The organism is Paraburkholderia denitrificans (genome assembly GCF_042655705.1).
In the GTDB taxonomy this organism is placed as follows: domain Bacteria; phylum Pseudomonadota; class Gammaproteobacteria; order Burkholderiales; family Burkholderiaceae; genus Paraburkholderia; species Paraburkholderia denitrificans.
The window spans coordinates 112,635-167,868 of record NZ_JBHSMP010000011.1 but is presented as its reverse complement, the minus strand read 5'-3'; the positions used below and the strand labels follow the sequence as shown (position 1 = coordinate 167,868).

Here is a 55,234-nt window from a genome sequence, read left to right as displayed (position 1 = left end):
AGAAGCGGCTCGCGATCTGATACGTGAGCAGCGATGCCAGATACGCCATCACGAACATATAGCCAAACGACGCCGACACCGCGCGCCACGAGCGCGTCTCGCGCCGGATCACGGCGAGCGTCGACATGCATTGCGGCGCGAACGCGAACCACACCATCAGCGAGAGCGCGCTCGCGAGCGAGAAGTTATGTGAGAGCGTGTGGCCGAGCCCGACGATGTCGGCGTCGCCGCCTGCCACGGAGTAGACCGTCGCGAGCGCGGCCACGGCGGTTTCGCGCGCGGCGAACGCCGGAATCAGCGAAAGGCTGATCTGCCAGTTAAAGCCGAGCGGTGCGAACGGATACTGCAGGAAGCGGCCCAGATAGCCCGCGAACGTGTAGTCGATGGCGGGACCGGTCGCGCCCGCGGGCGGCGAGGGGAACGTCGAGATGAACCACATCAGCACGCTCAGGGCGAGGATGATGCCGGTGAGACGCTTCAGGAAGATCATGCCGCGCTCCCACAGGCCGATGCCGATATCGCGCGCACGCGGCATACGGTAGGACGGCAGCTCCATCAGCAGTGCGTGCTCGCGGCGGTCGCGGCGCAGATGTTTCATCACCCAGCCCACCACCATCGCGCCGATGATGCCCGCGACATAGAGTACGAACAGCACGAGCCCCTGCAGGTTGAATACGCCGAAGATCAGGCGGTGCGGAATGAATGCCCCGATCAGGAGCGCATAGACGGGCAGCCGCGCGGAGCAGGTCATGAGCGGCGCGACGAGTATCGTCGCGAGACGGTCGCGCGGATCGGTGATGCTGCGCGTGCCCATGATGCCGGGAATCGCGCACGCGAAGCTCGACAGCAGCGGAATGAACGAGCGCCCCGTGAGCCCGACCGACACCATCACGCGGTCGAGCAGGAATGCCGCGCGCGGCAGATAGCCCGATTCCTCAAGGACGAGGATGAAGAAGAACAACACGAGAATTTCCGGCAGGAAGCCGAGCACCGTGCCGACCCCGCTGAAGATCGCATCGGTCAAGAGGCTGCGCAGCGGCCCCTCGGGCAGCACGGCGCCCGTCGCGGCGCCGAGCCACGTGAAGGCGTCGCCGATCGCATCGGTGAGCGGCTTGCCGAGCGAGTAGACCGCCTGGAACACGAGGAACATCACGACCGCGAGGATCAGCGGACCGAAGACCGGATGCAGCGTCCAGCGGTCGAGGGCGTCGTCGCGCGCGTCGGTGGCGCGCGGCATCGTCACCGCCGCCGCGAGGATGCTGCGCACGGTGGCGTGCAGATCGTCCGTGTCCTCGGGGCGCGCGCCGCCGTTCGCGGCTTGCGCATCGGTGCGGTCGAGCAGATCGATCAGCGCCTCGGCGCCGCCGCGCTGCACCGCCACGGTTTCGACCACCGGCATGCCGAGCAGGCGCGAGAGTTCGGCCACGTCGACGGTCACGCCGCGCCGCTTCGCGGCGTCCATCATGTTCAGCGCGAGCACGGCCGGGCGGCCGAGCCGCTTGACTTCGAGCACGAAGCGCAGATGCAGGCGCAGGTTCGTTGCGTCCGCAACGCAGACCACGAGGTCCGGCACGGCTTCGCCCGGATAGCGGCCGAGCAGCACGTCGCGCGTGACGCGCTCGTCGGGGCTCGTCGAGTCGAAGCTGTATGCGCCGGGCAGATCGAGCAGCTGGACCTTGCGGCCCGAGGGCGTCGCGAAGCGGCCTTCCTTGCGCTCGACGGTGACGCCCGCGTAGTTGGCCACCTTCTGGCGTGCGCCGGTGAGCAGGTTGAACAGTGCGGTCTTGCCGCAGTTGGGATTGCCGACGAGGGCGATGCGCAGTGAGGCCTGACTCACGATGCACTCGCCTCATGAACGCTCACGCGTTGTGCTTCGGCGCGGCGCAGCGCGAAGCGCGTCGAGCCGATCTGCACGAGCAGCGGATCGGCGCTCCAGGGGGCCTGGGCGACGACGCGGACCGGCTCGCCCGGCACGAAGCCGAGATCGCGCAGGCGCTGGGCGATGGGGTCGCGTTCATGCGCGTCGTCAACGCGCTCGACGTAGGCTGTGGTGCCTCTGGAGAGGTCTGTCAGACGCATGATGAAGGAGTGCAATTAATTAGAATGCGAACGATTCGCATTGTACCCCTCCGGGTGCGCACGGGGCGGCGGCGTGACGCCGGTAGGGTCAATGTGTCGCGCCGATTCAATGGGGGCGCGGTTGAGCGGGCGCAAGGCGCGCTGCGGCGGGGCGTGAGGGGCCGAAGGGTGCGTGAACGGGACGTGAAGCGCGGCGCTTCGGGATGGCGATGCCGGTCCGCGTGCCGCCGCGCGTCAAATCCTGGGTGCGGGCAGGGTGCCGAGAATCTGCTCGAATGCCAGCCCGATTGCGAGCAGGCGCCGGTCGCTGCCGAGCGGCCCGTCGAGTTCGAGGCCCACGGGCAGCCGCCCGTAGGCGAGCCCGGCAGGCAGCGCAAGCCCCGGAATCCCGGCGTTGCTGGCCGGATCGGTATTGCGCAGGTAGGCGTTCATCTCGTCGATGGGCGCGGCCCCGTCGATGGAAACGCGCGACGAGCCGTTCATCTCGTCGATGGGCACCGCGGCGAGACGTGTGGTCGGGAACAGCAGTGCGTCGAGTCCGCTGGCGGCAAACGTCTGCGCGTAGAGCAGTTGCAGCTGCGGGCGCCAGACCGAGATCGCCGTTTGATAGTCGCCGCCGCGCCGGTCGGCGAGCACGGCATCGTAGGCCGCGCGCACGTCCGGGCTGGCGATGCGCGCCGCCACCCCGGCGACGCACTGGACCGGCGCGTGGTTCGCCACGAGCCACGCGTGCAGATCCTCGATCGGTTCGTGCAGCGCGAGCGCGCTGCTCACGCGTTCGTTGAGCGCGAGCAGATCGCTCATTTCGACGGGCACGAACGTTACGCCGGCCGCTTCGAGCTTGCCGAGCGCCTTGCGCACCGCGTCTTCCAGCGCGCGCTCGAGCCCTGCCCAGAGCGGCGCGGGCAACCCGATGCGCAGGTTCGCGACCGTTGCGTGCGCAAGCGGACCGTGACCTGTGATGACGCCGTCGAGCAGCGTCACGTCGGCGACGGTGCGCGCCATCGGCCCGACCGTGTCGCGCGTGTGGCTGATGGGCACGACGGCTTGCGGATCGTGATAGCGCCGCTGCGTGCCGCCGTCGCCGACGGACGGCCGCAGTCCGACGATGCCGCACAGTGCGGCGGGAATGCGCGTCGAGCCGCCCGTGTCGGTGCCGAGTCCGGCGGGCGCGATGCGTGCGGCGATGGCGGCGGCAGTGCCGCCCGACGATCCGCCGGGGATCCGTTTCCAATCGTAGGGATTGCGCACGGGCCCCGCCGCTGGGCTCAGATTCGTGCTCGTGATGCCGAACGCCAGCTCGTGCATGTTGGCCTTGCCGAGCAGGACGGCGCCGGCATCGACGAGCCGCTGCACCGAGGGCGCATGTCGCGCGGGCATGAAGCCTTCGAGTGCGGGCGTGGCCGCCGACGTTTGCAGGCCGCGCGTGTTGATGTTGTCCTTCACGATGATGGGCAGCCCGGCCAGCGGCAGGCGCGCACGCTCGCTCGCGCCGAGTGCGTCGATGCGGCGCGCGGCGGCCAGTGCGCCTTCGACGTCGAGCACGGTGAGCGCATTGAGATTCGCGAGCGCCTGTGCGCGCGCGAGCAGCGTGGCGGCATATTCGGCGGCCTTCAACTGGCCTGACTGGATCGCTTCGACGGCTTGCGTCGCGGTGAGCGCGATCTGCTTGTCGACAGTCCACGTCATGCGGTCGTTCTCCTCGACGTACTGTTCTCACGATGTGAAGGCCATTCTGTCACAACGGTCAGGAAGCGTATTGCGTCAGGCGCAGTGTCGTTGCTCGTCGATCCACATGCACGCCCAGCGGTACGCGTAGGCAAGTGCGTTCGCTTCGTCGAAGAAGTAGTCGAGCGCATCGAACGAGCGGGCGTCGTCCGGCTGTGTGCCGATGGTCAGGTTGGCCGCGTACAGGCCGTTTGGCAGGCGCTGCGCTGCCGGGGCGATGTCGTAGCCCTTGTAGCGGAAAACTGTGTTCATGGCGATCGATCTCTGCTTGCGGTCCGGGCGGCGCGCAAACTGGGCGGCGCAGACACGTACGCATCGGGCCGCGCGTGCGGGCGGAACCAGGCTTTCGTCGCAGGCAAATCACGGGCGGACTGGAACGGTCGGCGAAATGATCAGGGTGAGGCGAGTTGCGTGTCCGGATTCAATGTCGTCCACGGGCCGCCCGGCGTCTGTGGGGTGGCGTACGAGCGGCCCCGGCGGACTTGCCCGATGTTGCTCCGTGCGTGCGGTGGCGGACGTTGCGCAGCCACGGATTGCTGCACCGTGCTGCATTGCACAGCACGGTGCCGGGCCATACCGGGACAGCTAGTGGCGCACGTCCGACTGGCGGTGCGCGCTCGCGCCGTAACTGACCTGCACCACGTTACCGTCCGGGCCGATCTGCGGCTCGATGAATGGCGTGAGGTGATGCCCGGGCGCGGTGCTGCGAGGCGTTGCCCGGGCGCGCGGCGCCGGTGCGCGCGACGCGGGCTCGACAACCCTGCGCGTGACCGGATGATCCACGGAGGCGAGCTTGCGTTTCGGGCCGTGGTGCGCGTGGCACATTTTGCCGGGCGCGGGGGAATGCACCCCGGGCATGCGCGCCTCCGGGGGATTCCAGATCTCGATGTAGCGTTCCCCGGCGATCGCGGTGGAGTTTGCGATATGGCATGTATCGAGATGTTGCGCGAGCGCAGATGATCGAATGCCATTGGCCGCTGCATGGAAGTTGCGTGACACCGCAACCATCGGGGAAATCTCAGTCGAAGCGTTCCGCTCGCCAGGGTCGTGGATCCGTGAAGGTGGGCGTGTGCGTCATCATCTCCGCGAGCAGGCGGCCCGTCACGGGACCGAGCGTGAGTCCGTGATGATTGTGGCCGAACGCGAACCAGAGGCCGGGATGGCGCGGCGCAGGGCCGATCACGGGGCGCATGTCGGGCGTGCAGGGCCGCATGCCGAGCCACGGTTGCGGGTCGAGGCGCTCCCCAAGGCCGAACAGCGGCCTGGCAATCGCCTCCGCGCGCGCAAGCTGGACGCCGGTCGGGGCCGTGCCGCGCCGGGCGAGTTCGACCCCGGTGGTGAGCCGCACGCCTTGCTGCATGGGCGCGATGGCGTAGCCGAATTCGCTGTCGACGACCGGCGCGGAGAGCGCCTCGCGTTCGGGCCGGTAGTGCATGTGATAGCCGCGCTTCGCGCGCAGCGGAATGCGATAGCCGAGCGGTTCGAACACGGTGTCCGACCATGGGCCGAGCGCCACGACCGCCTCGCGCGCGGCCAGTTCGCCCTGCTCCGTCTGCACGCTCCACGCGTCGCCTGCGCGGCGCAACGTCGTGGCGTCGCCGATGGCGAGCGTGCCGCCTTCGGCAGCAAAGAGGCGCGCATAACGCGCGACGAGTTCGCCGGGATTGACGACCGTTTTCGGATCGAGCCAGTGCAGCGCGCCCGCGAGGCCCGGTGCAAGACTCGGCTCGTGCGCGCGCAAGGCCGCTGCGTCGAGCACGCGCACTTGCAGGCCATGATCGCGTGCCCGGCGCTCTGCCAGTGCCGCTTCGAGTTCGAAGCGCCGGCCCGTGTGATACGCCTGCAGCCAGCCGCTTGCGCGGACGAGCGACGCCGCGTCGGCGCGCGCGACCAGTGCGTCGTGCTCGGCAACGCTGCGCTCGATGAGCGGCAGCATGTCCCGCGAAGCAGCCGCGTGGCGCTGCGGCGACGATTCCCACCAGAAGCGCGCGAGCCACGTCGCGTACGACGGCAGGGCGCGATAGTCCCAGTAGAGATCGGTTGAGCGGTTGCGCGCATGGCGTAGCAGCGTGCCGATGTCGCGCGGAAAACCGTACGGCACCACCGACGAGCGCTCGATGAGTCCCGCGTTGCCGAAGCTCGTTTCTTCGCCCGGACCGCGCCGGTCCACGAGCGCCACGCGGCGGCCGCGGTCCTGCAGATGCAGCGCCACACTTACGCCAACAATGCCGGCGCCGAGAACGATGACATCGAATTCCATAAGCTCGTGCGATTTGTCATGCAGTGTGAAGTCGGGTGGCCGCTGCGCGGCCAGCGCACGCCGCCAGCAGTGCCGGGCAGCCGGCTCAAACTGTAACCACGGCGCGCCGGGATCGCAAGCATGCGGAAAGCACGCCGAAATGCGCAGAAATGCGCGGCAGTGGGCGTCGGCGGTGTACGCCTGCTGCCGCGCACGGTCGCGTTGCCGCAGCGCCCAAACGCGATGTTGTCCCGATTCGCCGCGTGATCCGTTGCTAAACTAGTGAAGTCGCGCAAACACGCCTTGCGCATTCCACGAGGGGAACACAATGGTGCGGTACCGGCACTACAAGGGTGGCGTCTACGAACTCGTCTGCGAGGCGACGCTCGAATCCGACCCGTCGGTCACGATGATCGTGTACCGCGCGGCGAACGGCACGATCTGGACGCGGCCAGCTTCGGTGTTCTTCGAACTCGTCGAACACGAAGGTGGACTGGTGCCGCGCTTTGCACCCGTCAACTGAAACCTGAACTTCGCCCTGCGCGGCGCTCACGACCATGCGTCTTCTGATCGCGATCTTCTTGCCCTGGTTGCTGTTTTTCACGATTGGCCGTCCGCTGGCGGGCGTGATCTGCCTGATTCTCCAGATCACGCTGATCGGCTGGATTCCGGCTGCTATCTGGGCCGTCTATTCACTCAGCCAGTTCCACACCGACCGAAAGATCGACGCGGCATTCGGCAAGCGCCGATCATGAGTGGCTGTAAAAGCCGCCATGACACGTGTAATGGCGGCTAACAATTCTGTCAGAACTTAATAGCGCCTCTGTTTTCTTACGCATAGAAAGGGGGGTGAGCAATGATCAAGATCGTCTTTATCGCAGGCGCGATTGCGCTGCTGAGCGGGTGTGTGGTCGCGCCCGGTTATGACTATGGCTACGGCTATGGACAGCCATATCCCGGTTACTACGGCTACGCGCCTGCCTACGGGACCGTGGACGTCGGCATTTGGGGCGGCGGCGGTTGGCATGGCGGTGGAGACCACGATTGGTGGGGCGGCGGACGCGGTGGACGCGGCGGCCGTGGCAGGCGCTAACCGCGTAAAAAACTGCCTGCACGAATGCACAGGCTGAAAACAATCAGGCCCGCCTCTCTCGCGAGGGCGGGCCTGATTGTTTGCGTGCCTCAGGCTTATGCCAAGGCCCGTTCAATTCAAGTCGGTTACTGGCCCGATTGCGACGTACCGTTCGTCGACGGACCAAAAGCGGTCGCAGCGCGCTGGGCGTTGATCTTCGCTTCCGCGGCCTGGATATTGTCTGGATAGTGCATCCAGTCGTTCGGGTTGTAGCCAGCGGCGCGCAGTTGCACGAGTTCGGCGCGTACCTGTGCGCGGGTCACGGGTTGTTGTTGCTGGGCGAACGAAAGAGCCGGAACGGTGAGCACTGCGGCAACCACGGCGGCCTTGAGAATCGATTTCATGACGCTACCTCCAATATATTTTGTGAGTGGCCTCGGCGTATTGCAGTGGTATTGCGCTGGCCATGGCGTCAATGTAGGGGTTCGCGTGATCAGGGTAAATACCTGGAAAACGAATTCAGTATTCGTGCGGCGACAACAGTCGCCTCAGGTATTCATCGTACGAATCGAAGGGAGCGTATGTTTAAGCGCGTAATACGCTTGCGAAATGGAAGAGCGTTGCCGGGACGTGTGCGTCCCGGGGCTGTCGTTTAGCGATAATCCACGGCTTGCACCGCGGATTTTTATTTTTGTTTTCGGCGGCTCGAACCGTTATTGCAACGCAACGTCACGATAACGTTGCGTCCGGCACGTCGAGCACGAGGTCGGTCTGCGCGATTGCCACGCAGGTCAGGATGTAGCCTTCGGCTTTCTCCTCGCGGCTCAGCCCCGGCCATTCGATCGTAAAGCGGACTTCGCCGCTCACGACGCGGCACATGCACGTCCTGCACGTGCCGTTGCGGCACATGCGCGGCAGGCGGATGCCGGCGAGGCGCGCCGCCTCCAGCAACGTGAGTTCCGGCGGCGCCTCGAACGTCACGCCGAGCGGCTCGATGCGTACGCGCGGTGTGCGCTTGCAATCGTCCGCGCTCACGAGATCGACACGCCCAACAACCGGCCCGCGCCCGCGGTAAACGCCGCCGCGACGAGCCCGATCACGATCTGCCGCAACGCGGAAAACGTCGCGCTGCGCCCATTAAAAAGCGACGTGAACACGCCGACTGCCGCGAGCCCAATTGCGCTCAGTACGACCGACTGCACGATGGCCGACGTACCGCGCGCCCATAGAAATGCGGCGGTGGGGAACGCCGCGCCGAGCGAAAAGAGACAAAACGACACCGCCGCCGCCGACCACGGATTGCCGCCCAGTTCCTTCGGATCGATGCCCAGTTCTTCGCGCGCGAGCGTGTCGAGCGCCTGATCGCGGTTCCGCATGATCTGCGCGGCGACGCGCCGCGATTCGTCGGCGTCGATGCCCTTTGCCTGGTAAATCAGCGCGAGTTCGTGGCGTTCGGCGTCGGGCGTGTGCTCGAGTTCGTCGGCTTCCCGCGCGAGCTGCGTGCGCGCGAGCTCACGCGCGTTGGTGACCGACAGCCATTCGCCGAGTGCCATCGAACACGCGCCCGCCACAAGCCCGGCAAGCCCCGTGAGCAGGATCGTGTGGTTGGCGCTGCCCGCGCCCGCGACGCCCATGATGAGGCAGAAGTTCGAGACGAGTCCGTCGTTGGCGCCGAGTACGGCGGCGCGCAGATCGTTGCCCGAGGTCGCGCCCTTGTGCCACGACTCGGCGGCGGCGATCTGCTCGCCTTTCGGGCGCTTGCGCGCGGTCCTGGCCGCGACGAACGACTGCACGATCGCCGCGTGCTGCTGTTCCTGCGCGGAGAGCTTTTCGGCGCCCGGTTCGTGCGCGTAGCGGTCGCGGTCGGCGTATTCGGCGGCGGCGACGGTCGGCAGCACGATCGACGGGCCGAATACGCGCGTGAGCGCCTGGAGCAGCCGCGTTTTCGCGCTGCGCCGATGCGGCCGCGGATGCACGCCGTTGACCGCGAGCTTGTCGAGCCACACGCGCGCATGCTCGCGCTCGGACGCGGCGAGTTCGGCGAAGATCTTGCGGCGCCCCGTGTCCTGCTCGACGGCAGACAGCGTGTCGTAGACGGCGGCGCTATCGAGTTCGTCGGCGAGATTGCGCCTGAAGCGTTTGAGTTCCTGGGCAGAGGCCATGGCATGCGAGCGCTAGAGGATTCGCCAAGCTTAACCTGGCCAGCAGTTGACACACAGCTGGCCCGCAGCCTGCCCGCACGGCGGCAAGTAAACCAAATTGCACTCACTTGCTGCGTTGCGATGCAGCACGTCGTGGAACGTCGCGCCGCGCGGTTTTGCACCGCATCCTGATTCAGGATTGCTGACCAGCGTCGATCCCCCCGGCGAACCCGCAGATTCCGCTTGCGTTCAATCGCGCGAGTGCCAGGATGGAGACAAGCGCGTAGCGGTCTCGCGCCCCGGCGGCGGCCGATGGACCGCGGCGGGCTCCGTTTGACGGAGTACATCATGGTGCATGGTGAATTGAGGATTGTGGGGGCGACGCTCGCCACGTTCGCCGCGCTGTTCGGCGTGGCACTGGTGCTTCACGGGCTGTTCTTCGACCTGAGCAACGTCGTCTTGTATGGCGCGGCAACCATTGGGGCGAGCGTCGTTGCGTTCGTCGTGATGCTGACCCTGTACCCGACGGACATCGAAGATCAGCAGCATCAGCAGCGGCATCGCGAAACGTAACGTGCGGTCGCGCGCGACGGTATTTCGCTGCGATGCGGCAAACGCGCGGCCAGGAAGCGTGTAAGAAGCGGGGCCGGGCGCGTGATTTCCCGACTGCGACAACGTCGGCCTTGCGGCCCGTGTGAAGTCGTCTAAAGTAAATCCAATCAACCGGCGCAAACGTGTCGCTCGAGACACGAACTGATGGCGGCTGATGAGATTCCGCGCGCGTCAGGGGAGGGGCAACAGCCGCGCGGCCCGCCCAACCTCAACCGAAGGCCTCGCCCATGCAGATCATTTTTCCGAAGGTAGTCCCCGAGTATTCGGGGCCCGACTTGACGTTGGCGTTTCCGGCGATGATCGATGGGCAGAGAGTGGAGTGCACGATCACGTCGGCGGCGCTGGAAGATCATTTCGGCGCAGCATCGCCCCGAGCCGAAGACATGCTCCACGCGTTCGACAACCATCGCGACCGCATCGAAGCCGTCGCGCGTCGGCTGTTGTCGGAAACCGATGCACGGTGCCGCGTATTGCGTAGCGGTTATGTCCGTTTCGTGCAGGCCAATATCGCCGCTACTTGAGCCGTGTTTTGCGCCGCTTCTTCAGCCGCTTTTTGAGCCGCCTTTGACCCACGGCGCGCGCGTCGCGGCGCGCATCCTCTCGTGATCTTCATTCATGCCGGGCCGCGCGCCCGGTTTTGCTGCTGTGCGCCTGGTTGTGCCCTTGGACGTGCGTCTGGACGTGCGCTCAGATCATGCGCCGCAGCGATGCGGACTGGCGCCGGGTGACGTGCGCGGCGCCAGCGACACGGTGTGCTTTTCAGGCCTTCAGATAGAAGAAGCGGAACAGGAACACCGCCGCGATGATCCACACGATCGGCTTGACCCCGCGCACGCGGCCGGTCAGCAGCTTCAGCGCGCCGTACGAGATGAAGCCGAACGCCACGCCATCGGCGATCGAATACGTGAACGGCATCGTGAGCGCGGTCAGCACGGCGGGCACGGCTTCGGTGGCGTCTTCCCAGTCGAGCGCGGCGATCTCGCGCATCATCAGGCACGACACGTAGAGCAGCGCGGGTGCGGTCGCGTAGCCGGGCACGACGCCCGCGAGCGGCGCGACGAACAGGCACGCGAGGAACAGCACGGCCACGGTCAGCGCGGTGACGCCGGTGCGGCCGCCCGCCTGCACACCCGAGGCGCTTTCGATGTACGCCGTCGTCGACGACGTGCCGAGCATCGAGCCCGCGAGAATCGCCGTGCTGTCGGCGAGCAGCGCGCGGTTCAGGCGGTGCATCTTGCCGTGCACGAGCAGCCCCGCGCGGTTGGCGACGCCCATCAGCGTGCCGGTGGCGTCGAACAGTTCGACGAGGAAGAACACGAGGATCACGTTGAGCACGCCCGTCGAGAGCGCGGCGCGCACGTCGAGCTGCAGGAACGTCGGCGCAATCGACGGCGGCGCGGAGAAGACGCCGTGGAACGCGTTGCCGCCGAAGAAGAACGAGAGGATGGTCACGCCCACGATGCCGATCAGGATTGCGCCGCGCACGCGCAGCACGTCGAGCGTGACGATCGCGAAGAAGCCGATGATCGCGAGGATCGTGTGCGGATCGTGCAGATTGCCGAGCGTGACGAGCGTGGCCGGGTTGCCCGTGACGATCCCGGCGTTCTTGAGCGAGATGAGCGCGAGAAAGAGACCGATACCGGCAGTGATCGAAACGCGGATCGAATGCGGAATGCCGTTGATGATGGCTTCGCGCACGCGCAGCAGCGTCACGATGAAGAACAGACACCCTGAAATGAACACGGCGCCGAGCGCCGCTTGCCACGTGAAGCCCATGCCCTTGACGACGGTGTAGGCGAAATAGGCGTTCAGGCCCATGCCAGGCGCGAGCGCGATCGGGTAGTTCGCGTAGAGGCCCATGATGATCGACGCGATTGCCGCGACCAGGCAGGTGGCGACGAACACCGATTCCTTCGGCATGCCGGCATCGCCGAGGATGGCCGGATTGACGAAGATGATGTAAGCCATCGTAAGGAAGGTGGTGATCCCGGCGAGGATTTCGGTACGCAGGTCGGTGCCTGCTTCCTCGAAGCCGAAATAGCGCTTGATGGCGTCCATGAGGATTGAGCCTTTGAGTGTCGAGCGGATGGTCTTGTTGTGGAGATCGGCGCCCGCGCGAATGTGCGGCGAGGGCGTCGCGGAGACCGGAAACAGTCGGTTCCGGGCGGGATTGTAAACAAGCTTGACAGTCGCGGTGCCGAAATCCGTCGATGTGCGTGGCGCAGGTGCGTCAGCGCGGGCGGCGGGTGGAGGCGACTGCGGCGCTGCCGGGCGATGTCGTGCGGGGCTTTCAGGATGCACTGGCGCGCGGTGCGAGCCACGCGCCAGCGATGAGAGACGTGATGTCGAGGGGGCGGGTGTTATTGCTGCGGTTGCATCTGCGCCTGGCCCCCGGCGGCGCGTTCGGCGCGACGCTGCGCCACGATGGCGCCCGCGCGTTGTGCATTGGCCGGGTAGTGGATCCAGTCGAGCGGGTCATAGCCTGCCTGAAGCCAGTCGACCAGATCGGCCTGGACCTGGGCGCGTGTCAGAGGAGCCTGGGAGCCGGCAGGCTGCGCCAGCGCAGCCGTCGAAGCCGCCGCGCCGGCTGCCACCAGCACGGCGAGCGTGATGCGAGAGAGCGAGGTCATGGTTACGCCTTTTGTATTAGGGATTACCCCTAAAAGTATAGACGTTGTTGATTTAAATCAAAGAAATCAAGGCGGATGCGGCGTGCCCAGGCAGGAGCGCACAGCGCGCCGTTCCGGGGGCGGCAGCGTGGCTTGCGAGCCGGTTTGCAAGCATGAAGCCGCAGCGCGAGTCAGGCGTCGTCAGGGCGTTGCACGACGGTCCGCTGGCGCGCCAGCCGATAGTCTGCCGGACGCATGCCCGTCCACTTGCGAAAGGCGCGGTGGAACGCGCTCGGCTCGGCGAAACCCACGGCTGCGGCGACATCCGCGACCGAGCGGCGCGAATCCTGCAGCGCAGCGATCGCCAGGTCGCGCCGCAATGCGTCCTTGATCGACTGGCAACTGTGGCCCTCCTGTTTGAGCCGCCGCCGCAGTGTGGCGGGCGCGACGTTCAGGCGCCGGGCGATCGTGTCGGCGTCGGGCCACGCCGTGGCCGGAAGCGCGCGCAGCGCCCGGCGCACGCGTGCCGCGAACGAACCCGGATTGCGGTACTTCACGACGAAGTTGCCCGGCGCGTTGCGCAGGAACGCGCGCGCCGAACCGGGCGTCTGGATTACGGGCAGGTCGAGAAAAGCCGGTGACAGGTCGACGTACGAGGCGTCCTCGCCGAACGTCATGTCGTCGCAGAACATGAGCCGGTATTCGTCCACCGCATCCGGCGCCGCGCAGCGAAAACGCGCGGCGATGAGCGGAATGCGCCGCCCCACCAGCCAGCACACGAGCCCGTAGACGAGGATGAACCACGTCGCGTACGCGAAGATCGTCGGCGTGGCCGTGCCTTCGCGATGGACGAACGCAATGCGTACGCGCGCCGCGTCGATATCGACGTGACCGGCCAGGTCGTCGAGCATGAGCCGCATGAAGCCCACCGCGCGCTGCAGCGCCTGGCGGCCGGTGCGCGCGGTGAGCGCCGCGTGCGTCATCGCGACGAAGCTTCCGCTCTTCATCGCATGCGAGTCCTGGCCGAAGAATTCGTCGTCGAGCGCGTGCGCGATCCCCAGCCACAGCGCGCCGTATTGCGCGGCGCTCACGCGCGCCCGAGGCGTTATGAGCGCGGCCCGCGCAATGCCCGCGGCCTCGAGGATGGGCGCGACGTCGAGCGTGCGCTCGCGCGCCAGCGCGAGCGTCTCGTTGACGAGACTCATCGCGATGGTGCCTTTTTCGCTCAGCTTGATCTGTTTCGCGTTCGGCACGAAATGCATCTCCTGAAGGGTTGCCGGAAATAATATGGTAAATCCGATCAACGAGTTTGATCGTGGCGGACATGGAACGCCGTCGCGCGGATGCCTACACTTTTCTCAAGCGTTGCAATCGTGCGCGCGGGGCGCGACAGTGAGCGCAGCCCGCACGGCGGGCCGCGTGTTTCGCCGCAATGCAGCACGCGCGCCGTGTGCAAAGACGTGCGCAGAGACAGGAAGGAGACAGAGATGGACGAGTTCTACACCGAAGATCAACGGATGATCCGCGACGCCGCGCGCGACTTCGCGACCGAGCGTCTTGCGCCGAATGCAGCGCAATGGGATCGCGACGGCAAGCTGCCCGACGAGATCGTGAAGCAGTTGGGCGAGCTGGGCTTTCTCGGCATGATCGTGCCGCAGGAGCTGGGCGGCTCGTACACCGACTACGTGGCTTATGCGCTCGCGATGGAGGAGATCGCTGCGGGTTGCGCGTCATGCGCGACGCTGGTGAGCGTGCACAACTCGGTGGGCTGCGGGCCGATCCTGAAGTACGGCACCGAAGCGCAGAAGGACCGCTATCTGCGCAAGCTCGCCGCTGGCGAGATGATTGGCGCGTTCTGCCTGACCGAGCCGCAGGCCGGCTCCGAGGCCAACAATCTGCGCACGCGCGCGCAGTTGATCGACGGCCAGTGGGTACTCGACGGCAACAAGCAGTTCGTCACGAACGGCTCGCGTGCGCAGGTCGCGATCGTGTTTGCCGTCACCGATGCCGACGCGGGCAAGCGCGGCATTTCCGCCTTCATCGTCCCGACCGATACGCCGGGCTTCAACGTCGGCCCGACCGAGAAGAAGATGGGCATTCGCGCTTCCGACACCTGCCCGATCACGCTCGATCACTGCACGATTCCTGAAGCCAATCTGCTCGGCCAGCGCGGCGAGGGCTTGAAGATCGCGCTGTCGAATCTCGAAGGCGGACGCATCGGCATTGCAGCGCAGGCGCTCGGCATCGCGCGTGCGGCGTTCGACGCGGCGCGCAATTACGCGCACGAGCGCGTGCAATTCGGCGAACCGCTCGTGCGGCACCAGAGCGTGGCGAACATGCTCGCCGACATGCACACGCAGATCAACGCCGCTCGCCTTCTCGTGCATCACGCGGCGCGGCTGCGCACGCTCGGCAAGCCGTGTCTTTCGGAGGCGTCGCAGGCGAAGCTCTACGCGTCCGAAATGGCCGAGGAAGTGTGCTCGCACGCGATCCAGATTCACGGCGGTTATGGGTTCCTCAATGATTACCCGGTGGAGCGCCACTACCGCGATGCGCGCATCACGCAGATTTATGAAGGCACCAGTGAGGTGCAGCGCATGGTGATTGCGCGGCAGCTTTAAGTGGGAAGGATTGCGAAGTAGCAGGTGAAGTACGGTAGAGGAATTTATAAGCGACAGCTTTGCATGGGACCGGAGTAAGTGCTGAAGCGCTAACTCCGGTCGACAGCTTTGCATGGGATCAGAGTAAGCGCTAAAGCGCCAACTCTGGTCGACAGGAGACGACGATGACCGGTTTTACCCCTTCCGCGCAAGCCTTTCTCGACGCACGCGACCTGCTGCTGCGCCACCGCACCGACTACGCGCGCGCATACAGCGAATTCGCATGGCCGAAGCTCGATACGTTCAACTGGGCGCTCGATTACTTCGACGTCATGGCGCGCGGCAACGATAACCCGGCCCTGTGGATCGTCGACGATCCAGCCGGCGGCGGCACGCGTCTTTCGTTCGCGCAGATGTCCGAGCGCTCTTCGCGCGCGGCGAACTTCCTGCGCGAACACGGCGTCGTGCGCGGCGACCGCCTGCTGCTCATGCTGCCGAACCGCGTCGAACTCTGGGACGTCATGCTCGCGGCGATGAAGCTCGGCGCCGTGGTCTTGCCCGCCACCACGCAGCTTTCGCCCGACGACGTGCGCGAGCGCGTAGAAACGGGCGGCGCGCGTTACGTCATCGTCGATGCGGCGGAACTCGGTAAATTCGATGCGCTCGCAGCCAACGTGAAGCGTATCTCGGTCGGCGCGCAGCGCGACGGCTGGATCGATCTCTCGTGCGCCAGCGAAGCGAACGCCACGTTCGTACCCGATGGCCCGACGCGCGCGAGCGATCCGATGCTGCTCTACTTCACCTCGGGCACGACATCGAAACCGAAACTCGTCGAGCACACGCACCAGAGCTACCCGGTCGGCCATCTGTCGACGATGTACTGGATCGGCCTCATGCCCGGCGACGTGCACTGGAACATCAGCTCGCCGGGCTGGGCCAAGCACGCGTGGAGTTGCTTTTTCGCGCCCTGGAACGCGCAGGCCTGCGTGTTCGTCTACAACTACGCGCGCTTCGTGCCGAAAGACACGCTGAACGCGCTCGTGCAATGCGGCGTGACCACGCTGTGCGCGCCGCCCACGGTGTGGCGCATGCTCGTGCAGGAGCCGCTCGCGACGTATCCGGTGAAGCTGCGCGAGATCATCGGCGCGGGCGAGCCGCTCAATCCCGAGATTATCGAGCGCGTGCGCCACGCCTGGAATATCACGATCCGCGACGGCTACGGCCAGACCGAAACCACCTGCCAGATCGGCAATTCGCCGGGCCAGCCCGTCGTGCCCGGGTCGATGGGCCGCCCGCTGCCGGGCTATCGCGTCGAACTCGTCGATCCCGACGACCAGCTCGCGACCGAAGGCGAGATCGCGCTGCCGCTCGCGCAACGGCCGCTCGGGCTCATGACGGGCTATGCGAACAATGCGAACGCAACCGAATACGCGATGCGCAACGGCTACTACCACACATCCGATGTCGCCATGCGCCGCGAAGACGGTTACTACGTGTACGTCGGCCGCGCCGACGATGTGTTCAAGTCATCCGACTACCGGCTGAGCCCGTTCGAACTGGAGAGCGTGCTGATCGAGCACGAGGCGATTGCCGAGGCAGCCGTCGTGCCGAGTCCCGATGCGCTGCGTCTTTCGGTGCCGAAGGCCTTCGTGATCGTGCGCAACGGCTATGAGGCCGGGCCCGATCTCGCGCGCGAAGTGTTTCGCTTCTCGCGCGAAAAGCTTGCGCCGTACAAGCGGATTCGCCGCCTGCAGTTCAGCGAGCTGCCCAAGACGATCTCTGGCAAGATCCGTCGCGTGGAGCTGCGTCGCCGCGAAATGGACCGCCCCGCCGACACTGCGCGCTTGCCCGACGAGTACTGGGAAGAAGACTTCCCCGAACTGCGCTAATTCCGACCGGAGTATCACGCATGATCGAATTCGAATACGCGCATGATGGTGCAGTCGCCGTCATTACGCTCACGCGTCCGCCTGCGAACGCGTTCACCGTCGACGGTCTGTTGCAGCTGCAACAAGTCGTCGAGGCGTTCAACGTGCAGCACAAGGTGCGCGCCGTGGTCATCACGGGCAGCGGGCCGAAGTTCTTCAGCGCGGGCGCCGACCTCAATCAGTTCGCCGACGGCAAGCGCGACGTGGCGCGCGAAGCGGCCCGCGCGTTCGGCACGGCGTTCGAAACGCTCCAGAACGCGCGGCCCGTCGTGATTGCCGCCATCAACGGCTATGCGATGGGAGGCGGCCTCGAATGCGCGCTGGCCTGCGATATCCGCATCGCCGAATCTCACGCGCAGATGGCGCTGCCCGAGGCCAGCGTGGGCCTGCTGCCGTGCGGCTGCGGCACGCAAACGCTGCCCTGGCTCGTGGGCGAGGGCTGGGCCAAGCGCATCATTCTCACCGGCGAGCGCGTGGATGCGGCGACGGCGCTGCGCATCGGCCTCGTCGAAGAGGTCGTCGCGACCGGCGGCGCGCGCGAAGCCGCGGTGGCGATGGCCGCGCGCGTGGCCTTGCAGAGTCCGCAGGCCGTCACATTCAGCAAGACGCTGATTCATCAGGCGCGCCACGGCGTGCCGCGCGGCGCGGCGTTGGCGCTGGAGCGCGAACGCTTTGTGGATCTGTTCGATTCCCCCGATCAGCGCGAAGGCGTCAATGCATTCCTCGAAAAGCGCAAACCGCGCTGGCATATAGAAACGGAGAATTAACTAATGAGTGCAACACCCGCTTCCATGCAGACCGCTCAGGAAGCTGAAGTGCTGTATCGCGTCGTCAACCGCGTCGCGATCGTGACGCTCAATCGTCCCGCCGCGCTCAATGCGCTTTCGCACGCGATGGTGCGGGATCTCGCGGCCGTGATCGAGCGCGTGCGCGCCGACGACGAAATCGTCGCGATGGTCCTCAACGGCGCCGGTTCGAAAGGCTTTTGCGCGGGCGGCGACGTGCGTGCGCTGTACCAGCTGGCGCGGCAAGGCGAGGTGCTCGGCGAGACGGGCTGGCGGCAGTTCTTCGTCGACGAATACCGGCTCGATTACGCGCTGCACACGTTTTCCAAGCCTGTCGTCGCGCTGCTCGACGGCGTGACGATGGGCGGCGGCATGGGGCTCGGCCAGGCCGCGACGCTGCGGGTCGCGACCTCGCGCACGAAGATCGCGATGCCGGAGACGCGCATCGGCCTGCTGCCCGATGTCGGTGCGACGCATTTCCTGGCGTCGATGCCGGAGGAGATGGAACTCTACGTGGGCCTGACCGGCGTGACGCTGTCCGGTGCGGACGCGCTCCACTGCAGTCTTGCCGATATCTGCGTGCCGGGCGAATGGATCGACGGATTCGAAGCGCGGCTCGCGCAGGCGTCGATGGAAGGCGGCGTGAACGCGATGCTGCGCCGCGTGTTCGACGCGCCGTGCCACGATGCACAGCCCGCCGCGCTCGCCGCGCACGCGCCGCTGATCGAGCAGTACTTCACGCGGCGCCGGACGGTCGAGCAGATCGTCCACGCGTTGCAGACGGATCTCGCCGACGAAGCCGCACCGGCCGACGCGCAGGCATGGCGCCGCACGACGCTCGACGCACTCACGCACTATTCGCCGACGATGCTCGAAGTCACGCGCGAAGCGCTGTTGCGCGGCCGCCAGTTGACGCTCGCGGAGAGCTTCCGCATGGAACTCGGGATTGTGTCGCGCGCGATCGAAGAGGGGGATTTCTGCGAGGGCGTGCGCGCGCATCTTGTGGACAAGGACCGCACGCCGCGCTGGGCACCGGCCACGCTGCCCGAAGTGCGGCCCGAAAGCGTGCAGCATTTTCTCGCGTCGCCCTGGCGCAGCGAAGTTCATCCGCTCGCGGATCTGGGCGCTTAAGAAGGTTGCGCGCGCAGGTTGCACGCGCGGTTTGCATGCGCAGTTTGCATGATCAACCTGCGCGTGCAGACTGCAAAGCACGCGCGTGCGGCGGGCGGCGCTCGCCGCCCGGACGCTCACAGATAGCTGCAGACGTAGTCGAGCGTTTCGATCACGTCGATATCGAAGCGGCTCTTGCCCGGCACCTCGAACGAATCGCCCGCGCCATAGGTCTTCCATTCGCTGCTGCCGTCGAGGCGGATGCGGCATTGGCCCGCCTGCACTTCCATCAGTTCGGGCGCATCGGTGCCGAAATTGAGCGTGCCGGGCAGGATCACGCCGAGCGTCTTGCGGCTGCCGTCGGCGAACAGCACCGTGTGCGAGACGCACTTGCCGTCGAAATAGACGTTGGCGCGCTTGAGAACGGAAACCTGGTCGAATTGCGTGGTGGTCGTCATGGCGGTCTTCCTCTGGGTCGTCTTGATTGGATTCGGGGTTAATTTGGCAGCCGCGCGGCAGCCGCGCGATGCCGCGCACCTTGCTGCCGCGCGTTCGCGCGAAACGAGCCCGATATCATACCGGCCACGCACGCCATGAGCGACTTTCCGGCGGCGCGGGTGAGACGCCCGCGCCCCGCCCGCACCCGCGCACTTATTCCGGCTTGGCTGATACGGAAGCCTCGGCGGTCAGCAGCAAGAACGTGAAGCTCTCTTGCAGATAGAGGCGCACGCTCTGGTCGTCGTGGCTCAGATAGCCGATCGACACATCCTGGCCCAGATGAAATGCGAAGTCGCCGCCGCGCGTGCTGAGGATGCTGGCTCCGGCGATGGCGGGCACGAGGATGATTTCACCGCTCACGAGATGGCGCAGGTGTTCGAGGACCGGATAGCCGCGGTCGCTCGCTTCGCTTACCGCCGTATAGGCCTCCGGGCCGAGCAGCACCGTGTACGGGCCGTCCACGCCTTGCAGGCGCAGTTCTTCGAGCGCATTCGCGATAAGCGTGGGGTAGTCGGTGGCGTTGGTGGGCAGCGCCAGCACCGGGTTCGACGAGCCTTCGCGGAGGCCCGTGATCTGCGCCGCGCGGTAACCGTCGAAGATCGCGCGGTCTTCCGCGAAGGCGAGCCGCATGGCCGCGTCCTTGGCGGGCTGCCAGTCGGAGTCTTCGGCGCCGCGCTCGACGTCGTCGATCGCCTCGCGCGACAGCACGAACGGCACGCGCAGCTCGACCAAAGGCCGTACCTCGCGCTGGTGCGCACGCATGCCTTCGAGCGGCGCTTCGATGCCGATCAGGCGGCCCGTGCCGACCCCCGCGAGATCGGCGCCGCCCGGACCCGTGACGTCGACAACCCGGCGGCCCGCGACGAGGCGCTTGAATGTGCGCGCAACTTCTTCTTCGATCTGCGACCAGGCTGCCGTGGAAATGGGCGCCAGTTCTCGATGGAGATTATTCATACCGTGGTGCTCCTTTGAGGGATCCGATGGCAAGCGAGCCGTCGCTGGACGATGCAACGGCGGATGCAATTGGGGGGGCAACGGCGGGCGCGCTGGCCGTCTGCGCCGCCAACGCATCGTCGATGGGCTGCGCGGCGGGCGCCTCGCGTTCGGCGAGCGCTTCGAGCAGCGGCTCGGACGGTACGAAGAAGAGCCCGCCAGTCACGGCGCGGCTGAAGTCCAGCAGGCGGTCGTAGTTGCCGGGCGGCAAACCGACGAACATGTTTTCGAGCATCCGTTCGATGGGCTGCGGCGAGCGCGCGTAGCCGATGAAGTAGGTGCCGAATTCGCCCTTGCCGGGCTGGCCGAACGGCATGTTGTCGCGCAGGATCTTGATCTCGTCGCCGTCTGCGTCTTCGAGCGTCGTGAGCGAACTGTGCGACCAGCTCGGCTTCACGGCGTCGTCGAGTTCGATGTCCTGGAGCTTCGTGCGGCCGATGATGTGCTCCTGCGCCTCCACCGGCAGCGCGTTCCAGCCTTTCATGTCGTGCAGGTACTTCTGCACCAGCACGTAGCTGCCGCCCGCGAAGGCGGGATCGGCGTCGCCGATCACCGTGAAATGCGCGGCCTCGTCGCCGACCGGATTTTCCGTGCCGTCGACAAAACCGATGATCGCGCGCATGTCGAAGTTGCGAAAGCCGTGGACTTCGTCCACGGTCGTCACCGCGCCTTCGAGGCGGATCATCAACTGCGTCGCCAGTTCGAAACACAGGTCGGTCTGATCGGCGCGGATATGCACGAGCAGATCGCCCGGCGTCGCCACGGCGATGCGCTCGCCCGTGCCGAATTCGCGAAACGGATGCAGTTCGGCAGGACGCGGCGCGCCGAAGAGTCGATTCCATGCCTCGGACGCGAAGCCCACGACGCAGGTGAGATTGCCCGAAGGCACGCGCTTGCCGACCGCGCGCGTGAGATTCGCGACATCCGCGCACCAGGCGCGCACGGTTGCGCGGCTGGCGTCGTCGTTATTGATGGTCGCGACGATGAAGAACGCGCTGCGCGTGACGGAAGTGGAAACGGACTGGGGTTGGGGCGGGGCGCTGGAAGGCGTCATGATCAGATGGATTCCCTGGCGTAGGTCGAAAAGGAAAAACCCCGTGAGCGCATAGTGTAGTCAACTGGAGAAAAGGACGTTTGCAGGCGGGGCGCGCTGCATGCGACGATAGTCGTCATCCTGGCAACGGAGACACATCATGTGGGATCACACCGAGCACGAAGGCTTCGAAATCTGGGTGCTGCCGATTCCGGCTTTCGGGCCGCGCTCGCCGGAACCGCTGTTTCACTACAGCGGCTACATTTGCCGCCACGGCGCCGACGCGCATCTGGAAGGGCAAAGCATTCGCTTTCACGACATGATGCGCAACTTCACTGGAGCCGATTCGGCACTCGATGCAGCCTACGCCGACGCGCGCAAGCGCATCGACCGCTTCCGTGCGAACGGGAGCTGGGCGGAACGCGTGGATTGACGGGAGCGCTGCGGTTTTGGCCGCATCCGGCGGGCCGCGCGCGGCCCTTCGTGCGGCTGGTGCGGCTAGCGGCTAGCGGCTAGTGGCTAGCGGCTAGCGGCTAGCGGCTAGTGGCTAGTGGCTAGTGGCTAGTGCCGCTCGTGCTGTTGCGAAGCGATCAGCGTCACTGGCCGGCCTTCGCAGCGAGCCCCGCCCGGCACCGTGAGCACACGCCATGCCATGGGCTCGCCCGCCGCCGCGAGGTCGAGCGCGCTGCCGTCCTCCTCGGGCGAGGCCGTGAGCACGTTGAACGGCCACGATCCGCGCCGCAGCCGCTCGTGGATCAGCGAGCCGGTCCAGATCGGCACCGCGCCGCTGCTGCCATGGCTGCCGCCGCCGTTGGGCATCAGTGCGTAACCCGTCGGCCAGAAGCGCAGTACGTCGCGCCGGCTGCCCAGGTGCGCGGGATCGGCGGGAACCGGGGCGCGCTCGAACACGAGCGGTGACGGCAGGCCGTTGTGCAGCTTCGGCAGCAGTGGCAGCGACAGCACGTCCACCTGCGGCGCCACGAGCGAGAGCAGGTTGAGCATCGAGAAATGCGCGCCCTCGCTCCAGCCCGCGTCGCGCAGCGAAGCGCGCAGGCCGTCGGCGTCGGCGGCCCACTGGAGCGTCATCGGTTCGCGGCGCTCGCCTTTCATGTCGAGCCGGTAGCACGCGAAGGTCTTCCACAGCGAATCGGTCCAGGCCATCTGCGTGATGACGAGCGGCGGCGTTTCAATGGGCGGAACCTTGCGCAGTTCCGTGCCCCGCTGCAAGCCGAACGCCGCAGCCAGCACGGCGAGCACCACGGCAGGCATGAACAGGCGCTGCGGCGGCCGGTGCGGATAGCGCCACAGCGACATCAGCACGACAGCCGTGACCCAGATCGACGCGAGCGCCGCGCCGCCGATCGCGTCGGAGAACAGGAAACGCTCGAAATACAGCCCCGCGAACGTCACGGCCACGATGATCACGTTGCCGAACGACGCCACCATCGCGGCCTGCAGCCGGTTTGCGCGCCGCACCAGCAGGAACATCAAGAAGCCGTAGACGATCACCATCGACGTCACGCGGTCGCTCGGGAACACGAAGGCCGTGACGCTCTCGCTGTTCGGCAGCGAGTGATGGACCGCAAGGCGGATCGCGAGAATCACCAACTGCGACACCGCCGCCGCCGTGACCCAGTACGCGACCGAGCGCAAGCGCCGCTCGAGCGCCATCCAGACGGTGACGGTCACGATGAGCGCCGCGAGCGTGATATTGCTGCCGAGCGTTTCGATGCGCGCGAGCGCGGCGTCGGCCCAGACACTGTGGATCGAGCCCAGGAACTGGCGTACGGACTGGTCGATCTGCATGAGCGGATCGCCGCGCAGCACATTGCTCAGCACATACGAAAAGATGGCCGCGAAGACCGGCACGAGGCCCGTGATCATGACGACGGCGCCCAGCGCGGGCTGCTGCGGGTCGAGCAGGCGTTCGAGCCGCCGTGCCGCCGCGCCGTGGTGCCGCTGTACCCAGCGTGCGGCGGCGAGGCGCGAGGCGTTTGCCCATGCGTCGATATGCTGGAGCAGGATGCGCGTGATGCGCCAGATGAGCCAGCCCGCGAGCGCGAGTATCAGCGCGATCACGACGAGCCGGAACGACACCACGCCCGCGATCTGCAGCGAGGCGCCGAACACCACGCCCGGCAGGATGTGCGCGGGCGCCCAGATGAGCGCGGACAGCACATTCATCGTGAGAAAGCGCATCGGCGTCATGCCGGCCATGCCCGCGACCACCGGCACGACTGCGCGCAGCGGCGCGACGAAGCGCGCGAGGATCACGCTGCGTGCGCCCTGGCTCGCGAAATAGGCCCGCGCCCTGGCGAGAATCTCGGGGTAGCGCGAGAACGGCCAGATCTCGGTGAGCGAGTCGCGATAGCGATGGCCGATCCAGTAGCTCAGCGCGTCGCCCGCCACGGCGCCCGCGATGGCCGCGACGAACAGCCAGCCGAGATTGACCGTGCCCGTGCCGACGAATGCGCCCGCAATGAACATGGCCGTGCTGCCCGGAATGAACGTGCCGATGATCGCCATCGATTCGAGGAAGGCCGCCGCGAACACGAAAATGAGCAGCCACTCGGCATGGTCGGCGAGCAGGTGCAACAGGTGGGCGTAGGCGTGCTCCATCGACGGGCTGGGTGGCGATTGGGGGAACGTGCGGGTGACATGGGCAATATACCCGTGTTACCCGTGTCCATGCCCGCATGATCAGATCACGCCTTTGTCCTTCAACGCGCCGATGGCGGCATCGGACATCCCGAGTACCGACTGCAGCACGTCGCGCGTGCCTTCGCCCAGTTGCGGCGGCGCGCGCCGCACGGGCATGCGCTCGCCGTCGAAGCGCCAGGGCGGCGCGAGCACCGGCACCGTGCCGCTTTCCGTGCGCGGATGCGGCTGGGTGGTGACAAGCCCCGCCGCGCTCGCGCGCTCCGAGAGCAGCGCTTCGCGCAGTCCGGCCACTTCGCCGCACGGAATGCCCGCGCGCGCGAGCCGTTCGAGCAGCAGCGCGCGCGGCCGGCTGCGCAGTTCGCGCGTGAGCTCGGGCAGCAGTTCGGCGCGATTGTGCGCGCGTTGAATGTTGGTCTTGAAGCGCTCGTCGTCGGCAAGATCGGGCCGCTCGATCACGTCGCGGCAAAAGCGCTCGTACTGGCTGTTGTTGCCCACCGTGATCACGAGCGGACCGTCCGCCGCATCGAACACGCCATACGGCACGATCGACGGATGCGCATTGCCGTAGCGCGGCGGATCTTCACCCTGCAAGAGCGCTTCGAGGCCGTAGTAGGCCGTGATCATGAGCCCGCAGTCGAACAGCGCCATTTCGATGTGACGTCCGCGTCCGGTGCGCTCGCGCTCGAAAAGCGCGGCGAGCATCGCCTGCGCCGAGTACATGCCGGTGAACAGGTCCACCGCAGCGATGCCGAACTTCAGCGGCGGCTGGCCGGCTTCGCCGTTCATGGCCATGAGACCGGCTTCGCCCTGCACGACGAGGTCGTAACCGGGGCGCGACGCTTCGGGACCGGTGCGGTCGTAGCCCGAGATCGAGCAATAGATGAGACGCGGATTCTCGCGGCTCAACGTTTCGTAGCCGAGCCCGAGTTTTTCCGCGCCGCCGAAGCGGAAATTCTGGATCACGACGTCACAGGTTTTCGCGAGATCCTGCGCGATACGCTGGCCTTCGGGCGTTTGCAGATCGAGCGTCACCGAACGCTTGTTGCGGTTCACGCTGTTGAAATACGCGGTCTCCGTGTCGCCGACGCGCACGCCCCAGTCGCGCGTATCGTCGCCGCGGTCCGGATGCTCGACCTTGATGACTTCCGCGCCGAGGTCGCCGAGCACCATCCCGCTCCACGGTCCCGCCAGAATGCGGGAAAGGTCGAGTACGCGCACGCCCGCGAGCGGCAAGGTTCGGGTGTCGGTCTGCATCAGCAAGTGATCCTTGTTCGTTGGCGGGGCGCGTCCCGCTGGGTTTGGTGCTACGTCACGTTCATCACGTTCGGTTCTCCGTGCGGCCGAGTGCGATGTAGCGCGCAAGATGATGATCCTCGTCGCCGAGCTGATGATCGATCATGACGAGACGCTTCGCGTAGTGCGAGAGCCGCAGCTCCCACGTCATGCCGATGCCGCCGTGCAACTGGATCGACTCCTCGGCCACGCGCGCGCCGATGCGTCCAATCGAATATTTCGCCGCCGACAACGCGCGTTCGCGTTCGCCGCGCAGAGCGTCGATGGCCGCCGCTGCATTGATGACCGCCGAGCGCGCCTGCTCGATTTCGAGCAGCAGGTCGGCCATGCGATGCTGCAACGCCTGGAAGCTGCCGATCGGCACGCCGAACTGTTTGCGCGTGCGCAGGTATTCGAGCGTGTCGTCGCGCGCGACGTCCATCGCGCCGACCGCTTCGGCGGCGAGCGCGAGCAGGCCGTAACCGGTTGCGTGCTCAAGCGTCGCGAAGCCGCTGCCCTCGGCGCCGACCAGCGCGTCTATGCCGAGCGTCACATCGTCGAGCGCGACTTCGGCGGCACGCCCGCCGTCGATCTTCCGATAGCCGCGCACCTTCACGCCAGGCGCGCGACGCGGCACGAGAAAGAGCGAGATGCCTGCTTCGTCGCTTTCGTTGCACTCGCCGCCTGATTGATCGAGCGCCGTGCGCGCGGAAACGAGCAGCACGTCCGCCTGTTCGCCGTGCTGCACGACGCCCTTTGCGCCCTGCAGCACCCAGCCGTCGCCGCGTTTGACCGCGCGTGTCGTGACGCGCGCGGCCTCGTAGTGCGAACCCGGTTCGTCGTGTGCGAGCGCGGCGATCAGCGAGCCGTCGATCAGCGCGGCAAGCTGTTCCTGCTGAGCGTTACCGCCCGCATGCGCGAGCGCGCGCCCGACGATCAGCGTATCGAGAAACGGCTCGACCACGAGCCCCCGCCCGAGCGCTTCGAACACGACGGCCACATCGAACCCCTCGCCGCCGAATCCGCCGTGCGCTTCGGGAAAGAGCGCGCCGATCGTGCCGAGTTCGGCGAAACGGCGCCACATGTCGGCGCTGAAGCCTTCGTCGGAGCGCGCGATTTTATCGCGTGTGTCGAAGCCGTACTGATCGGCGATGAAGCGGTTGAGCGAATCCGCGAGCATCCGGCGCTCTTCAGTGTGCTGGAAATTCATGGCGGCGCCCTTTACAGACCGAGGATCATCTTCGCGATGATGTTCTTCTGGATTTCGTTGGAGCCGCCGAAAATCGACAGCTTCCGGTTGTTGAAGTAGAGCGTTGCGGCGCTCGCGGCTTCGTCGGGTCCGATGGGCTCGCCTGCGTAGCCTTCGTCGAGCGCGGCTTCGACGAACGGCGCCGCGTACGGTCCCATCGCGCGGCGCAGCAGCGACGAAATCTCCTGGCGGATCTCGGTGCCGCGAATCTTGAGCATCGAGCTTTCGGCGCCCGGCACGCCGCCGCCCGCCACGGCTGCGATCACGCGCAGGTTCGTCGTTTTCATGTTCTCGAGATCGATTTCGACCTTCGCGAGCCGCGCCGCGAACGACGGATCTTCCGCGAGCGGCCTGCCGTTGCGCATGACCTTTTGCGCGGCGCGCTTCAGGCGCGCGAGCGCCGCCACCGAAAAGCCCACGCCCGCGATGTTCGTGCGCTCGTAGGTGAGCAGATATTTCGCGTAGGTCCAGCCCTTGTTCTCTTCGCCCACGAGGTTCGCCACCGGCACGCGTACATCGGTGAAGAACACTTCGTTCACCTCATGCTCGCCGTCGAGCGTGATGATGGGCCGCACTTCGATGCCCGGCGTGCTCATGTCGATCAGGAGGAAGCTGATGCCTTCCTGCTTGCGCACGTCGGTTGCGGTGCGTACGAGGCAGAAGATCATGTTCGCGTAGTGGCCCAACGTGGTCCACGTCTTCTGGCCGTTTACGACGTAGTGGTCTCCCGAATCGTCCTTGACCCGTACCGCTGTCGTGCGCACCGACGCAAGATCGGAACCCGCGCCGGGCTCCGAATAACCCTGGCACCACCAGTCGGAGCCGTCGAGAATGCGCGGCAGCCAGTAGCGCTTTTGCGCCTCGCTGCCGTACTTGATGAGCACGGGCCCGAGCATGTTCACGCCGAACGGCACGATGCGGGGCGCGCCCGCAATCGCGCATTCGTTCTCGAAGATGAACTTCTGCACGGCGCTCCAGCCGGGACCGCCGTATTCCCGCGGCCAGTGGTTCGCGAGCCAGCCTTTCTCGTTGAGCGTCGCGTGCCACGCGGCCATGTCGTCGCGCGTGAGGCGGCGGCCGTTGCGCACCTTGTCGGCGATGCGCTGCGGCAGCCGTTCGCGCAGGAAATCGAGCACTTCGGTGCGGAAAGCTTCTTCTTCCGCCGTGAATTTCAGGTCCATGCTGGTTTGACTCCGTCCGGGCGGCGAGACGACACGCTCACGCCGATTGATTCAGGCTCGCGAAAGTCGCGCCGCGTTCCACCAGTTCGACGAGCAGCGGCGACGGGCGCCAGAACAGCGGATCGGCTTTCGCGAACTCGCGAATGTCGGCGAGGATCGTTGCGAGGCCAACCGTATCCGCGTATTTCATCGGGCCGCCGCGAAAGCGCGGAAAGCCGTAGCCGTAGAGGAACGTGACATCGACGTCGAGCGGGCGCAGCGCGATCTTGTCGTGCACGACGTTCGCGCCTTCGTTGATCATCGCGGCCATGTAGCGCCGCATGATGTCTTCATCGGTGAAGCGGCGCGGCGCGATGCCGGCGCGTGCGCGCTCGGCGTCGATGATGGCTTCGACTTCGGGATCGGGCGTGCCGGTGCGCGCGCCTTGCGGGTAGAGATAGTAGCCGCGGCCCGTCTTCTGGCCGAACCAGCCGCGCTCGCACAGGCGATCTGCGATCTGCACGTAGCGTGCTTTCGGATCGCGCGTCGCGGCGCGGCGCTTGCGCGTGGCCCAGCCGATGTCGCCGCCCGCGAGATCGGCCACCTGGTACGGACCCATCGCGAAGCCGAAATCGCGCACGGCCTTGTCGATCTGATACGGCGACGCGCCGTCTTCCATCAGGTGATCGGCGGCTGCGCGATACACCGCGAGGACGCGATTGCCGATGAAGCCGTCGCACACGCCCGCGCGCACCGGCACCTTGCGCAGCTTCTTCGCGAGTTCGAAAGCGGTGGCGACGACGTCCGCCGCGACCTGCTTCGGCACCACGATTTCGAGCAGCTTCATGATGTTCGCGGGTGAGAAGAAGTGCAGCCCCACGACATCCTGCGGCCGCGAGATGCTCGCTGCGATGGCGTCGATGTCGAGATACGACGTGTTGGTCGCCAGCACGGCGCCCGGCTTGCAGACGCGGTCGAGTTCGGCGAACACGGCCTGTTTGACGGCCATCTCTTCGAACACGGCTTCGATCACGAGATCAACGTGCGCGAGCGCATCGTACGAGGTGCTGCCGGTGAAGCGCGCGAGGACCTTGGCCTTCGCCTCGGGCGTCATGCGGCCCTTCGCGATCAGGCCGTCGTAGACCTTCTCGACGTGTGCGCGACCGCGCGCGAGCGAGGCGTCGTCGCGCTCGATCATCGTCACGGGCAGGCCCGCGTCGAGCGCGGCGACGGCGATGCCCGCGCCCATCGTGCCGCCGCCGACCACGCCGAGCGTGTTGATGGCGCGCGGCGAGGCGTTGCGTGTTTCGGGCGCCTTCTGCACTTCGCGCTCGGCGAAGAACGCGTGGACGAGGCCCGCGCGCTGCGGGCTGTCGAGGCATTCGAGGAACTGCTTGCGCTCGAAGCGCAGGCCGTCTTCGAACGATTCGCGCAATGCGGCTTCGACACAATCGACGATCTTCAGCGGCGAAAAGAGGCCGCGCGATTTCTTCGCCGTGTCCGTGCGCGCCGCGTCGATGGCAGCTTGTGCGGCTTCGCGGTTCGCGAGCCCTTGCGCGTCGCGCGTACGGCGAACCGGTGCATGCGCGGCGAGCAGTTCCTGCGCGTAGGCGAGGCCTTCGGCGAGGATGTCGTCGCTGGCGCCCACGCGGTCCACGAGGCCGAGCTTGAGCGCTTCCTGCGCGCTCGCATGACGGCCGCTCAGCATCAGCGAGAGCGCGGCTTCCGCGCCGATCAGGCGCGGCGTGCGCTGCGTGCCGCCTGCGCCGGGCAGCAGGCCGAGCTGCACTTCGGGCAGGCCGAACTTCGCGCCTTCCACGGCGAGACGGTAGTGCGCGGCGAGCGCGACTTCGAGCCCGCCGCCGAGCGCCGCGCCGTGAAGCGCGGCCACGACCGGCTTGCGGCACGCCTCGATGCGGTTGCAGACGTCGGGCAGCGCGGGCGGCTGCGGCGGCAGGCCGAACTCGCGGATATCGGCGCCCGCGATGAAGTTGCGCCCCGCGCCGACGATCAGCACGGCTTCCACGGCGTCGTTCGATTCGGCGTGCTCGATCGCGGCGGCGAGGCCGCGCCGGACGTCGATGCCCAATGCGTTGACGGGCGGATTGTCGACCGTCACAAGCAGGACTTTGCCGTGTAACTCATGCAGAACGGGAGACGGAGGGACGCTGTCGGATGCCATGTTGGGTATCTCCAGTGGCGGGTCGGGCGGCGTGGCGCAAGCGCGCCCGATGATTGAATGTCTTGAATGTCGGCCGATTTTGGACTGGTCAGGCTTTATTGACAATCGTATTTCTTGTTGACAGACTGTCAAATTACCCTTGACAGTGAGCTGACCGTGGACGTCAATGCGTTGACCCTGCTGGTGGAGATTCTCGATGCGGGCAATCTGAGCGAGGCGGCGCGGCGGCTGAAGATGAGCCGCGCGAACGTCAGCTACCACCTTAACCACCTCGAAAAGTCGATCGGGCTGCAACTCGTGCGGCGCACCACGCGCCGCGTCGAGCCGACCGAAATCGGCCTGAAGCTCTACGAGCATGGTCGCGCGATCCAGAACGCGCTGGTCGCCGCGCGGGAGTCGGTCACGACGCTCGGGCAGACGCTGCAAGGCCGCGTGCGGCTCTCGGTGCCGAGCGGCTATGGCCAGCTCGTCATGTCCGACTGGCTCATCCAGTTCAAGCGGCTTTACCCCGGTATCGTGCTCGACGTGATGTTCGAAAATCGCGTGGAGGATCTGCTGCGCGATGAAGTCGATATTGCGGTGCGCGTGATGTCGGAGCCGCCGCAGAATCTCGTCGCCCGCGACATGGGGCCGGTGCGGTATGTTGCGTGTGCATCGAAAGCGTGGGCCGGCGCGCACGACATGCCGCAGCGGCTCGAAGAGCTGCGCGCCGCGCCCGTTGTTACGGCCGCTGTGGTGGGCAGGCAATTACGCCTGGCGGGCTATCTCGGCGACGCGCGCCACGAAGTCCTGCTGGAGCCGTCGATTATTTCGGAGAATTTTCTGTTTCTGCGCCAGGCGATTCTGGCTGGGCTCGGTGTGGGTATCGTGCCCGATTATGTGGTGCACGACGATATTCGCGGCGGCGAGGTGGTCACGTCACTCGACGCGTGGCGGCTCAGCATCTTCGGCACGCACATGTACCTGCTTTATATGCCGAACCGCCACCACACGCGCGCGGCGGCTACGTTTATCGAATTCGTTCTTGACGAAGCGGGGAAGGCCGGGCGCGGGGCTTCGGCGTGAGGGGAGGTGGGTATTCGGGTTCTGGGGTTGATTTCCGCTTGTGCGGTGCAGCAGTATCTGTGTCGAGCGATTGTTGATCTTGATGGTACAGAGCGGCCAGCATGCGACAGTCGCTGGAGACCTCGCTCGGTCGTTCGGGCGTCGGCGACTGCCCGGAAAGGGACATTCGACTTTCCCCTGTGAATCATCGACAATTTCCGTGACCAGTACAGCCAACCCCTAGAAATGGGTCAAATCAAATCCATCGGAATCCGCAGTTTCCTTCGACTTTATGTGATTCCAGCGCTATTTCTTCCGGCCGTATTGGGCATCGGCGTTGGGGTATATCTGTACATAACGAATCACTACAAGAACGAATTTTCTGACCGTACCTTATATTCAGCGACCGTCAACATTGAGCGCGTCGAGTTTCGGCCAGCGAAAGGACGAGGAGTTTTGATGTCCCCGGACGTCATCTTCCATGTGAAAGGCCAAGTAGTGGAGTACGACAATGTGCAATTCCATGCTGCACCGGGTGATCCGATAAAAATCCATTACATGGTCGGCGCGAGCGGGAAGGTTTACATACAGGATATCAATCCAGCCGAACAATGAACGCATGTCCAACGAAGTAGAACAATGAGCGGGCACGCAAATGCCCGCTTTCACCAAACCCGAAGGGCGGCTTCGGATAGGAAGCTAGGCGACGCCGGGAGACCGCAACGGGCCGCCTTATGCTTATCGCATGACGGAAATCGTCGGGTAGAAGTCGGCCAAGAGGGGACAACGGCATTGACACGCCGAACGGCCGAATTTGGTGCCGGAATGCACATTCGTCTTTGCTAACATGTGACACAACAGTCAACGCTGGCTGTTTTGCGATTTCTGCGGCACCGAGTCCCAAAATCCAATCATGTGCAGGGGGAAGAGATGGCACACGAACTAATAGTGCCGTGCTGGACGCGAGGACGCATATGGCCGACCCTCGCCTATTTCACAGCAGTTTCGGCAAGCAGCTTGAGGCTGTATCGAGGCGCCCATGCAGCCGGTCCATGGATAGTGGCACTCTATTCGGTCTTGATAGCTGTGCCCGTTTGCCGACTGCTGTTCACAAAGAGATTCGTATTCTCGGAGCAGCCAAAGTCTATTCGGTGTGAGTCGCGCTTCGCCGGAATGGTACTAAAAAGCAATGCGATGGACCCAAATGCATTTAAATGGGTTCGTTCGCGCATGGGATCTTTCGAACCCAGGGATGCCATCATTGAACTTGGGATGGAGCATTCCTACGACGCCGTAACAGTGCAGACCATCAAATATGCGATGAGCGAGACGCCGGAGGTGATAGAAACACGCTCAGAGATCGCAGGCATCCTCGCAATCGTTGATCGCGGACACGAGCACTTGCCACCTCAGCGGATCATTTCCTAGCAATTTAACCCGGCGGCAGCGCTAAATATGCGCGCCGATCAGCCGGTCTACCATCGCCACAAGTGTCCGATCATGGATCGGTAGCAGCCACCCGAGGCGCGAGCCCAGATGGCCGTAACGGGTCGGCATGGGCCAGATGCCCCATGTATATCCAAGGTGCTCGCTTTTCGCACTGCAGCATACAAAACCAACATCAACCGCCGAATCCGAATACGCGGGAAAACGCGGCGGCTTCGCGGTGAGCCGCCCGTGGTGGCGCGCTCCTGGTGCGCTCAGGGCTCGCGCGTGTCGCCTTTGTCGCCTGCCGATCGGCCCCCGCCGGAACCACCCGTCTCAGGCGGACGCCCGCGCGTAGCGGGCGAAAGCGGCACGCGCTGCTGGATGCCCGCCTTCGCGAGCATATGCGCACTGATGGGCGCAGTGAGAAAGAGAAAGGCTGGAATGAGCAGCTCATGCAGGCTAGCGAAATCATTGTGCGTGCTGAAGTAGAGCACCGACGCGAGCACGACGCCGCCCACGCCGAGCGTCGTCGACTTGGTCGGGCCGTGCAGGCGCATGAAAAAATCCGGCAGGCGCACGAGCCCGATCGCGCCGACCAGCGTGAACATACTGCCGAGCAACAGCAGCGCGCAGACAAGTGCTTCGATAACGGTTTGCATCCGTTGGCCTCGCGTGAATATCGTCAGTTCAGTTCGATAATGTCGCCGCGCTGCAGGTACTTCGTGAGCGCGACCGTGCCGATGAAACCCATGACCGCGATCAGCAGCGCGACTTCGAAGAAGACGGTCGAGCGCAGGCTGATGCCGTACACAACGATCAGCGCAATCGCGTTGACGTTGAGCGTGTCGAGCGCAACGATGCGGTCGGGCAGCGACGGGCCGCGCACGAGGCGCACGAGCGTGAGCAGGAACGCGACGCCGAGGATCGCGAGCGACACCGGAATGGCGATGGCTAACATTTGAAAATCTCCAGCAGCGGGGCTTCATAGCGGGACTTGATCTGGGCGATGAGCGCGGCTTCGTCGTCGAGGTCGAGCACGTGCACGATGAGGCACGTGCGGTCGTCGGAGAGTTCCGCGCACAGCGTGCCGGGGCTCAGCGAAACAATCGCGATGAGCGACGTGAGTGCGATTTCGTGCGTGCTGTCGAGCGGTACTTCGATGAACGCGGGCCGCATGCGCTTCGTCGGCCCAAGCACGAGCAGCGCGACTTCGACGTTCGCGACGACGATGTCGATGAGCACGTGCAGCCAGAGCCGTACGAGGAGCCACGGGCGGCCGAAGTAAACCGGCTGCAGCCACAGGCCTTCGCCGATCGCGAAAGAAATCACCCAGCCGAGCACGGCGCCGAGCACTAGGTTGCCTGGCGACATGTCGTTCATCAGCAGCAGCCAGCACAGCAGCAGCAGCGTCGTGAGCCAGGGATGAGGGAAGAGCCGTTTCAGCATGGTCAGCTCCCCTTGCCAGGCGCGGGCAGGATCGCGCGGACGTAGGCGTCGCGGTCGAGCAGTTGCACGGCGGTCGCGTCGAGATAGCGCTTGAGCGGCCCCGCGCCGAGCGTCGCGGCCACCGCGCAGGCGAGCAGCAGCGCACAGGCGGCGAGCTTCGCGCGTGCGCCGTGCGGGGCTGCGGGTGGCGCGGCGATAGCGGTCTGCGAAGCCGGGATCGCCCAGAGCAGGCGCGTGCCGGTGCGGCTGAGCGCAACGATCAGCAAGAGGCTCGACAGCAGCACGGCGGGCCACAGCACGACGGCCTGCGCGATGGGCGTGGCCGCGAGCACCATGGCCTTGCCGAGGAAGCCCGAGAGCGGCGGCAAGCCCGCCGCGCCCACCGCGCCCGCAAGAAAGAGCAGCGCCGCGCTTTTCCACGGCCACGGCGCGGTGGCGTGTTTCGGGCGAATGACAGGGCGCATGACAGGTTTCATGACAGGGCGAATGACTTCAACGACGGTGCGCTCGGCCACTGCCACGGCCACGGCCGGCTCGCTGTCCGCATCGGGCGAGATGGCCGGAGCCGTGGTGTCGTCGAGCGCCGCGTGCGAGGCCGGTTCGAGGTCGGCGGCGCGCTCGGGCGCTTCCGGTTCGAGCGTGTCGGCGAGCAGGAACAGCGCCGCCGAGCACAGCGTCGTGCTGATCAGGTAGTAGAGCAGCGCGGCCCACGCAGCCGCGCTTTGTAGCGTGGCCGTCGCGATCAGCAGGCCCACGGAGGTCAGCACGAGATAGCCCGTCGTCGTCTTCAGACTCGACACCGCGAGTGCGCCGAGCGCGCCGAAAACGAGGGTCGCGATGGCGAGCCACCACGCCCAGTTGTGCATGAAGCCTTCGAGCAGGCCGCCCGCCGCGCCGAACACGAGCGCATCGCAACGCAGCATCGCGTAGACGCCTACCTTCGTCATGATCGCGAAGAGCGCGGCGACCGGACCGATCGCGCTGCGGTACGCCTGTGGCAGCCAGAACGAGAGCGGAAAGACCGCGGCCTTCAGCCCGAACACGAGCATCAGCATCGCGCCCGCGAATTGCGCGAGCGGCAGCGAGGCGGGGTCGAGATGCGCGAGACGCTCGCCCATGTCGGCCATGTTCAGCGTGCCGCACAGTCCGTACAGCACGCCCACGGCGATCAGGAAGAACGACGAGCCCACCAGGTTGAGCAGCAGGTAATGCAGGCCGCTGCGCACACGGTCGCGTCCACCGCCATGCAGGAGCAGCGCATACGAGGCGATCAGCAGGAGTTCGAAGTATACGAACAGATTGAACAGATCGCCCGCGAGAAATGCGCCGTTCACGCCCATCAGTTCGAACTGGAACAGTGCGCGGAAGTAGCGGCCGCGCCGCGCGTCGGCGCTCGATGTGCCGAGCAGGCAGCAGCAGGCGAGCACGGCGAGGAGCAGCAGCATGAGCGCGCTGAGGCGGTCGAGCTGCAGCACGATGCCGACTGGCGCGGGCCATGCGCCGAGCGCATACGTGAAGATTTCGCCCGACGACGCGCGCACGGCGAGCCACACGGCCACGGGCAGCAGCGCGAGCGTCGCGGCGACGTTGATCATGCGCTGCACGCGCCGCGCGCGCAGCGGCAGCGCGACGATGGTGCCCGCTGCGACGAGCGGAATTGCGATGGGAAGGAGCAGGCCGTGGTTCATTCGCCGCGCGTCTCCTTGCCGTCGACGTGATCGCTGCCGTTGAGCGCGAGCGAGCGCAGCGCGAGCACCACGGTGAAGGCGGTCATGGCGAAGCCGATCACGATGGCGGTCAGCACGAGCGCCTGCGGCACGGGGTCGGCGTAGTGCCCGAGGTGCCCGAGCGCGGAAATCACGGGCGGCTGGCCGGTCGAAAGCCTGCCCATGCCGAGCAGGAACAGGTTGATGGCATACGAGAACAGCGTGATGCCGAGGATCACGGGGAACACGCGCGCGCACATCAACAGATACAGGCCACACGCGCAAAGGACGCCGAGTGTCACGGCATAAGCGGCTTCCATCAACTTTTCTCCACGGATTGCAGATCTTTGTCGCGCACGCCGAGGTGCGAGACGATCGTGAGCGTCGTGCCGATCACCGCGCAAAACACGCCGAGGTCGAACAGCATCGCCGTACTCAATTCGATTTCGCCCACGAGCGGCAGGTGAAAATGCCCGAATGCGCTCGTGAGGAACGGCCGTCCGAACGCGATGCTACCGAGGCCGGTGCCCGCGGCCACGAGAATGCCGAGCCCGGCCAGCGCGCGGTAGTTGATGCGCATGCGCGACTCGGCCCACAGCACGCCGCTCGCCATGTACTGCAGCAGCAGCGCGACGGAAGCGATGATCGATGCGATGAAGCCGCCGCCCGGCAGGTTATGGCCGCGCAGGAAGATGAAGATCGCGACGAGCGTCGTGAGCGGCAGCATGAGCCGCGCGAGGATCGCCAGCAGCAGCGGGTGCGACTGCGACGACCACGGCAGGCCGCCCGGCCCCGTGGCGGGTGCGGCCAGGCGCAGGCCGCGCAGGAGCGCCTTCACGGCGAGCCCGGCGACCACGAGCACGCTGATCTCGACCATCGTGTCGAAGCCGCGGAAATCCACGAGAATCACGTTCACGACGTTGTGGCCGCCGCTGGCGGGCAGGGCGTTCGCGAGAAAGAACGGCGCGATGCCTTCGCCCGGTGCGCGGGTCATCACCGCGTACGCGACGCCGCCGATCATCGTCCCGCCCGCAATCGCCAGCACGCCGTTGCGCACGCGCGCGCTCACGGTTTCGATGGCGCGCTGCTTCACGGGCAGGAAGTAGATGGCGAGCACGAGCAGCATGACCGTCACGATTTCGACGGACATTTGCGTGAGCGCGAGATCGGGCGCGGAAAAACGCGCGAAGGCGAGCGTCACGAGCAGGCCGCAGGTGCCGAGCAGGATGAGGGCGTAAAGCGTGTTCGCGCGCACCCGGACCACGGCCACGGCGAGCAGCGCGGCGAGCGCGAGGCCGGTCAGCGTGACCGGATCGACGGGCAGGCCCGCGCGCGGGCCGGTGATGTGCGTGAGGGCGAGGAGCGCCGAGCCGGGCACGACGATCATCGCGCCGACCATCCACGCGAGATACGACGGGAGCGAGCCGTTTTCGAACACGCGCACGATGCGCGCGGCGACCTGTTCGAGGCGCTGCACGAAGCGGTCGAAGCCTTCGCTCGCGTTCATTTCGGAGAGCAGCGAGCGATGGTGGCGGAACGCGTCGCGACGGAAGAAGAACAGCATCGCGCCCGCGGCGAACGATACGGCGCTCATCGCGAGCGGCAGATTCAGTCCATGCCAGATGCTCAGGCTATAGACGGGCACGCTGCCGTTCAGGGTGATCCACGCCGCCGATTCGAGCATGCGTCCGATGGTCTGCTGCGGCACGAGGCCGACGAGCAGGCACAGCACCACGAGGATTTCGACCGGCAGCCGCATGAAGCGCGGCGGCTCGTGAGGCGGGAAGTGCGGCAGATCGCGCGGCGTCGCGCCGTCCCAGAACACGCCGTACACGAAGCGCAGCGAGTACGCGACGGACAGCCCCGCCGCGATGACGGCGAGCGCCGGAATCACCCAGTTGAAGTCGCCGAGCAGTCCTTGTGCGAGCGTTTCGCCGAAGAACATCTCCTTCGAAAGAAAGCCGTTGAGCAGCGGCACGCCCGCCATGGCGAGCGACGCGACGCCCGCGAGCGCGGCCGTGTAGGGCATGTAGCGGCGCAGCCCGCGCAGCGTGCCGAGGTCGCGCGTGCCGGTTTCGTGATCGATGATGCCCGCTGCCATGAAGAGCGACGCCTTGAATACCGCGTGGTTGAAGGTATGGAACAGGGCGGCGACGGTGGAAAGATCCGTGTCGAGGCCAAACAGCAGCACGATGAGGCCGAGATGGCTGATCGTCGAATAGGCGAGCAGGCCCTTCAGATCGCGTTGCACGAGCGCCATCGCCGCGCCGCCGGTCAGCGTCACGAGGCCCGCGATGCTCACCGTGTAGACCCACCAGTCCGTGCCCTCCAGCACCGGATAGAGCCGCGCGAGCAGAAACACCCCGGCCTTCACCATCGTCGCCGAGTGCAGATAGGCGGAGACGGGCGTGGGCGCGGACATCGCGTGCGGCAGCCAGAAGTGGAACGGGAACTGGGCGGATTTGGTGAACGCGGCGAACAGGAACAGCAGCAGGATCGCCGGATAAAGCGGATCGCGCTGGACCTTGCCGCTTTGCGCGAGGATCTGCGCGAGATCGTAGCTGCCGCACACATGCCCGAGCAGCAGCACGGCGCCCAGCAGCCCGAGGCCGCCCGCGGCGGTGATCGTGAGCGCCATGCGTGCGCCGCGCCGCGCGTCGGGGCGCGACGGCCAGAAGCCGATCAGCAGGAATGAGACGAGGCTCGTCAGCTCCCAGAAGATCACCATCAATAGCAAGTTGTCCGAAAGCACGAGGCCAAGCATCGCGCCCATGAACAGCAAGAGGAGCAGATAGAGGCGCGGCAGCGACTCGCTGCCGGCAAGGTAATAGTTCGCGTAGACGAAGATCAGGAGACCGATCGCAAGCACGAGCAGCGCGAACATGAACGAGAGCCCGTCGAGCCGCAGCGCGAACGCAAGGCCCAGTTCGGGCAGCCACTCGCGGCGCCACAGCAGCACGCCGTGGGTGGCCATGCCGACGCGTTCGCTCGCGAGCAGGCCGAGGCCGAAGAGCGCCGCCGCGAATGCGATCCACGTCGCGAGCGGCCGCATGAACCGTGCAGCCAGCGCGACGAACGCCGCGGCAAGAAACGGTAAGACAACTAACCACCCTAATGCCATTCGGACGTCTCCGGAAATCTCCTGCACGATGAGCGGGACGCCGGGCATGCCATGCGTCGCAGACCACGATCATAGCCGCAAATGGGGTCGTAGCTCGCCAAGGTGAGCGCGCGTGCCGCGAAACAGGTCGTCGCGGCCCGTCGCGGGCCGTCGTGGAAAGCGCGATCAGGCCATCTGGCTGAGCGTCTTGCGAAACCGCATGAGCGAAAACGCGAACAGCACGCTGCCGATAACGGCGAGCCACAGGAACGGCTGCCAGACCACGCCGATGCCCGCGCCGCGAAAGAGGATGGCCTGGCCGAGTTCGACGAAGTGCGTGGTGGGCGCGGCGAGCATGATGTTCTGGACGAACTGGGGCATGCTCTCGCGCGGCGTGTTGCCGCCCGCTTCGGGCGCGGCGCCGTCTGCCGGTGCAGGCGGTGCACGGTGCGGCCGGACCTTGCGCTGTGCCTTTGTGCGCCCTTGCGATGAGAGTTCTGGCATGGCGAAAGCGCTAGTTGTGCGCGGCCCAGTTTGCGAACAAGCCGTAAACAATTCGCGAACAATGCTAGCTCAACGCCAAAACGCGTGACGGCCAGATGCGCAGCGGTGCGCGCCGCGCATCTGGCGTGTGGCAGGCCTTACATCGACCAGATAAATGCTTCGTGGATATGCGCCGCCGCACCGATCTCGACGGTGCGCCGTTCGGTCTTGCCGTCGTGGCTGGCGGTCACGACATAGCGGCCATGAGGGATCGAGACGAGCAAGAACGGGCCGCGCGTCGTCGTGGTCACGAGCGTATTGCCATGCGTGTCGGCGATTGTCACGGGTACGTTGGCGAGGTATTCGTTGCCGTTCGAAGCGGTGTGGCGCGCGAATTCGAGCGAGAGCGGGTAGCGCGGCATGGCGTCCTTGAACGCTGCCGACTGGTCGCTGCCGATGCCGCCGGACAGATACGCGACATCGCCCGCGTGCTGCACGGGCGGCAGTACCGAGGCTGCATCCGTTGCCGGTGCCGTGTGCGCAGCGCCGCTGTTCGCGGCCCAGGCCGCAGGCATACCGGCTACGACAGCGACCACGGCAGCGAGCGCGAACGCCGCGCCGATCCGCGGGGTCGAGCGTGCTTTCATATTCACCTCCATTGACTGGTCCGTCGAATCCCGGCGCTCGAATGACGCATAAGCGACGCGCGACATGCGCGGCCGGGCGCGAGCGGCCCCTGCCGCCGCCATGTGCGGGCGAGGCGGGCCGGACGAATCGAGCGTAGGGCGGGTGACTTAAAAGTCACTTAAAACGGGCACCGATTGCGCGTAAAGAAAGGGTTCTTCGCGGATGACCGGGCGCCAAACAGGGACAAGCTCATAAGCTCATGCTTGTCTTTCCAGGGTGGATTCAGCCTCGCGTACACTGCTGGCGGTTCCTGGAGTGGAGCCCCCGGCGCTCGTGACCTGCAGGCGCGGGACGACTGCGAGACTGATCAACGACAGTGCAGCGGCGCCGGTACACAGTAGTCCGATACCCCAGCCATCAAGTATCCCCGCACCAACGAGTGCGCCAGTGCCGATTGCTCCGTTGAAAATTGCAACGTAGATGGCCGATGCGGGCAATGCAGCATTTCCGGCGACGCGAATGACCGCCGTCTGGATACTCACGAAGACCATGGCGATGCCCATGCCCCACGCGAAAACCAGTATCGTGGCAACCGCAGTGCCGCCCGCGATTCCGGAGCCGATGACAATGAGGCACAGAGACATCGATAGCAGGGCCATTCCGAGCAGGTATTTTGGATGGCGGTCGATCAGCGCTCCGCACAAGAAGTTCCCAACAATGCCGGCAGCACCGAAGGCAAACAGGCAAATTGCGATACTTGAGGCAGATACGTGCAACCGGGAAGAAAGCAGCATTTCGACGAAAGTGAAGGCTGCGAAATGCGCCACGATTGCCATAGCGGCGATCGCGTAGAGCCGCCGCAATTGAGTCTTACTTAGAACCGCCTTAAAAACGGAGCGATTCAAAGGCTCGCTTCCAGATATCCGCGGCAACAGAACAGCCAATGCAAGGGCCGTGATCAACGAGAGAATGGCGAGGCACGTGAAGCCGACGCGCCACCCTCCATGGTTGCTGATCAGGTTGACAAGCGGGACTCCGATGACGCTTGCGGCCGACACACCGCCAAAAATGATGGCTGTGGCGCGACCGACCTGGCGTGTCGAAACGAGTTGGGCGCCCAGCGTACCCACCATGGTCCAGAACGCACCATGCGCAAGTGCGCCAAACAGGCGAGCCATCAACAACATGTTAAATGTGCTACTCGCTGCGGCGACTGCATTGGAAAGCGCCAGTATCAGCATCAGGCCCACCATCAATGGCCTCCGCTGTAATCCACTAACGGCCAGAACGGCGACCAACGCCGCCACTGCGCCAATCCAGGCGTACGCGGTTACGACCAATCCCGTTCGTCCGGGAGTTTGCGAAAAATTGTCCGCAATCCCGGAGAGCATTCCGATGGGGGCTAACTCGGTGGTGACCACGATGAAGGCGCCAACAGCCAGTGCAGCCACGGCCATCCAGTCGCGCATTGTGGAGTTGTGCTGTGCCATAGTCACGCGTTGACTCCTTTCATGCCTGCTTCGGTGTAGCGATCACCGACAGCCCGGAAGTTCCTGAGTGCAATCGAGAGATCAGCCAGCTCGGCTTCCGTAAGGGCGAGCGTTGCGGCGCCGACGTTGTCCTCCAGATGCAAAACCCGCTTGGTGCCCGGAATTGGCACGATGTCTTCGCCCTGCGCTAGCAGCCAGGCGAGCGCGATCTGGGCGGGCGTGCACGACTTGCTATGAGCGAGGGATGCAACAGCCTGGGCAAGCGGTTGGTTGGCTTGCAGGTTTTCCGCCGTGAAGCGAGGCAGCGCGCCTCGCACATCGCCTTCGGCAAACACCGTGTCGCGGTGGAACTCGCCGGTCAGAAAACCACGTCCCAACGGCGAATACGGCACAAAACCAATTCCCAACTCACGGCACGCTGGCAGAACCTCGGATTCGACGTCACGCGTCCAGAGCGAATACTCGGTCTGCACTGCGGTGACGGGATGAACAGAATGGGCGCGCCGAAGCGTGAGGGCACTGACTTCCGACAAGCCGACATGCGCGATCTTGCCTTCGGCGACGAGGTCAGCCAGTGCTTGCATCGTCGCCTCGATGGACGAGTTCGGGTCGATGCGATGGACGTAATAAAGGTCGATGCACTCGACGCGCAAACGCCGGAGCGACGCCTCGCAGGCCTGCCGGATGTAGTCGGGGCTGTTATCGATCCGACGCTGATATTCACCGGGACGGCGCACGATGCCAAATTTGGTGGCAACGCGTACGTCTGTCTTTTTCTCGGCCAGGAAGCGACCCAACAGTTCTTCGTTGTGGTGATTTCCATAGGTATCCGCAGTATCGAAAAACGTAATGCCGAGATCGACTGCACGGTGGAGCACGGTCATCGCCTCGACGTCGTCGCGCGGACCATAGAACTCGCTCATTCCCATGCACCCGAGACCTATCGCCGAAACGGTCAGGTCCTTTCCAAGTGTGCGATTTTGCATATCTCAATCTCCTTCCTTGTGCAGTGAGATGGGCGCCAGTATGCTGCTCAAGAATGGAGGGCGATATGCACAAGAATGCAGGACTGCTTTCCGAATCTGGAAAGCAGTCTGGAAATGAGTTGCTTTGGGATGACACCAGAGTGTTCCTGGCCATCGCTCGCGTCGGCACGCTCAGTGGGGCAGCGAAAATGCTGGGACTGGGCCTCGCGACCGCATCTCGCCGTCTGGAGCGGCTTGAAGCGGCGCTAGGTGTTGCACTGTTTACGCGCAATCAGGGCGGCCACAGCCTGACTGACGACGGTGCGGCTCTCGTTTCGCGGGCCGAGGCTCTTGAACTGGCGGGACACGCCTTTGGAGCGGCCGGGCAGGGCCGTACGGAACAGGTGGCAGGCCATGTCAGGCTGGCCACTGCGCAGGGACTGGCCGATCATCTCATCATCCCGGCGTTACCTGAGCTTCTGGGGTCCAATCCCGCTCTGACCGTAGAAGTCGTCACGGGAGTAACCACGGTCAACTTGCATCGAAGAGACGCGGATCTTGCGATCCGCATGGTCAGGCCAGAACGGGGAAACGTGAGCATCCGCCGTCTCGGCGTGCTTGGATTTGGCTTATACGCGTCGCTTGGCTACTTAAGTCGACACCCGGCGTCAGAGCGGACGACCTCGCTGGAAGCCGACGACTTCATTGGCTGGTCGGAGGGACAACAGCATCTACCCGCCGCGCAATGGCTGGAACGCACTTTGCGCGGGAGGCCATGCCGCCTGATTGCCACCACACTCTCCGCGCAACTCGCCGCTGCGCGTGCCGGACTGGGCATGGCGGTACTGCCACATTTCCTCGCGCGAATTCACGGACTGGCGCGCATACGTGATGACATCGGTTGCGATCAACCTATTTGGCTCGCTGTCCACGCCGACCTGGCGCATTCTCGACGTGTGCGCATCGTGGCCGACTTTCTAGGCGATCTCGTATTACGTCGGGCAACGCAGTTGCGATAGATAAGAGATCAGTGAAAGTTATGCCGAATTTTTCAATCGCTGCACGGTGGATTCCGGCATAAATACGCTAACGGTATTAATACCTGGAATTTAAAAGCTTCCCGACTGCGAACCAGAATTTCTGTGGGCACTAGCCCGATTACTTGCGACGGCATAAAGCGTTACGCCGCCCCAGAGCATGACGATTTGGCGGGATACCATATCTGATTAATGTGAAGGAAAAGTCAATAAGAATAATATTTTCGAGAATTTATGGGTGTATTTTTTGCATCGAGATTGGAATTATTTAACATGATTATCAGTTAAATTAAAAAAGCGAAATCGCAAACATGCAGCCATTAAATTATAGAATTCGTACAACTGATCGTGCCGGACAAACAACTCCCTTGGTCGATTCTGAGGGGAGTCGTTTCCTACAATGGAACTGGGCATTGACCCAGGCGCTGCTTCGGCTGGCTGCGCCGCTCTGCATACTAAAAAGTCGACAAGATGACGGCTGGATGACTGAATGTAAGGGCACGTCCGCATTTATTCGTTAGTTAAGCCGGTTTGCGGAGCGTCCTTTACACCTCATGGCCTTTCTGTATGATGCGGACCTGTCCCATTCATGCCGTACGGGATTGTTCGAAGAGCTAACCAAAATCAAGAATCATTGCCCGCGGCCGGCAAGGCGAGGACTCGCCTTGAAGTATTGGCTCGAGCAGAACCTGAGAGGTGGTAATGAATAATGAGGTGATTGTCCTTGTTGGCGACAAGTTTGAAAATTTTGCTACGTTACAACAAGGTGTCAAGACGTATTCCATGCTTCAGCTAGTGGTTCAGTCGGACCAAATCCCCGAACACGGCATCGTGGTTGGGCAAGGGGTTGACCTGCAACGTCTCAGAGAAACCATTAGACTGTCGGGCCGGGAAGGGTTTCGAGTTGAACCAGAAGGTGTTGCGGATTGCCACCACGACGAAGCCCATCGCCAATTGGCTCATAAGCAGTACGGACATAATGTACTGGTTACATCTCCAGAGAGAATCGACGAGATCTCGTTTGGTGCAAAGCTTCAGATCCATGACGATTGCGCTGAACTCGCTGATCATGTCACAGGGCAGCATATCCAGGGGATGGTATTTGTTGAAGCCGCTCGGCAGTTGATGCTTTGCGTAACCGAAAAGTACGTTCTCGACGAACCTGCTCGATTGTCCTCGTATTTCGTGCTCAATGAGATGCGTACTACCTTTCTCGCATTCGCGTTTCCGATCGAAACGGGGTGTATCTTCACGCTGACCGATTACAAGCGTAAAACAAATGGTCCGATCAAAGCATCTTGTGTGAGCGAGTTTTCGCAAGCGGGGCAGGTCGTTGCTCGCGTCGAAATTGACTTTGCCGCATATCCGAAGTCCCAGCTTTTGCACAAAGAGCACGAACTGGCGACGGCTGCGTTGGCTCGCTACCGCAACATGCAGGTGGCGGAGCGCAGCGCCGCGGAAGCGGCATGACCGCATCCTTGAGCCCGCCAGTGCTCGCGTTCTTCGATGTCGACGAGACGCTTATCGACCAGAAGAGCATGTTTACATTCATGCGCTTCTTTCTCCGCGAGCGTTATGGGGCGGTGGGTGGGCTTATGTTCGCCTGGCGTATGAGGTTCATTCGGCGGATGTCCATGTGCGGCTGGAGCCGAGAAGTAGTCAATCGTCGCTACTACGGCATGTACGAGGGTGTCCGATGGGATGCTCTCGCAGCGGCGGGCAGAAGATGGTTCGCGGCACAGGAGGCGCTGCCGGGCTTTTATATCCAGTCGACAAGATCGGAATTGGCGGCACTCAAGAAACGTGGCTATCAGATCGTACTTGTTTCCGGCTCTTTCCATCCTTGCCTCACACCGCTCGCTGAGCGTGTGGGTGCGGATTACGTTCTGTGTACCGAGCTAGAAGTGGTTCGTGGGCGCATAACTGGACGGCTCCTGGAGCAAACCATTGGCGACGGTAAAGCCAAAGTAGTGGAAAGGCTGATGGCCATGCTCGGGAGCAACCGCAGCCAATGCATAGCATTTGGCGACCATATAAGCGATCTCCAAATGCTTGAGGCAGTGGGATCAGCCGTCGTTGTCGGAAGCAGGTGCGCGGAGCTTGTCGAATTGGCCAGGCAACGTAATTGGACCATCAACACCATTTAACGTCACAACCTTAGAGGAAAATAAATGTCGGCAAGTCTGATATTAAGCAGCGAAATTATCGTTCACAAAGAGGCAGCCAGTGACGCGTGGGATCTCTGGAAAAACTGTGGAATCGGTGGTTTTCATCGAGAGGTATATCGCGGCGAATCTGACCCGCAGCGTTTTCTCGAACTGATAGCCTTGCCCGCCGTTGAGGCTGTTTTTTTCGTGCTCGAGGGGCGGCAGGACTTTGCCCGCAACATGCGAAATAACATGGCGTCGGACTGGCATCAGCAGGTGCTTGCCCTCGTTAATGAAGTAAAACCAGGCGAGGCGCCGCTGCCGCAGGCGGAAAAGCTGCAGCTGCGTTATATCGAAGTGCCGCTGAGTGTGCAGGACGAATACCTTGCCTGGCGCAAGTCGACAATTTTCGACGTAGTGCGAAATGCGACTCGGGTGTCCTCATTTGCTGCCTACCACACACTGCTCAGCATGCAGCCCGGGGTCATGTTTCTGTCCGCATTCGAAGGGGACACCGTGAGTTATTCGAAGGACATCTTCGAGACCGAACGATATCAGGAAATCGTCAAGCAGGCTGGCAGTCGTTTTATTGCCGGCGGTGAAAATGGCCTGTACACGCGAGTATTCGTGCGGGAGGAATCGTGAACCAGCGCGCACACTTTGATCAGGCCAGTGCAGGTGTTGTGACAAGCGTAACTGAACCGCTTGCTGTCACTACCCAGGGACCTCTCTATCCGCCCAGTGAAATCTGCGATGCGGAGGGGAATTTCGTCGTCGTGGGGGCCATCCCTCGCAAGAAATCGGACGGCAAAGTGACCACTGAATGGGGGGCAGCAATTGTAAGCTCCGAGTCACCCGTTCCGCCATTTGGTGAAATCGCTCCATACACGATCCTTCGCATGCTGTCGCTCGATAGTCTCGGTGCTGACGCGGGCTGCATTCTTCACACGTTGCCGTTACCTTTGCCATGCACTAACTACCAGATGATCTTCGCACCGGAGCAATGCCCCGATGCTCACAACTTTGTCGCGCCGAGCAGACCATTGCACGATGCGGTGCCGGACTTTCGCGTTGAAGATGGGAGACAGAATCCGCATCCCATCACGCCGGGTCAGTGGGTCAAAGCTGGCGGACAGGTTACAGTCGACGTAGATACCGACGGTATTCATGCAACGTTCTGTATCGAGATGGACGGTCTTGTTCCGCTGAGCTTATATACCGTCATGTCGTTGCGAGAATTTGATCTACGTAAATCCGCTCCGACGCGCCCCGGTCCACTGGGGATACCCAATTGTTTTGTCACAGATGAGAAGGGGCACGCACGATACGTGGCACGCATGCGCAATCCATTTCCGGCACCGGGAACGGGTAATCGCATCGTGAACATCGTCGTTCTGTTCATGAGCACCCAGGCGTCATATGGAGGCGCAATTGGTCTTCACGGCCTGGGTGCGGATATCCACGCTCAGTTGAAGATTCCTCACCTGGCATTTTCGGAACTCATTACACGCGAGGAATAGCACGCAACCTGAAAAAGGCCGCCGCCCGCAGTGAGCGGGCGGCGGCCTTATGCATGACAGACCGGATGGGCCGAAAGCGCGACTGCGCCCCCGCCGCTTTTTCTGTTACGCAGTATTACTGCGGAATCATGCCGGTCAGCACATACGCCTGAAGCGTCGTGACGATGCCGACGATCGTGGCGAAGAACAGGCTATGGCGCAGGGTGAAGCGGAACAGCGACGATTCCTTGCCGACGAGGCCGGTTGCCGCGCAGGCGACGGCGATCGACTGCGGCGAGATCATCTTGCCGCTCACGCCGCCCGAGGTGTTCGCCGCGACGAGCAGCGTGTTCGACACGCCGATCTGGTGCGCGGTGGTGTTCTGCAGCGAGCAGAACAGCGCGTTCGACGACGTGTCCGAACCGGTGAGGAACACGCCCATCCAGCCGAGGAACGGCGAGAAGAACGGGAACGCAGCGCCGGTGCCGGCGAGTGCGAGGGCGAGCGTCGACGACATGCCCGAGTAGTTCGCGATGAACGCGAACGACAGCACGAGACCGATCGAGAGCACGGGGCGGCGCAGTTCGCCGAGCGTTTCGACGAACGCGGCGATGGCGGCGCCCGGCTTCATGCGCAGCACGATCGTGGAGATGATCGCGGTCAGCAGGATCGCGGTGCCCACGGCGGAGAGCCAGTCGAAGTTGAACACGGCAGCATAGGCCGTTGGCTTTGCAACGATCGGCGCGGTGCGCATGACGAGCTTGTCGAGGCCGGGGACGTGGATGCTCAGCACGGTGCCGGCGAGTGCGCCCTTCGCGGCGAACAGCGCCTTGAACGGCTTCAGGCTCCAGACGGTGACGACGGCCGTCAGCAGCAGGAACGGCGACCATGCGCGCAGGGTCTGCGCGCCGCTGTACGGCGAAGCCTTGCGGCTCGACGCATTTGCAGCGCCATTGCCGCCGCCGAAGCCGCCGAGCGCAGCTGCGCCGCCGCTGACGTTCACGCCCGAAGCCTGCGCCGCGCGCTTCGGCTGCCACACCTTGAGGAACGATGCGAGCGCAACGAGGCTCACGAGTGCCGAGGTGATGTCCGGCAGCTCGGGTCCGATGTGATTCGACGTGAAGTACTGCGTCACGGCGAAGCTGCCGCCTGCGACGAGTGCCGCGGGCCACGTTTCCTTGAGGCCGCGCTTGCCGTCCATGATGAACACGAGCCAGAACGGCACGAACATCGAGAGCAGCGGCAGCTGGCGGCCCGCCATCGCGCCGATGAGGAACGGGTCGATGCCCGTCACCTGGCCCGCGACGATGATGGGAATGCCCATCGCGCCGAACGCCACCGGAGCGGTGTTCGCGATGAGGCACAGGCCGGCTGCGTAGAGCGGCTCGAAGCCGAGGCCGACGAGCAGCGCCGAGGTGATCGCGACCGGCGCGCCGAAGCCCGCTGCGCCTTCGAGGAACGCGCCGAACGAGAAGCCGATCAGCAGCATCTGCAGACGCTGGTCGTCGGTGATCGAGAGCACCGATGCACGGATGATCTCGAACTGCCCGGTCTTCACGACGATCTTGTAGAGGAACACCGCGGTGATGATGATCCACGCGATCGGCCACAGGCCGTACGCGAAGCCGAAGCCCGCCGCGGCGAGCGCCTGTCGCACGGGCATGCCGTACGCGAAGATGGCGACGCACAGTGCGAGCACGAGCGTGATCGCGGCGGCGACGTGGCCCTTCAGGCGCAGTACTGCAAGCGCGAGGAAGAAGAACAGGATCGGGATGGCGGCCACGAGCGTGGACAGCCACAGACTGCCGAGCGGGATGTAGGTCTGGTACCAGGGTTGCACTTCGGTCTCCTCCGAGGATGCGGGTCGAAATTCTCTGCCTTCTCTGCCGACACGTTGGCCGCGCGAGCCGGATCGCCCGCGCGCCACGTGGTCTCTTTTTTGCCGTTATTCCGGCTGTTTTCGATCGTGCAGCATGTCGTGCAGGCTGCGCGGTGCGGGGGTGAGCGGTGTGCGGTGCTGCGTCCAGCCCATTTGCTGCGTCGGGGTGAATGCGCGCAGTCGCGTCGCGGCCCAGCGCAGCGCGCGGTAGGCGCGCGGATGCGCGAACGCGCCGCTCCAGAAGCGCCAGACGAACTGCTCGCGCTTGTTGTGTTTCGCGCCCTGGCCGCGCAGCGGATGCGCGACGACTTCGTCGGGCGCGCGATTCGCTTCGGTGCGCAGGCGCACGAGCAAGTCGGGAATCGGAATGCGCACCGGGCAGACTTCGCCGCACGCGCCGCACAGGCTCGACGCGCTCGGCAGATCGGCGGTGGCCTCGAGGCCGAGCAGGTGCGGCGAGATGATCTTGCCGATCGGCCCCGGATAGGTGGTGCCGTACGCGTGCCCGCCGATGCGCGTGTAGACCGGGCAGTGATTCATGCAGGCGCCGCAGCGAATGCACTGCAGCGTCGCGCGCAGTTGCTCGTCGGCGTAGGCCTGGCTGCGGCCGTTGTCGAGCAGCACCAGGTGCACTTCGCGCGGACCGTCTTTCTCGCCTTCGCGGCGCGGGCTGCTGATCAGGTTGAAGTACGTCGTGATCGGCTGGCCCGTTGCCGAGCGCGTGAGCAGGCTCGACAGCGGCACGATGTGCTCCAGCTTCGCGACGACCTTCTCCATGCCCATGATCGCGATGTGCACGTCGGGCACCGTGGTCGAGAGACGGCCATTGCCCTCGTTCTCGACGAGCCAGAGCGTGCCCGTATCGGCGGCGGCGAAGTTCACGCCGGACATGCCGATGTCCGCATAGGCGAAGGCGCGGCGCAGCGCGCGGCGACCCGTCTGGATCAGTTCGTCCACGTCCTCGGTGTAGGCCGTGTTGGGGATGTGCTCCTCGAACAGATGCCCGATGTCGCCCTTCGTCTTGTGGATCGCGGGCATGACGATATGCGACGGCTTCTCGCCCGCGAGCTGGACGATGTACTCGCCCATGTCCGACTCGATGCACGTGATGCCGCGTTCGCCGAGGTAGTGATTGAGCTCGATCTCTTCGCTCGCCATCGACTTGCCCTTGATGACGCGCGTGGCAGCGTGCTTTTGCGCAATGCTGTGGACGATGCTGTTCGCTTCGTCGGCGGTCTCGGCCCAATGCACCTGGATGCCGTTCTTGCGCAGGTTCGTTTCGAGTTGTTCGAGCAGCTCGGGCAGGCGCTTGAGCGCGTGCTGGCGCACCGCTTCGCCGATGTCGCGCAGCGCTTCGAGTTCGTTGGAGTCGGGGAACTGCGCGGCGCGCTTGCCCTGCAGGAAGTCCATCGCGCCGCGAAAGCTCTTGCGCAGCTGCGGATCGTCGAGCGCCGCGCGGGCGCGCTCGCGAAATTCAGCCGTGGGGACGAAATGCAGCGTCTTCTGCTCGTCCGTGCCGCCTTGTGCGTGCGTTTGCGTGCTCACCGGGCGGCTCCGTTATCGTGCTTGTTTTGCGGCTTGTCTTGCGGCTTGACAGCGTCGTCGTCGGTCACGACGACGACCCACAGCGCGCGCGGCCCGTGGGCGCCGTAAGCGGTGGTCTGCTGAATATCGGAAGTCTTCGACGGCCCCGAGATCATCACGAGGTTGGTCGGCATGCCGTCGCGCCAGCGCTCGGCGGCCACCGCCGAGTGCAGGTCCGCGTGCAGCGTATTCGCGTGGATCAGCGCGATGTGCAGCGGCGGCACGAGCGAGACGGTGCGCGGCGCATTCGCGTCGGGGACGACGATCAGCGTGCCGGTCGCCGCGAGCCCGGAGCGCGCGACGGTGAAGCCCGCGTCGATCGTCTCGAAGAGTTCGGTTTTCCACGCTTCGATGGGCTGCGCGTACGTCAGCGCTTCGACCGCCTCGGGCAGCGCGCCGGCGAGCGCGGCGCCTTCGGCGCAGGACGTGTCGAGCACGATGCGGCGCACGCCCGCTTCGGCGAGACGGCGCGCCATTTCAGCGGGCCAGGCGTCGGCGCTGAGGCAGAACACGTCGGTGTGCACCGCTTCGAGCATGCTCTTGAATTGCTGCACGTTTTGCGCGAGCGACGCGTGCGCGCGGCGCTGCGTGAAATGTGCGTCGATGTGTTCGTCGAGCGCATTGGCCGCATCGGTCGCGCCGACGTTCGCAGCGGCGGGCGCGCAGGTGCGCAGCCGCTCGAGGATGCGCGCGCGGGCGCCCTGGGAATGCTCGCTCATGCCTTGTCTCCACCCGTGCGGCGCCACAGGAACGACGCCATATGCTCGACGGCGAGCTGCGCGCCCTGGTGCTCGGCGGCGTGGCCGATGTTCAGCATGCAGCCGCAGTCGGCGGTCACGAGCCGGTCGCAGCCGGTCGCGACCGCGGAGGCGAGCTTGTCGGCGACCATCGCGCCGGAAATATCGGGGTGCTTGAGCGAGAAAGTGCCGCCGAAGCCGCAGCATTCGGACTCGCGTTCGTGCTCGACGCGCGTGACGCCGGGCAATGCGTCGACGGCTTCGACGCCGTGTTCGCGCGTGCCCATCTCGCGCCGCGCGCCGCACGAGGTGTGCAGGACGATGCTCTCCCCGGTGCTTGCCGTGGCGGCGCCCAGTGCGCCGAGATCGATCTTCAGCACGCGCACGAGAAACTCGGTGAGTTCGTAGATGCGTTCGGACAGTTCGGTGGCCTTCGCGGCGGCTTCGGGGTCTTCTTCGAACAGCGCCGGCCAGTGGTGGCGCATCATGCCCGCGCACGAACCGGAAGGCACGATGACGGGCCAGGGCTGGTCGAACAGGCCGAACTGCGCGCGTGCCACCTCTTGCGCCTGGCGCGGGTTGCCGCTCGACCAGGCGGGCTGGCCGCAGCAACTCTGGCTGCGCGGGAAGTGGACAGTAATGCCTTCGCGTTCGAGCAGCTTGACTGCGTCGAGGCCCGCCTGCGGAACGAACAGATCAACGAGGCAGGTTGCGAACAGATATACGTCGGTGGGGCGCTTGCCCGTGGGGTAATGCCGAGGCTTCATGTCTCCGATTCCATCCGTTATTGGCGTCGCGAGCGAGGGCGAAGCCGTCTTTGGGCGCATAATTCCCGATTTGAGCGTTTGGCACAAATTGGTTGGACCAGCTGATGCACGATGTTGGCGAAGGCGGATGGCGAAGGCACGACGAGACCGGGGACGAGGCAATGGGGGACAGAGGTATGGCGCGCGGGCGCGTCGAGGCCGTGATGCGGCAGATGGAGACGGCGCTGCTCGACGGTAGCTGGCGCGCGGGCACGAAGCTGCCTGCCGAGCGGGTGCTGGCCGAGCGCTACGACGTCGCGCGCAACACGGTGCGCGAGGCGATCCAGCGGCTCGCGGCGCGCGGCCTCGTGCAGAGCCGGCCCGGCGCGGGTGTGTTCGTGACCGACCAGTTGCGCACGGGCTTTGCGTCGCCGTGGGGGCAACTGGTGGCCGACCATCCGGCGCTGCGCGACGACATCCTCGAATTTCGCCGCGTGCTGGAAGGCGCGACGGCCTATTTCGCGGCGCAGCGCGCGAGCGACGAAGATCTCGCGCGGATCCGCTCGCTGATGGACGCCCTTGAGCACGCGCACCTGGTGGGCGACAAGATCGGAGAAGCCGACGCGGACGCGAAACTGCACGAGGTGATCGCGCAGGCCTCGCACAATGCGATGTTCCTGCATCTGCACACGAGCGTGCTGGGCATGCTGCGCGAGCACATCACGATGAACGGGACAGGGTTGCGCGAGCTGGCCGAGGGCGCTGCCGTCCTGCTGCTGGAGCAGCACCGTACGGTGTGCGACGCGATTCTCTCGCGGCGTCCCGAGGAGGCGCGCACGGCGATGCAGACGCATATCGACTTCGTGCGCGCACGCGTTGGAGAGGACCCCGATGCACCCGGAGGTGGTTGGACCACGGTGCCCTGGAGCCCGTCGGTGCCGGCGGCCGGGGCGAAGGTTGAAGGGGCGAAGACGGCCGGGGAGAAGGCGGTCGGGGAGAATACTGCCGGGGCGAACGCTGCCGGGGAGAAGGCTGCAGTGGCAAAGGCGGCGCCAGGGCGGCGAGCCGTCAAAGGCTGCTAAAGTCGGCGCAATGAACCACGAACGCCCCTCGGGGCGGAGCGATCAGGGAGAACCCGGAATGGACGAGGTGGCCGCGCGAATCGAAACGTTGAGCGCCGTGACGCTGACCGTCAGCGAAATCGGGCGCTCGGTGCGCTTTTACGAATCGCTCGGATTCCGGCAGCGGCCTGGACACACCGTGGCGGGTTTCGCGTCGTTCGTGCTGGGTGGCGGCGCGACGAGCTACCTGAACCTGCTGGAAGGCCAGCCCGGCGCCGTACAAGGCTGGGGACGCGTGATCGTCTACGTCTCCGATGTGGATGCGTTCTACCGCCAGGCGCTGGCCGCGGGCGCTATGCCCGAATTCGAGCCGCAGGATGCGCCGTGGGGCGAACGCTACTTCCATCTGCGCGACCCGGACGGGCACGAACTGAGCTTCGCCAGACCGCTGGGATGACGCTGCACAACGCACATGTGCGCGCCGCTTCCATGCGCCTGCCGCGCCTGTCTGTAATACATACGAATGACACCCATTACGCGGATAGTGGCGCGACGCCGTCGCGGCCGCGACCGCCGCGACCGCCGCGACCGCAGTGACGTAAAGAATTGGATTGCCATTCGATCGCAACAGGAGAATCGCCATGAAAGAAAACGATCGTGAACTGGAGGCCGCCGCGCTGCATCGCCGCCGCCGCCTCGACGAGGAACTGATCGACGCCTTCGACGAAGAACTCGAAATGGAAGTCGACGACCGTCTCCAGGAGCGGGGTTTGCATATCACCGACGCCGCGCGCGAACTGCGCCGCGTCTATTTCCACGAGCTGATCCGCCTGCAGGGCGAGCTCGTGAAGCTGCAGGACTGGATCGTCAATACGGGCTACCGGCTCGTCGTGATCTTCGAAGGCCGCGATGCGGCGGGCAAGGGCGGCGTCATCAAGCGCATCACGCAGCGTCTGAATCCGCGCATGTGCCGCGTCGCCGCGCTGCCCGCGCCGAACAACCGCGAGCGCACGCAATGGTATTTCCAGCGCTACGTCCAGCATCTGCCCGCAGGCGGCGAGATGGTGCTGTTCGACCGTAGCTGGTACAACCGCGCGGGCGTGGAGCGCGTGATGAACTTCTGCACCGACGAAGAGTACGAGGAGTTCTTCCGCTCGGTGCCCGAGTTCGAAAAGATGCTCGTGCGAAGCGGTATCCAGATCATCAAGTACTGGTTCTCCATTACCGACGAAGAGCAGGAAATCCGCTTCCAGAGCCGCATCGAAGATCCGCTCAAGCAGTGGAAGCTGAGCCCCATGGATCTCGAAAGCCGCAGCCACTGGGAGCAGTACACGCACGTGAAGGAAGTGATGCTTCAGCGCTCCCACATTCCCGAAGCGCCATGGTGGGTCGTGCAGGGCGTCGACAAGAAGCGCGCGCGCCTGAACTGCATCAGCCATTTGCTGAGCCAGGTGCCGTATCGGGAGATCGAGCATCCGCAAGTGACGCTGCCCGCGCGCGTCCACCATCCCGACTACATCCGGCAGCCTGTCGAGCAGACCATGATCGTGCCGGAAGTCTATTGAACTGAAGTTGCACTCGCTTGAATGTTGCACCTGCGCGCCGCGCCCGGTATTGGGCGCGGCGTTTGTGTTTTTGGCCGAGAAACCGGTTATTCGTGACGCTCAGTAGTGCGAAAACAGCGGCGTCGAACCGGTGCAAACGGACCCGCGGGCCGCGACCTGAAGCGCGGCGGCGGGTGTGTCGCGAACGTCAGGAGTCGAACTTCAGCGCGCCAAATTCAGCGCGCCGATTTCGACAGGCGATGGCCGAGGCCGAGGTTCGAGACGATCTGCCACGTATAGACGCGCGAATAATGCACGCCGAACTGGCGGCTGATCAGCTCGCGCACGCGGCTGTTGGTCCACGTGTCGCTCGGAAAGCCGTGTTCGCGCGCGGAACCGTGCAGTGCGCTCGCAATCCAGAACAGTGCGGCGTGGTCGAGCACCGAGGGGCGCCCGCCCACGCTCATCTGCTTGAGCGCGGCGAGTCCGCCGTCCTCGACGATCACCTTGTACCGGCGCACGGTCTGGGCCGAAAGATGCAGGGAATCTGCGACAGCGTTCACCGTCGCGCCATCGATCAGCATCTGGCCAGCAGCCATTCTTCTCGTGACGCTCGGCAAGTCCTCGGTTCGGGTAAGCATGGGATCACTCGTCGACGAAAGATTCGATCATGCGGCAGTGCAGATACGCCGCTCCTCAAACCCGGGTTCCTGCATGCGGGCCTTGTTGCTTGCCACGGCGTTGCACCGGCAATTCGTGA

General features: G+C 64.9%; 53 protein-coding genes and 2 pseudogenes (1 of these 55 running past the window's edge). 20 read left to right on the top strand and 35 right to left on the bottom strand.

All coding sequences use genetic code 11. From position 1 onward, the window contains the following. The 6 genes from feoB to ACFPTO_RS08935 all read right to left on the bottom strand — a co-directional run. Positions 1 to 1,837 carry the 5' portion of a ferrous iron transporter B gene (gene feoB / locus ACFPTO_RS08960; RefSeq protein WP_377710925.1) on the bottom strand. It extends 5 nt beyond the left edge of the window, so 1,837 of the gene's 1,842 nt are visible here — the first part of the coding sequence; its start codon is at positions 1,835 to 1,837; its stop codon lies off the left edge, out of view. After that, positions 1,834 to 2,079, bottom strand: coding sequence for a FeoA family protein (locus tag ACFPTO_RS08955; RefSeq protein ID WP_377710924.1), 246 nt, complete (start codon positions 2,077 to 2,079; stop codon positions 1,834 to 1,836). Before ACFPTO_RS08955 ends, feoB begins: the two co-directional genes overlap by 4 nt. 234 nt (positions 2,080 to 2,313) lie before the next feature. Further along, a complete protein-coding gene (iaaH, locus tag ACFPTO_RS08950; protein ID WP_377710922.1) occupies positions 2,314 to 3,768 on the bottom strand; it encodes an indoleacetamide hydrolase in 1,455 nt (484 codons plus the stop codon). Between the two features lie 75 nt (positions 3,769 to 3,843). After that, positions 3,844 to 4,059: a transcriptional regulator gene (locus ACFPTO_RS08945; protein ID WP_377710921.1), complete on the bottom strand. Its 216-nt coding sequence runs from the start codon at positions 4,057 to 4,059 to the stop codon at positions 3,844 to 3,846. A 333-nt stretch (positions 4,060 to 4,392) separates the two neighbouring features. Next, positions 4,393 to 4,815, bottom strand: a complete 423-nt coding sequence (locus ACFPTO_RS08940; protein ID WP_377710920.1) for a hypothetical protein — start codon at positions 4,813 to 4,815, stop codon at positions 4,393 to 4,395. Between the two features lie 10 nt (positions 4,816 to 4,825). Next, complete coding sequence (locus tag ACFPTO_RS08935; RefSeq protein WP_377710919.1) at positions 4,826 to 6,067, bottom strand: NAD(P)/FAD-dependent oxidoreductase; 1,242 nt, start codon at positions 6,065 to 6,067, stop codon at positions 4,826 to 4,828. A gap of 307 nt (positions 6,068 to 6,374) precedes the next feature. Here ACFPTO_RS08935 and ACFPTO_RS08930 point away from each other — a divergent pair, with 307 nt between their 5' ends. The 3 genes from ACFPTO_RS08930 (at position 6,375) to ACFPTO_RS08920 (ending at position 7,139) form a co-directional block, all read left to right on the top strand. Continuing rightward, entirely contained in the window at positions 6,375 to 6,569 is a 195-nt protein-coding gene (locus ACFPTO_RS08930) for a DUF1653 domain-containing protein (RefSeq protein ID WP_377710918.1), read from the top strand. Between the two features lie 34 nt (positions 6,570 to 6,603). Beyond that, the gene (locus ACFPTO_RS08925; protein WP_293041067.1) at positions 6,604 to 6,801 is read left to right on the top strand and encodes a YqaE/Pmp3 family membrane protein; all 198 of its coding nucleotides are present in this window, start codon (positions 6,604 to 6,606) and stop codon (positions 6,799 to 6,801) included. Between the two features lie 101 nt (positions 6,802 to 6,902). Then, the gene (locus ACFPTO_RS08920; RefSeq protein ID WP_377710916.1) at positions 6,903 to 7,139 is read left to right on the top strand and encodes a hypothetical protein; all 237 of its coding nucleotides are present in this window, start codon (positions 6,903 to 6,905) and stop codon (positions 7,137 to 7,139) included. A gap of 125 nt (positions 7,140 to 7,264) precedes the next feature. Here the strand turns inward: ACFPTO_RS08920 and ACFPTO_RS08915 are convergent, their stop codons facing one another. From ACFPTO_RS08915 to ACFPTO_RS08905, 3 genes are all read right to left on the bottom strand, one after another. Then, a complete protein-coding gene (locus ACFPTO_RS08915) occupies positions 7,265 to 7,522 on the bottom strand; it encodes a DUF4148 domain-containing protein (RefSeq protein ID WP_377710914.1) in 258 nt (85 codons plus the stop codon). Positions 7,523 to 7,847: 325 nt separating this feature from the next. Further along, positions 7,848 to 8,153, bottom strand: coding sequence for a 2Fe-2S iron-sulfur cluster-binding protein (locus ACFPTO_RS08910; protein ID WP_377710912.1), 306 nt, complete (start codon positions 8,151 to 8,153; stop codon positions 7,848 to 7,850). Further along, a complete protein-coding gene (locus ACFPTO_RS08905) occupies positions 8,150 to 9,280 on the bottom strand; it encodes a VIT1/CCC1 transporter family protein (RefSeq protein ID WP_377710911.1) in 1,131 nt (376 codons plus the stop codon). Before ACFPTO_RS08905 ends, ACFPTO_RS08910 begins: the two co-directional genes overlap by 4 nt. A 291-nt stretch (positions 9,281 to 9,571) precedes the next feature. On the opposite strand from ACFPTO_RS08905, the gene ACFPTO_RS08900 reads away from it, so the two are divergent. Both ACFPTO_RS08900 and ACFPTO_RS08895 read left to right on the top strand, forming a co-directional pair. Continuing rightward, positions 9,572 to 9,832, top strand: coding sequence for a DUF2964 family protein (locus ACFPTO_RS08900; RefSeq protein WP_377710909.1), 261 nt, complete (start codon positions 9,572 to 9,574; stop codon positions 9,830 to 9,832). A gap of 266 nt (positions 9,833 to 10,098) precedes the next feature. Then, a complete protein-coding gene (locus tag ACFPTO_RS08895; RefSeq protein ID WP_377710907.1) occupies positions 10,099 to 10,392 on the top strand; it encodes a DUF1488 family protein in 294 nt (97 codons plus the stop codon). A gap of 238 nt (positions 10,393 to 10,630) precedes the next feature. Here the strand turns inward: ACFPTO_RS08895 and ACFPTO_RS08890 are convergent, their stop codons facing one another. The 3 genes from ACFPTO_RS08890 to ACFPTO_RS08880 all read right to left on the bottom strand — a co-directional run bounded on the left by ACFPTO_RS08890 (position 10,631) and on the right by ACFPTO_RS08880 (position 13,685). Continuing rightward, the gene (locus tag ACFPTO_RS08890) at positions 10,631 to 11,929 is read right to left on the bottom strand and encodes an NCS2 family permease (protein WP_377710906.1); all 1,299 of its coding nucleotides are present in this window, start codon (positions 11,927 to 11,929) and stop codon (positions 10,631 to 10,633) included. Positions 11,930 to 12,231: 302 nt separating this feature from the next. Beyond that, a complete protein-coding gene (locus ACFPTO_RS08885; RefSeq protein WP_377710905.1) occupies positions 12,232 to 12,501 on the bottom strand; it encodes a DUF4148 domain-containing protein in 270 nt (89 codons plus the stop codon). Positions 12,502 to 12,671: 170 nt separating this feature from the next. Continuing rightward, positions 12,672 to 13,685, bottom strand: coding sequence for an AraC family transcriptional regulator (locus tag ACFPTO_RS08880; protein ID WP_377711019.1), 1,014 nt, complete (start codon positions 13,683 to 13,685; stop codon positions 12,672 to 12,674). A 282-nt stretch (positions 13,686 to 13,967) separates the two neighbouring features. On the opposite strand from ACFPTO_RS08880, the gene ACFPTO_RS08875 reads away from it, so the two are divergent. From ACFPTO_RS08875 to ACFPTO_RS08860, 4 genes are all read left to right on the top strand, one after another. Then, the gene (locus ACFPTO_RS08875) at positions 13,968 to 15,101 is read left to right on the top strand and encodes an acyl-CoA dehydrogenase (RefSeq protein WP_377710903.1); all 1,134 of its coding nucleotides are present in this window, start codon (positions 13,968 to 13,970) and stop codon (positions 15,099 to 15,101) included. Positions 15,102 to 15,265: 164 nt separating this feature from the next. Continuing rightward, on the top strand, positions 15,266 to 16,969 hold the full coding sequence (locus ACFPTO_RS08870; RefSeq protein ID WP_377710902.1) for an AMP-binding protein: 1,704 nt from the start codon (positions 15,266 to 15,268) through the stop codon (positions 16,967 to 16,969). 20 nt (positions 16,970 to 16,989) lie between these two features. Then, positions 16,990 to 17,775, top strand: coding sequence for an enoyl-CoA hydratase (locus ACFPTO_RS08865; RefSeq protein ID WP_377710901.1), 786 nt, complete (start codon positions 16,990 to 16,992; stop codon positions 17,773 to 17,775). Positions 17,776 to 17,778: 3 nt separating this feature from the next. Further along, the gene (locus ACFPTO_RS08860; RefSeq protein ID WP_377710899.1) at positions 17,779 to 18,924 is read left to right on the top strand and encodes an enoyl-CoA hydratase/isomerase family protein; all 1,146 of its coding nucleotides are present in this window, start codon (positions 17,779 to 17,781) and stop codon (positions 18,922 to 18,924) included. Positions 18,925 to 19,040: 116 nt separating this feature from the next. Here ACFPTO_RS08860 and ppnP read toward each other — a convergent pair whose 3' ends face one another. The 3 genes from ppnP to ACFPTO_RS08845 all read right to left on the bottom strand — a co-directional run bounded on the left by ppnP (position 19,041) and on the right by ACFPTO_RS08845 (position 21,448). Beyond that, complete coding sequence (gene ppnP, locus ACFPTO_RS08855; protein WP_377710898.1) at positions 19,041 to 19,361, bottom strand: pyrimidine/purine nucleoside phosphorylase; 321 nt, start codon at positions 19,359 to 19,361, stop codon at positions 19,041 to 19,043. A gap of 193 nt (positions 19,362 to 19,554) precedes the next feature. Further along, positions 19,555 to 20,355: a family 1 encapsulin nanocompartment shell protein gene (locus ACFPTO_RS08850; protein ID WP_377710896.1), complete on the bottom strand. Its 801-nt coding sequence runs from the start codon at positions 20,353 to 20,355 to the stop codon at positions 19,555 to 19,557. Next, positions 20,348 to 21,448 carry a Dyp-type peroxidase gene (locus ACFPTO_RS08845; RefSeq protein WP_377710894.1) on the bottom strand — a complete coding sequence of 367 codons (1,101 nt, stop codon included), beginning with the start codon at positions 21,446 to 21,448 and terminating at the stop codon, positions 20,348 to 20,350. The genes ACFPTO_RS08850 and ACFPTO_RS08845 overlap by 8 nt, the downstream gene beginning before the upstream one ends. Before the next feature lie 139 nt (positions 21,449 to 21,587). On the opposite strand from ACFPTO_RS08845, the gene ACFPTO_RS08840 reads away from it, so the two are divergent. Continuing rightward, on the top strand, positions 21,588 to 21,860 hold the full coding sequence (locus ACFPTO_RS08840; protein ID WP_296653952.1) for a hypothetical protein: 273 nt from the start codon (positions 21,588 to 21,590) through the stop codon (positions 21,858 to 21,860). A gap of 128 nt (positions 21,861 to 21,988) precedes the next feature. Here the strand turns inward: ACFPTO_RS08840 and ACFPTO_RS08835 are convergent, their stop codons facing one another. The 5 genes from ACFPTO_RS08835 to ACFPTO_RS08815 form a co-directional block, all read right to left on the bottom strand. Beyond that, positions 21,989 to 24,046 carry a VTT domain-containing protein gene (locus tag ACFPTO_RS08835; protein ID WP_377710893.1) on the bottom strand — a complete coding sequence of 686 codons (2,058 nt, stop codon included), beginning with the start codon at positions 24,044 to 24,046 and terminating at the stop codon, positions 21,989 to 21,991. Between the two features lie 81 nt (positions 24,047 to 24,127). Next, positions 24,128 to 25,342: a CaiB/BaiF CoA transferase family protein gene (locus ACFPTO_RS08830; RefSeq protein ID WP_377710891.1), complete on the bottom strand. Its 1,215-nt coding sequence runs from the start codon at positions 25,340 to 25,342 to the stop codon at positions 24,128 to 24,130. A gap of 64 nt (positions 25,343 to 25,406) precedes the next feature. Then, positions 25,407 to 26,570, bottom strand: a complete 1,164-nt coding sequence (locus ACFPTO_RS08825; protein WP_377710889.1) for an acyl-CoA dehydrogenase family protein — start codon at positions 26,568 to 26,570, stop codon at positions 25,407 to 25,409. A gap of 11 nt (positions 26,571 to 26,581) precedes the next feature. Then, the gene (locus tag ACFPTO_RS08820; protein ID WP_377710887.1) at positions 26,582 to 27,790 is read right to left on the bottom strand and encodes an acyl-CoA dehydrogenase family protein; all 1,209 of its coding nucleotides are present in this window, start codon (positions 27,788 to 27,790) and stop codon (positions 26,582 to 26,584) included. A 37-nt stretch (positions 27,791 to 27,827) separates the two neighbouring features. Continuing rightward, a complete protein-coding gene (locus tag ACFPTO_RS08815) occupies positions 27,828 to 29,951 on the bottom strand; it encodes a 3-hydroxyacyl-CoA dehydrogenase NAD-binding domain-containing protein (protein ID WP_377710885.1) in 2,124 nt (707 codons plus the stop codon). 156 nt (positions 29,952 to 30,107) lie between these two features. Here ACFPTO_RS08815 and ACFPTO_RS08810 point away from each other — a divergent pair, with 156 nt between their 5' ends. Together ACFPTO_RS08810 and ACFPTO_RS08805 are read left to right on the top strand one after the other, a co-directional pair. After that, positions 30,108 to 31,016, top strand: a complete 909-nt coding sequence (locus ACFPTO_RS08810; protein ID WP_377710884.1) for a LysR family transcriptional regulator — start codon at positions 30,108 to 30,110, stop codon at positions 31,014 to 31,016. 225 nt (positions 31,017 to 31,241) lie between these two features. Next, positions 31,242 to 31,610 (top strand): hypothetical protein, encoded by a 369-nt coding sequence (locus tag ACFPTO_RS08805; protein ID WP_377710883.1) that lies wholly within the window; start codon positions 31,242 to 31,244, stop codon positions 31,608 to 31,610. A 1,085-nt stretch (positions 31,611 to 32,695) separates the two neighbouring features. Here the strand turns inward: ACFPTO_RS08805 and ACFPTO_RS08800 are convergent. The 10 genes and pseudogenes from ACFPTO_RS08800 to ACFPTO_RS08755 all read right to left on the bottom strand — a co-directional run bounded on the left by ACFPTO_RS08800 (position 32,696) and on the right by ACFPTO_RS08755 (position 42,261). Continuing rightward, on the bottom strand, positions 32,696 to 33,082 hold the full coding sequence (locus ACFPTO_RS08800; protein ID WP_377710882.1) for a Na+/H+ antiporter subunit G: 387 nt from the start codon (positions 33,080 to 33,082) through the stop codon (positions 32,696 to 32,698). Positions 33,083 to 33,105: 23 nt separating this feature from the next. Next, positions 33,106 to 33,381: a K+/H+ antiporter subunit F gene (locus ACFPTO_RS08795; protein ID WP_377710881.1), complete on the bottom strand. Its 276-nt coding sequence runs from the start codon at positions 33,379 to 33,381 to the stop codon at positions 33,106 to 33,108. Continuing rightward, positions 33,375 to 33,869, bottom strand: coding sequence for a Na+/H+ antiporter subunit E (locus tag ACFPTO_RS08790; protein WP_377710880.1), 495 nt, complete (start codon positions 33,867 to 33,869; stop codon positions 33,375 to 33,377). Before ACFPTO_RS08790 ends, ACFPTO_RS08795 begins: the two co-directional genes overlap by 7 nt. A 2-nt stretch (positions 33,870 to 33,871) precedes the next feature. Continuing rightward, positions 33,872 to 35,557: a monovalent cation/H+ antiporter subunit D gene (locus ACFPTO_RS08785; protein ID WP_377710878.1), complete on the bottom strand. Its 1,686-nt coding sequence runs from the start codon at positions 35,555 to 35,557 to the stop codon at positions 33,872 to 33,874. Then, positions 35,554 to 35,895, bottom strand: coding sequence for a Na+/H+ antiporter subunit C (locus tag ACFPTO_RS08780; RefSeq protein WP_377710876.1), 342 nt, complete (start codon positions 35,893 to 35,895; stop codon positions 35,554 to 35,556). Before ACFPTO_RS08780 ends, ACFPTO_RS08785 begins: the two co-directional genes overlap by 4 nt. After that, positions 35,895 to 38,696: a monovalent cation/H+ antiporter subunit A gene (locus ACFPTO_RS08775; RefSeq protein WP_377710875.1), complete on the bottom strand. Its 2,802-nt coding sequence runs from the start codon at positions 38,694 to 38,696 to the stop codon at positions 35,895 to 35,897. Before ACFPTO_RS08775 ends, ACFPTO_RS08780 begins: the two co-directional genes overlap by 1 nt. A gap of 165 nt (positions 38,697 to 38,861) precedes the next feature. Beyond that, positions 38,862 to 39,083 (bottom strand): annotated as a pseudogene (locus ACFPTO_RS08770) (ABC transporter permease); the annotation flags it as partial. A 233-nt stretch (positions 39,084 to 39,316) separates the two neighbouring features. Further along, a complete protein-coding gene (locus tag ACFPTO_RS08765; RefSeq protein WP_377710873.1) occupies positions 39,317 to 39,805 on the bottom strand; it encodes a carboxypeptidase-like regulatory domain-containing protein in 489 nt (162 codons plus the stop codon). 237 nt (positions 39,806 to 40,042) lie between these two features. Further along, entirely contained in the window at positions 40,043 to 41,275 is a 1,233-nt protein-coding gene (locus tag ACFPTO_RS08760; RefSeq protein WP_377710871.1) for an MFS transporter, read from the bottom strand. A 2-nt stretch (positions 41,276 to 41,277) separates the two neighbouring features. Then, the gene (locus ACFPTO_RS08755; protein WP_377710870.1) at positions 41,278 to 42,261 is read right to left on the bottom strand and encodes an aldo/keto reductase; all 984 of its coding nucleotides are present in this window, start codon (positions 42,259 to 42,261) and stop codon (positions 41,278 to 41,280) included. A 65-nt stretch (positions 42,262 to 42,326) separates the two neighbouring features. On the opposite strand from ACFPTO_RS08755, the gene ACFPTO_RS08750 reads away from it, so the two are divergent. From ACFPTO_RS08750 to ACFPTO_RS08730, 5 genes are all read left to right on the top strand, one after another. Continuing rightward, complete coding sequence (locus ACFPTO_RS08750; protein ID WP_377710869.1) at positions 42,327 to 43,259, top strand: LysR family transcriptional regulator; 933 nt, start codon at positions 42,327 to 42,329, stop codon at positions 43,257 to 43,259. Positions 43,260 to 43,979: 720 nt separating this feature from the next. Continuing rightward, on the top strand, positions 43,980 to 44,747 hold the full coding sequence (locus ACFPTO_RS08745) for an AfsA-related hotdog domain-containing protein (RefSeq protein ID WP_377710867.1): 768 nt from the start codon (positions 43,980 to 43,982) through the stop codon (positions 44,745 to 44,747). Continuing rightward, the gene (locus tag ACFPTO_RS08740; protein WP_377710865.1) at positions 44,744 to 45,424 is read left to right on the top strand and encodes an HAD family hydrolase; all 681 of its coding nucleotides are present in this window, start codon (positions 44,744 to 44,746) and stop codon (positions 45,422 to 45,424) included. The genes ACFPTO_RS08745 and ACFPTO_RS08740 overlap by 4 nt, the downstream gene beginning before the upstream one ends. Positions 45,425 to 45,448: 24 nt before the next feature. Next, positions 45,449 to 46,069 (top strand): hypothetical protein, encoded by a 621-nt coding sequence (locus tag ACFPTO_RS08735; RefSeq protein WP_377710863.1) that lies wholly within the window; start codon positions 45,449 to 45,451, stop codon positions 46,067 to 46,069. Then, positions 46,066 to 46,944: a hypothetical protein gene (locus ACFPTO_RS08730; protein ID WP_377710862.1), complete on the top strand. Its 879-nt coding sequence runs from the start codon at positions 46,066 to 46,068 to the stop codon at positions 46,942 to 46,944. The genes ACFPTO_RS08735 and ACFPTO_RS08730 overlap by 4 nt, the downstream gene beginning before the upstream one ends. A 115-nt stretch (positions 46,945 to 47,059) precedes the next feature. Here ACFPTO_RS08730 and ACFPTO_RS08725 read toward each other — a convergent pair whose 3' ends face one another. The 4 genes from ACFPTO_RS08725 to ACFPTO_RS08710 form a co-directional block, all read right to left on the bottom strand. After that, positions 47,060 to 48,763 carry a lactate permease LctP family transporter gene (locus ACFPTO_RS08725; RefSeq protein ID WP_377710861.1) on the bottom strand — a complete coding sequence of 568 codons (1,704 nt, stop codon included), beginning with the start codon at positions 48,761 to 48,763 and terminating at the stop codon, positions 47,060 to 47,062. Between the two features lie 105 nt (positions 48,764 to 48,868). After that, positions 48,869 to 50,299 carry a LutB/LldF family L-lactate oxidation iron-sulfur protein gene (locus ACFPTO_RS08720; protein WP_377711018.1) on the bottom strand — a complete coding sequence of 477 codons (1,431 nt, stop codon included), beginning with the start codon at positions 50,297 to 50,299 and terminating at the stop codon, positions 48,869 to 48,871. Between the two features lie 44 nt (positions 50,300 to 50,343). After that, positions 50,344 to 51,105, bottom strand: coding sequence for a LutC/YkgG family protein (locus tag ACFPTO_RS08715; RefSeq protein WP_377710859.1), 762 nt, complete (start codon positions 51,103 to 51,105; stop codon positions 50,344 to 50,346). After that, on the bottom strand, positions 51,102 to 51,890 hold the full coding sequence (locus ACFPTO_RS08710; protein ID WP_377710858.1) for a (Fe-S)-binding protein: 789 nt from the start codon (positions 51,888 to 51,890) through the stop codon (positions 51,102 to 51,104). The genes ACFPTO_RS08715 and ACFPTO_RS08710 overlap by 4 nt, the downstream gene beginning before the upstream one ends. A gap of 203 nt (positions 51,891 to 52,093) precedes the next feature. On the opposite strand from ACFPTO_RS08710, the pseudogene ACFPTO_RS08705 reads away from it, so the two are divergent. The 3 genes and pseudogenes from ACFPTO_RS08705 to ppk2 form a co-directional block, all read left to right on the top strand. After that, positions 52,094 to 52,756: pseudogene (locus tag ACFPTO_RS08705) on the top strand (FadR/GntR family transcriptional regulator); the annotation flags it as partial. A 253-nt stretch (positions 52,757 to 53,009) separates the two neighbouring features. Next, on the top strand, positions 53,010 to 53,387 hold the full coding sequence (locus ACFPTO_RS08700; RefSeq protein ID WP_377710856.1) for a VOC family protein: 378 nt from the start codon (positions 53,010 to 53,012) through the stop codon (positions 53,385 to 53,387). A 184-nt stretch (positions 53,388 to 53,571) separates the two neighbouring features. Then, positions 53,572 to 54,495: a polyphosphate kinase 2 gene (gene ppk2, locus ACFPTO_RS08695; protein WP_377710855.1), complete on the top strand. Its 924-nt coding sequence runs from the start codon at positions 53,572 to 53,574 to the stop codon at positions 54,493 to 54,495. 215 nt (positions 54,496 to 54,710) lie between these two features. Here ppk2 and ACFPTO_RS08690 read toward each other — a convergent pair whose 3' ends face one another. Then, complete coding sequence (locus ACFPTO_RS08690) at positions 54,711 to 55,115, bottom strand: helix-turn-helix domain-containing protein (protein ID WP_293033871.1); 405 nt, start codon at positions 55,113 to 55,115, stop codon at positions 54,711 to 54,713. Positions 55,116 to 55,234: the final 119 nt, after the last annotated feature.

Excerpts from the sequence above, each read along its gene's own strand:
- ACFPTO_RS08955 (WP_377710924.1), bottom strand. The coding sequence starts at position 2,079 with ATGCGTCTGACAGACCTCTCCAGAGGCACCACAGCCTACGTCGAGCGC.
- iaaH (WP_377710922.1), bottom strand. The coding sequence starts at position 3,768 with ATGACGTGGACTGTCGACAAGCAGATCGCGCTCACCGCGACGCAAGCC.
- ACFPTO_RS08945 (WP_377710921.1), bottom strand. The coding sequence starts at position 4,059 with ATGAACACAGTTTTCCGCTACAAGGGCTACGACATCGCCCCGGCAGCG.
- ACFPTO_RS08940 (WP_377710920.1), bottom strand. The coding sequence starts at position 4,815 with ATGGTTGCGGTGTCACGCAACTTCCATGCAGCGGCCAATGGCATTCGA.
- ACFPTO_RS08935 (WP_377710919.1), bottom strand. The coding sequence starts at position 6,067 with ATGGAATTCGATGTCATCGTTCTCGGCGCCGGCATTGTTGGCGTAAGT.
- ACFPTO_RS08930 (WP_377710918.1), top strand. The coding sequence starts at position 6,375 with ATGGTGCGGTACCGGCACTACAAGGGTGGCGTCTACGAACTCGTCTGC.
- ACFPTO_RS08925 (WP_293041067.1), top strand. The coding sequence starts at position 6,604 with ATGCGTCTTCTGATCGCGATCTTCTTGCCCTGGTTGCTGTTTTTCACG.
- ACFPTO_RS08920 (WP_377710916.1), top strand. The coding sequence starts at position 6,903 with ATGATCAAGATCGTCTTTATCGCAGGCGCGATTGCGCTGCTGAGCGGG.
- ACFPTO_RS08915 (WP_377710914.1), bottom strand. The coding sequence starts at position 7,522 with ATGAAATCGATTCTCAAGGCCGCCGTGGTTGCCGCAGTGCTCACCGTT.
- ACFPTO_RS08905 (WP_377710911.1), bottom strand. The coding sequence starts at position 9,280 with ATGGCCTCTGCCCAGGAACTCAAACGCTTCAGGCGCAATCTCGCCGAC.
- ACFPTO_RS08900 (WP_377710909.1), top strand. The coding sequence starts at position 9,572 with ATGGACCGCGGCGGGCTCCGTTTGACGGAGTACATCATGGTGCATGGT.
- ACFPTO_RS08895 (WP_377710907.1), top strand. The coding sequence starts at position 10,099 with ATGCAGATCATTTTTCCGAAGGTAGTCCCCGAGTATTCGGGGCCCGAC.
- ACFPTO_RS08890 (WP_377710906.1), bottom strand. The coding sequence starts at position 11,929 with ATGGACGCCATCAAGCGCTATTTCGGCTTCGAGGAAGCAGGCACCGAC.
- ACFPTO_RS08885 (WP_377710905.1), bottom strand. The coding sequence starts at position 12,501 with ATGACCTCGCTCTCTCGCATCACGCTCGCCGTGCTGGTGGCAGCCGGC.
- ACFPTO_RS08880 (WP_377711019.1), bottom strand. The coding sequence starts at position 13,685 with ATGAGTCTCGTCAACGAGACGCTCGCGCTGGCGCGCGAGCGCACGCTC.
- ACFPTO_RS08875 (WP_377710903.1), top strand. The coding sequence starts at position 13,968 with ATGGACGAGTTCTACACCGAAGATCAACGGATGATCCGCGACGCCGCG.
- ACFPTO_RS08870 (WP_377710902.1), top strand. The coding sequence starts at position 15,266 with ATGACCGGTTTTACCCCTTCCGCGCAAGCCTTTCTCGACGCACGCGAC.
- ACFPTO_RS08865 (WP_377710901.1), top strand. The coding sequence starts at position 16,990 with ATGATCGAATTCGAATACGCGCATGATGGTGCAGTCGCCGTCATTACG.
- ACFPTO_RS08860 (WP_377710899.1), top strand. The coding sequence starts at position 17,779 with ATGAGTGCAACACCCGCTTCCATGCAGACCGCTCAGGAAGCTGAAGTG.
- ppnP (WP_377710898.1), bottom strand. The coding sequence starts at position 19,361 with ATGACGACCACCACGCAATTCGACCAGGTTTCCGTTCTCAAGCGCGCC.
- ACFPTO_RS08850 (WP_377710896.1), bottom strand. The coding sequence starts at position 20,355 with ATGAATAATCTCCATCGAGAACTGGCGCCCATTTCCACGGCAGCCTGG.
- ACFPTO_RS08845 (WP_377710894.1), bottom strand. The coding sequence starts at position 21,448 with ATGACGCCTTCCAGCGCCCCGCCCCAACCCCAGTCCGTTTCCACTTCC.
- ACFPTO_RS08840 (WP_296653952.1), top strand. The coding sequence starts at position 21,588 with ATGTGGGATCACACCGAGCACGAAGGCTTCGAAATCTGGGTGCTGCCG.
- ACFPTO_RS08835 (WP_377710893.1), bottom strand. The coding sequence starts at position 24,046 with ATGGAGCACGCCTACGCCCACCTGTTGCACCTGCTCGCCGACCATGCC.
- ACFPTO_RS08830 (WP_377710891.1), bottom strand. The coding sequence starts at position 25,342 with ATGCAGACCGACACCCGAACCTTGCCGCTCGCGGGCGTGCGCGTACTC.
- ACFPTO_RS08825 (WP_377710889.1), bottom strand. The coding sequence starts at position 26,570 with ATGAATTTCCAGCACACTGAAGAGCGCCGGATGCTCGCGGATTCGCTC.
- ACFPTO_RS08820 (WP_377710887.1), bottom strand. The coding sequence starts at position 27,790 with ATGGACCTGAAATTCACGGCGGAAGAAGAAGCTTTCCGCACCGAAGTG.
- ACFPTO_RS08815 (WP_377710885.1), bottom strand. The coding sequence starts at position 29,951 with ATGGCATCCGACAGCGTCCCTCCGTCTCCCGTTCTGCATGAGTTACAC.
- ACFPTO_RS08805 (WP_377710883.1), top strand. The coding sequence starts at position 31,242 with ATGGGTCAAATCAAATCCATCGGAATCCGCAGTTTCCTTCGACTTTAT.
- ACFPTO_RS08800 (WP_377710882.1), bottom strand. The coding sequence starts at position 33,082 with ATGCAAACCGTTATCGAAGCACTTGTCTGCGCGCTGCTGTTGCTCGGC.
- ACFPTO_RS08795 (WP_377710881.1), bottom strand. The coding sequence starts at position 33,381 with ATGTTAGCCATCGCCATTCCGGTGTCGCTCGCGATCCTCGGCGTCGCG.
- ACFPTO_RS08790 (WP_377710880.1), bottom strand. The coding sequence starts at position 33,869 with ATGCTGAAACGGCTCTTCCCTCATCCCTGGCTCACGACGCTGCTGCTG.
- ACFPTO_RS08785 (WP_377710878.1), bottom strand. The coding sequence starts at position 35,557 with ATGAACCACGGCCTGCTCCTTCCCATCGCAATTCCGCTCGTCGCAGCG.
- ACFPTO_RS08780 (WP_377710876.1), bottom strand. The coding sequence starts at position 35,895 with ATGGAAGCCGCTTATGCCGTGACACTCGGCGTCCTTTGCGCGTGTGGC.
- ACFPTO_RS08775 (WP_377710875.1), bottom strand. The coding sequence starts at position 38,696 with ATGGCATTAGGGTGGTTAGTTGTCTTACCGTTTCTTGCCGCGGCGTTC.
- ACFPTO_RS08765 (WP_377710873.1), bottom strand. The coding sequence starts at position 39,805 with ATGAAAGCACGCTCGACCCCGCGGATCGGCGCGGCGTTCGCGCTCGCT.
- ACFPTO_RS08760 (WP_377710871.1), bottom strand. The coding sequence starts at position 41,275 with ATGGCACAGCACAACTCCACAATGCGCGACTGGATGGCCGTGGCTGCA.
- ACFPTO_RS08755 (WP_377710870.1), bottom strand. The coding sequence starts at position 42,261 with ATGCAAAATCGCACACTTGGAAAGGACCTGACCGTTTCGGCGATAGGT.
- ACFPTO_RS08750 (WP_377710869.1), top strand. The coding sequence starts at position 42,327 with ATGCACAAGAATGCAGGACTGCTTTCCGAATCTGGAAAGCAGTCTGGA.
- ACFPTO_RS08745 (WP_377710867.1), top strand. The coding sequence starts at position 43,980 with ATGAATAATGAGGTGATTGTCCTTGTTGGCGACAAGTTTGAAAATTTT.
- ACFPTO_RS08740 (WP_377710865.1), top strand. The coding sequence starts at position 44,744 with ATGACCGCATCCTTGAGCCCGCCAGTGCTCGCGTTCTTCGATGTCGAC.
- ACFPTO_RS08735 (WP_377710863.1), top strand. The coding sequence starts at position 45,449 with ATGTCGGCAAGTCTGATATTAAGCAGCGAAATTATCGTTCACAAAGAG.
- ACFPTO_RS08715 (WP_377710859.1), bottom strand. The coding sequence starts at position 51,105 with ATGAGCGAGCATTCCCAGGGCGCCCGCGCGCGCATCCTCGAGCGGCTG.
- ACFPTO_RS08710 (WP_377710858.1), bottom strand. The coding sequence starts at position 51,890 with ATGAAGCCTCGGCATTACCCCACGGGCAAGCGCCCCACCGACGTATAT.
- ACFPTO_RS08700 (WP_377710856.1), top strand. The coding sequence starts at position 53,010 with ATGGACGAGGTGGCCGCGCGAATCGAAACGTTGAGCGCCGTGACGCTG.
- ppk2 (WP_377710855.1), top strand. The coding sequence starts at position 53,572 with ATGAAAGAAAACGATCGTGAACTGGAGGCCGCCGCGCTGCATCGCCGC.
- ACFPTO_RS08690 (WP_293033871.1), bottom strand. The coding sequence starts at position 55,115 with ATGCTTACCCGAACCGAGGACTTGCCGAGCGTCACGAGAAGAATGGCT.